The organism is Chryseobacterium sp. T20, assembly GCF_047345655.1.
Lineage (GTDB): Bacteria > Bacteroidota > Bacteroidia > Flavobacteriales > Weeksellaceae > Chryseobacterium.
On record NZ_JBLFDU010000014.1, the window covers coordinates 57,672 to 115,342 of the forward strand.

At 35.6% G+C, this 57,671-nt stretch carries 58 protein-coding genes and 1 tRNA gene (2 of these 59 cut by a window edge); 45 read left to right on the forward strand and 14 right to left on the reverse strand.

Annotated features, from left to right (window positions below; all coding sequences use genetic code 11):
* On the reverse strand, positions 1-275 hold the 5' end (the start) of the coding sequence (gene clpB / locus ACMA47_RS22425) for an ATP-dependent chaperone ClpB (protein WP_413931569.1). It extends 2,320 nt beyond the left edge of the window; only the first 275 of its 2,595 coding nucleotides appear in the window; its start codon is at positions 273-275; the stop codon falls past the left edge of the window.
* A gap of 372 nt (positions 276-647) precedes the next feature.
* Between clpB and ACMA47_RS22430 the strand changes: the two genes are divergently transcribed.
* The 18 genes from ACMA47_RS22430 (at position 648) to ACMA47_RS22515 (ending at position 16,975) form a co-directional block, all read left to right on the forward strand.
* Positions 648-1,226: a TetR/AcrR family transcriptional regulator gene (locus ACMA47_RS22430; protein ID WP_253316430.1), complete on the forward strand. Its 579-nt coding sequence runs from the start codon at positions 648-650 to the stop codon at positions 1,224-1,226.
* Between the two features lie 302 nt (positions 1,227-1,528).
* Positions 1,529-2,845, forward strand: a complete 1,317-nt coding sequence (locus ACMA47_RS22435) for a phenylacetate--CoA ligase family protein (protein WP_253316431.1) — start codon at positions 1,529-1,531, stop codon at positions 2,843-2,845.
* A complete protein-coding gene (locus ACMA47_RS22440) occupies positions 2,845-3,930 on the forward strand; it encodes a 2Fe-2S iron-sulfur cluster-binding protein (RefSeq protein ID WP_034695792.1) in 1,086 nt (361 codons plus the stop codon). The genes ACMA47_RS22435 and ACMA47_RS22440 overlap by 1 nt, the downstream gene beginning before the upstream one ends.
* Positions 3,931-4,006: 76 nt before the next feature.
* Positions 4,007-4,945 (forward strand): 1,2-phenylacetyl-CoA epoxidase subunit PaaA, encoded by a 939-nt coding sequence (gene paaA, locus ACMA47_RS22445; RefSeq protein WP_034695794.1) that lies wholly within the window; start codon positions 4,007-4,009, stop codon positions 4,943-4,945.
* 103 nt (positions 4,946-5,048) lie between these two features.
* Entirely contained in the window at positions 5,049-5,330 is a 282-nt protein-coding gene (gene paaB / locus ACMA47_RS22450) for a 1,2-phenylacetyl-CoA epoxidase subunit PaaB (RefSeq protein ID WP_034695796.1), read from the forward strand.
* 135 nt (positions 5,331-5,465) lie between these two features.
* Complete coding sequence (paaC, locus tag ACMA47_RS22455; protein WP_413931570.1) at positions 5,466-6,215, forward strand: 1,2-phenylacetyl-CoA epoxidase subunit PaaC; 750 nt, start codon at positions 5,466-5,468, stop codon at positions 6,213-6,215.
* A 6-nt stretch (positions 6,216-6,221) separates the two neighbouring features.
* A complete protein-coding gene (locus tag ACMA47_RS22460; RefSeq protein WP_413931571.1) occupies positions 6,222-7,031 on the forward strand; it encodes an alpha/beta hydrolase in 810 nt (269 codons plus the stop codon).
* Positions 7,032-7,034: 3 nt separating this feature from the next.
* Positions 7,035-7,499, forward strand: a complete 465-nt coding sequence (gene paaD, locus ACMA47_RS22465; RefSeq protein ID WP_034695803.1) for a 1,2-phenylacetyl-CoA epoxidase subunit PaaD — start codon at positions 7,035-7,037, stop codon at positions 7,497-7,499.
* A gap of 142 nt (positions 7,500-7,641) precedes the next feature.
* The gene (locus tag ACMA47_RS22470; protein ID WP_079240349.1) at positions 7,642-8,442 is read left to right on the forward strand and encodes an enoyl-CoA hydratase/isomerase family protein; all 801 of its coding nucleotides are present in this window, start codon (positions 7,642-7,644) and stop codon (positions 8,440-8,442) included.
* A 93-nt stretch (positions 8,443-8,535) separates the two neighbouring features.
* Complete coding sequence (locus tag ACMA47_RS22475) at positions 8,536-9,669, forward strand: 3-hydroxyacyl-CoA dehydrogenase NAD-binding domain-containing protein (protein WP_413931572.1); 1,134 nt, start codon at positions 8,536-8,538, stop codon at positions 9,667-9,669.
* Positions 9,670-9,758: 89 nt separating this feature from the next.
* Complete coding sequence (locus ACMA47_RS22480; RefSeq protein ID WP_120233614.1) at positions 9,759-10,067, forward strand: hypothetical protein; 309 nt, start codon at positions 9,759-9,761, stop codon at positions 10,065-10,067.
* 9 nt (positions 10,068-10,076) lie between these two features.
* Complete coding sequence (locus ACMA47_RS22485) at positions 10,077-10,490, forward strand: PaaI family thioesterase (protein ID WP_034695815.1); 414 nt, start codon at positions 10,077-10,079, stop codon at positions 10,488-10,490.
* Between the two features lie 89 nt (positions 10,491-10,579).
* Positions 10,580-11,785, forward strand: coding sequence for a 3-oxoadipyl-CoA thiolase (gene pcaF, locus ACMA47_RS22490; RefSeq protein WP_413931573.1), 1,206 nt, complete (start codon positions 10,580-10,582; stop codon positions 11,783-11,785).
* 96 nt (positions 11,786-11,881) lie between these two features.
* A complete protein-coding gene (locus tag ACMA47_RS22495) occupies positions 11,882-12,475 on the forward strand; it encodes a transferase hexapeptide repeat family protein (protein WP_129042285.1) in 594 nt (197 codons plus the stop codon).
* A gap of 68 nt (positions 12,476-12,543) precedes the next feature.
* A complete protein-coding gene (locus tag ACMA47_RS22500) occupies positions 12,544-13,122 on the forward strand; it encodes a transposase (protein ID WP_413931574.1) in 579 nt (192 codons plus the stop codon).
* Between the two features lie 58 nt (positions 13,123-13,180).
* Positions 13,181-14,008 carry an alpha/beta hydrolase gene (locus tag ACMA47_RS22505; RefSeq protein ID WP_413931575.1) on the forward strand — a complete coding sequence of 276 codons (828 nt, stop codon included), beginning with the start codon at positions 13,181-13,183 and terminating at the stop codon, positions 14,006-14,008.
* A gap of 108 nt (positions 14,009-14,116) precedes the next feature.
* Positions 14,117-16,612 carry a phenylacetic acid degradation bifunctional protein PaaZ gene (paaZ, locus tag ACMA47_RS22510; protein WP_413931576.1) on the forward strand — a complete coding sequence of 832 codons (2,496 nt, stop codon included), beginning with the start codon at positions 14,117-14,119 and terminating at the stop codon, positions 16,610-16,612.
* A 201-nt stretch (positions 16,613-16,813) separates the two neighbouring features.
* Positions 16,814-16,975, forward strand: a complete 162-nt coding sequence (locus ACMA47_RS22515) for a bacteriocin-like protein (protein ID WP_156121380.1) — start codon at positions 16,814-16,816, stop codon at positions 16,973-16,975.
* Positions 16,976-17,034: 59 nt separating this feature from the next.
* Here the strand turns inward: ACMA47_RS22515 and ACMA47_RS22520 are convergent, their stop codons facing one another.
* Complete coding sequence (locus ACMA47_RS22520; RefSeq protein WP_413931577.1) at positions 17,035-17,712, reverse strand: lysostaphin resistance A-like protein; 678 nt, start codon at positions 17,710-17,712, stop codon at positions 17,035-17,037.
* 233 nt (positions 17,713-17,945) lie between these two features.
* Between ACMA47_RS22520 and ACMA47_RS22525 the strand changes: the two genes are divergently transcribed.
* Genes ACMA47_RS22525 through ACMA47_RS22535 form a run of 3 tightly spaced genes read left to right on the forward strand, consistent with a single transcriptional unit; the run spans position 17,946 to position 22,147 of the window.
* Complete coding sequence (locus tag ACMA47_RS22525) at positions 17,946-18,716, forward strand: DUF4241 domain-containing protein (protein WP_413931578.1); 771 nt, start codon at positions 17,946-17,948, stop codon at positions 18,714-18,716.
* 2 nt (positions 18,717-18,718) lie between these two features.
* Positions 18,719-19,405 carry an SMUG2 DNA glycosylase family protein gene (locus ACMA47_RS22530; RefSeq protein ID WP_413931579.1) on the forward strand — a complete coding sequence of 229 codons (687 nt, stop codon included), beginning with the start codon at positions 18,719-18,721 and terminating at the stop codon, positions 19,403-19,405.
* A gap of 57 nt (positions 19,406-19,462) precedes the next feature.
* On the forward strand, positions 19,463-22,147 hold the full coding sequence (locus tag ACMA47_RS22535) for a DEAD/DEAH box helicase family protein (protein ID WP_413931580.1): 2,685 nt from the start codon (positions 19,463-19,465) through the stop codon (positions 22,145-22,147).
* 87 nt (positions 22,148-22,234) lie between these two features.
* Here ACMA47_RS22535 and ACMA47_RS22540 read toward each other — a convergent pair whose 3' ends face one another.
* Complete coding sequence (locus tag ACMA47_RS22540; RefSeq protein WP_413931581.1) at positions 22,235-23,056, reverse strand: T9SS type A sorting domain-containing protein; 822 nt, start codon at positions 23,054-23,056, stop codon at positions 22,235-22,237.
* 36 nt (positions 23,057-23,092) lie between these two features.
* On the reverse strand, positions 23,093-23,644 hold the full coding sequence (locus tag ACMA47_RS22545) for a phage tail protein (protein ID WP_413931582.1): 552 nt from the start codon (positions 23,642-23,644) through the stop codon (positions 23,093-23,095).
* Between the two features lie 257 nt (positions 23,645-23,901).
* On the opposite strand from ACMA47_RS22545, the gene ACMA47_RS22550 reads away from it, so the two are divergent.
* From ACMA47_RS22550 to ACMA47_RS22615, 14 genes are all read left to right on the forward strand, one after another.
* Positions 23,902-24,666: an enoyl-CoA hydratase/isomerase family protein gene (locus ACMA47_RS22550; protein WP_413931583.1), complete on the forward strand. Its 765-nt coding sequence runs from the start codon at positions 23,902-23,904 to the stop codon at positions 24,664-24,666.
* 429 nt (positions 24,667-25,095) lie between these two features.
* Positions 25,096-28,059: a SusC/RagA family TonB-linked outer membrane protein gene (locus tag ACMA47_RS22555; RefSeq protein WP_413931584.1), complete on the forward strand. Its 2,964-nt coding sequence runs from the start codon at positions 25,096-25,098 to the stop codon at positions 28,057-28,059.
* Between the two features lie 11 nt (positions 28,060-28,070).
* The gene (locus ACMA47_RS22560; RefSeq protein ID WP_413931585.1) at positions 28,071-29,570 is read left to right on the forward strand and encodes a RagB/SusD family nutrient uptake outer membrane protein; all 1,500 of its coding nucleotides are present in this window, start codon (positions 28,071-28,073) and stop codon (positions 29,568-29,570) included.
* A 165-nt stretch (positions 29,571-29,735) separates the two neighbouring features.
* Positions 29,736-30,353, forward strand: a complete 618-nt coding sequence (locus tag ACMA47_RS22565) for a hypothetical protein (RefSeq protein ID WP_413931586.1) — start codon at positions 29,736-29,738, stop codon at positions 30,351-30,353.
* Complete coding sequence (locus tag ACMA47_RS22570; RefSeq protein WP_413931587.1) at positions 30,353-30,973, forward strand: hypothetical protein; 621 nt, start codon at positions 30,353-30,355, stop codon at positions 30,971-30,973. The genes ACMA47_RS22565 and ACMA47_RS22570 overlap by 1 nt, the downstream gene beginning before the upstream one ends.
* 95 nt (positions 30,974-31,068) lie before the next feature.
* On the forward strand, positions 31,069-31,359 hold the full coding sequence (locus ACMA47_RS22575) for a winged helix-turn-helix domain-containing protein (RefSeq protein WP_034695841.1): 291 nt from the start codon (positions 31,069-31,071) through the stop codon (positions 31,357-31,359).
* Between the two features lie 64 nt (positions 31,360-31,423).
* Positions 31,424-31,714, forward strand: coding sequence for a hypothetical protein (locus ACMA47_RS22580; protein WP_413931588.1), 291 nt, complete (start codon positions 31,424-31,426; stop codon positions 31,712-31,714).
* Positions 31,715-31,744: 30 nt separating this feature from the next.
* A complete protein-coding gene (locus tag ACMA47_RS22585; RefSeq protein WP_034695842.1) occupies positions 31,745-32,041 on the forward strand; it encodes a hypothetical protein in 297 nt (98 codons plus the stop codon).
* A 25-nt stretch (positions 32,042-32,066) separates the two neighbouring features.
* The gene (locus tag ACMA47_RS22590) at positions 32,067-32,552 is read left to right on the forward strand and encodes a Coq4 family protein (RefSeq protein WP_034695844.1); all 486 of its coding nucleotides are present in this window, start codon (positions 32,067-32,069) and stop codon (positions 32,550-32,552) included.
* A gap of 9 nt (positions 32,553-32,561) precedes the next feature.
* Positions 32,562-32,858, forward strand: coding sequence for a hypothetical protein (locus ACMA47_RS22595; protein WP_413931589.1), 297 nt, complete (start codon positions 32,562-32,564; stop codon positions 32,856-32,858).
* A gap of 66 nt (positions 32,859-32,924) precedes the next feature.
* Positions 32,925-34,295, forward strand: a complete 1,371-nt coding sequence (locus ACMA47_RS22600; RefSeq protein WP_413931590.1) for a DUF4153 domain-containing protein — start codon at positions 32,925-32,927, stop codon at positions 34,293-34,295.
* Between the two features lie 57 nt (positions 34,296-34,352).
* The gene (locus ACMA47_RS22605; protein WP_413931591.1) at positions 34,353-35,006 is read left to right on the forward strand and encodes a DUF1361 domain-containing protein; all 654 of its coding nucleotides are present in this window, start codon (positions 34,353-34,355) and stop codon (positions 35,004-35,006) included.
* Between the two features lie 54 nt (positions 35,007-35,060).
* The gene (locus tag ACMA47_RS22610) at positions 35,061-35,600 is read left to right on the forward strand and encodes a hypothetical protein (RefSeq protein WP_413931592.1); all 540 of its coding nucleotides are present in this window, start codon (positions 35,061-35,063) and stop codon (positions 35,598-35,600) included.
* 60 nt (positions 35,601-35,660) lie between these two features.
* Positions 35,661-36,173: a hypothetical protein gene (locus tag ACMA47_RS22615; protein ID WP_062672154.1), complete on the forward strand. Its 513-nt coding sequence runs from the start codon at positions 35,661-35,663 to the stop codon at positions 36,171-36,173.
* Between the two features lie 89 nt (positions 36,174-36,262).
* On the opposite strand, the gene ACMA47_RS22620 is transcribed toward ACMA47_RS22615, so the two are convergent.
* The 3 genes from ACMA47_RS22620 to ACMA47_RS22630 all read right to left on the reverse strand — a co-directional run bounded on the left by ACMA47_RS22620 (position 36,263) and on the right by ACMA47_RS22630 (position 39,104).
* Positions 36,263-37,921: a S8 family peptidase gene (locus tag ACMA47_RS22620; RefSeq protein WP_413931593.1), complete on the reverse strand. Its 1,659-nt coding sequence runs from the start codon at positions 37,919-37,921 to the stop codon at positions 36,263-36,265.
* A 268-nt stretch (positions 37,922-38,189) separates the two neighbouring features.
* Complete coding sequence (gene dtd / locus ACMA47_RS22625) at positions 38,190-38,639, reverse strand: D-aminoacyl-tRNA deacylase (protein WP_413931594.1); 450 nt, start codon at positions 38,637-38,639, stop codon at positions 38,190-38,192.
* A 9-nt stretch (positions 38,640-38,648) separates the two neighbouring features.
* Entirely contained in the window at positions 38,649-39,104 is a 456-nt protein-coding gene (locus tag ACMA47_RS22630; RefSeq protein ID WP_413931595.1) for a hypothetical protein, read from the reverse strand.
* A 109-nt stretch (positions 39,105-39,213) separates the two neighbouring features.
* Here ACMA47_RS22630 and greA point away from each other — a divergent pair, with 109 nt between their 5' ends.
* The 7 genes from greA (at position 39,214) to ACMA47_RS22665 (ending at position 45,137) form a co-directional block, all read left to right on the forward strand.
* Positions 39,214-39,684 carry a transcription elongation factor GreA gene (gene greA, locus ACMA47_RS22635; RefSeq protein ID WP_034695856.1) on the forward strand — a complete coding sequence of 157 codons (471 nt, stop codon included), beginning with the start codon at positions 39,214-39,216 and terminating at the stop codon, positions 39,682-39,684.
* Between the two features lie 57 nt (positions 39,685-39,741).
* A complete protein-coding gene (locus ACMA47_RS22640; protein ID WP_047429226.1) occupies positions 39,742-40,131 on the forward strand; it encodes an HIT family protein in 390 nt (129 codons plus the stop codon).
* Positions 40,132-40,199: 68 nt separating this feature from the next.
* Positions 40,200-41,387 (forward strand): ATP-dependent Clp protease ATP-binding subunit ClpX, encoded by a 1,188-nt coding sequence (clpX, locus tag ACMA47_RS22645; RefSeq protein WP_413931596.1) that lies wholly within the window; start codon positions 40,200-40,202, stop codon positions 41,385-41,387.
* Between the two features lie 74 nt (positions 41,388-41,461).
* Positions 41,462-43,438: a T9SS type A sorting domain-containing protein gene (locus ACMA47_RS22650; RefSeq protein ID WP_413931597.1), complete on the forward strand. Its 1,977-nt coding sequence runs from the start codon at positions 41,462-41,464 to the stop codon at positions 43,436-43,438.
* A gap of 29 nt (positions 43,439-43,467) precedes the next feature.
* Positions 43,468-43,665, forward strand: coding sequence for a signal peptidase (locus tag ACMA47_RS22655; protein WP_413931598.1), 198 nt, complete (start codon positions 43,468-43,470; stop codon positions 43,663-43,665).
* 61 nt (positions 43,666-43,726) lie between these two features.
* Complete coding sequence (locus ACMA47_RS22660; protein WP_413931599.1) at positions 43,727-45,019, forward strand: TlpA family protein disulfide reductase; 1,293 nt, start codon at positions 43,727-43,729, stop codon at positions 45,017-45,019.
* A gap of 44 nt (positions 45,020-45,063) precedes the next feature.
* A tRNA-Met gene (locus ACMA47_RS22665) sits at positions 45,064-45,137 on the forward strand.
* 415 nt (positions 45,138-45,552) lie between these two features.
* Here the strand turns inward: ACMA47_RS22665 and ACMA47_RS22670 are convergent.
* The 7 genes from ACMA47_RS22670 to ACMA47_RS22700 form a co-directional block, all read right to left on the reverse strand.
* The gene (locus ACMA47_RS22670) at positions 45,553-46,851 is read right to left on the reverse strand and encodes an HlyD family secretion protein (protein WP_413931600.1); all 1,299 of its coding nucleotides are present in this window, start codon (positions 46,849-46,851) and stop codon (positions 45,553-45,555) included.
* A 308-nt stretch (positions 46,852-47,159) separates the two neighbouring features.
* Positions 47,160-49,355, reverse strand: coding sequence for a peptidase domain-containing ABC transporter (locus ACMA47_RS22675; protein WP_034695867.1), 2,196 nt, complete (start codon positions 49,353-49,355; stop codon positions 47,160-47,162).
* 190 nt (positions 49,356-49,545) lie between these two features.
* On the reverse strand, positions 49,546-51,060 hold the full coding sequence (locus ACMA47_RS22680; protein ID WP_413931601.1) for a vitamin K epoxide reductase family protein: 1,515 nt from the start codon (positions 51,058-51,060) through the stop codon (positions 49,546-49,548).
* Positions 51,061-51,773: 713 nt separating this feature from the next.
* Positions 51,774-52,838, reverse strand: a complete 1,065-nt coding sequence (locus ACMA47_RS22685; RefSeq protein WP_413931602.1) for a DUF3810 domain-containing protein — start codon at positions 52,836-52,838, stop codon at positions 51,774-51,776.
* Positions 52,828-54,273 carry an MFS transporter gene (locus ACMA47_RS22690; protein WP_413931603.1) on the reverse strand — a complete coding sequence of 482 codons (1,446 nt, stop codon included), beginning with the start codon at positions 54,271-54,273 and terminating at the stop codon, positions 52,828-52,830. The genes ACMA47_RS22685 and ACMA47_RS22690 overlap by 11 nt, the downstream gene beginning before the upstream one ends.
* A 30-nt stretch (positions 54,274-54,303) precedes the next feature.
* A complete protein-coding gene (locus ACMA47_RS22695; protein WP_413931604.1) occupies positions 54,304-55,041 on the reverse strand; it encodes a lysophospholipid acyltransferase family protein in 738 nt (245 codons plus the stop codon).
* A gap of 3 nt (positions 55,042-55,044) precedes the next feature.
* Positions 55,045-55,503, reverse strand: coding sequence for a GtrA family protein (locus ACMA47_RS22700; RefSeq protein ID WP_062672481.1), 459 nt, complete (start codon positions 55,501-55,503; stop codon positions 55,045-55,047).
* Positions 55,504-55,866: 363 nt separating this feature from the next.
* Between ACMA47_RS22700 and ACMA47_RS22705 the strand changes: the two genes are divergently transcribed.
* The 3 genes from ACMA47_RS22705 to ACMA47_RS22715 form a co-directional block, all read left to right on the forward strand.
* Positions 55,867-56,130 carry a hypothetical protein gene (locus ACMA47_RS22705; protein ID WP_034695874.1) on the forward strand — a complete coding sequence of 88 codons (264 nt, stop codon included), beginning with the start codon at positions 55,867-55,869 and terminating at the stop codon, positions 56,128-56,130.
* 85 nt (positions 56,131-56,215) lie between these two features.
* Positions 56,216-57,067 (forward strand): ATPase, encoded by an 852-nt coding sequence (locus ACMA47_RS22710; RefSeq protein WP_062672485.1) that lies wholly within the window; start codon positions 56,216-56,218, stop codon positions 57,065-57,067.
* A gap of 16 nt (positions 57,068-57,083) precedes the next feature.
* Positions 57,084-57,671, forward strand: the 5' portion of a protein-coding gene (locus ACMA47_RS22715) for an NADP-dependent malic enzyme (RefSeq protein ID WP_413931605.1). The gene runs 1,698 nt beyond the window's last position; only the first 588 of its 2,286 coding nucleotides appear in the window; the start codon lies at positions 57,084-57,086; its stop codon lies off the right edge, out of view.

Consider the following 57,671-nt stretch of genomic DNA (forward strand, 5'->3'; position numbering starts at 1 on the left):
GCATCCAGTAATACTTTATTAGCAGATTGTGAAAGATAAATGTTTCCTCCCTGTACTTTAGGAAGTTTCTCTAGATTTTCACGGTTTCGCTCTCTTACTAAATTAGCATCTGCTTCAGATTTTTTTAATAAGAATGGCGATATATTTTCATCTACCTGGAAGATTCCTTCAAGGAGATGTTGAGGTTCGATACTTTGATTGCTCAGTTCCATAGCAACCTGTTGTGCTGCCTGGATGGCTTCCTGTGATTTTACAGTATATTGGTTTAAGTTCATATTTTTATATATTTTTGGTAATGGTTTGTTTAAAGTTTAGTTTTTAAAAAACATCAAGAAACCAAATTCTGAGGCTTAGTTTCTTAATGCCATCAATTATTTAATCATTTATTCGATGACTGTATCGCAAAAACTGTTCAATTATTAAATTTACAAAAAAATAGGACAAATTTTCCGGATATTGTATTTTTAACGGAAATTTAACTTGACAAATTTTCCGATTTCGTAATTATTTCTTGGAAATCCATGAACAAAAAGTCATAGTAAGGTAAAATAACTAAAGATTGAAACTGAAGATGATGGGTCTTTTTTCTTTTTATGCTCAAAAAATGAACAGTTTAATTCAGAATAATTACTTTTGCATTTTGCCAGATGGAATTAAAAGAAAAACAGAGAAAAATATTAGACGTAGCCGTAGAACTTTTCAAAGAGAAAGGGTATATGGGAAGCTCAGTAAGAGACCTGGCTACCAAACTCAATATCAAGGCAGCATCGCTGTATGCACACATCCGTTCAAAGGAAGAAATTCTGGAATGGATTTGTTTTGGCATTGCTCAGGAGTTTTTCGATGAACTTCAGGAAGTAAAAAATACAGATATTGCTCCAAAGGAAAAGCTGAATCTATTATTGGATAAGCATCTTTCTGTTGTTCTTAAAAACCGTGATGTTACCCATATTTATTCCAATGAATGGAAGCACCTTGAAGAAAGACTTCCCGAGTTTGTAGAATTAAGGAAAAATTATCAGCAGGAAGTTGAGAAACTGATTTCTGAGATCTACAAAGCGGAAAAATGGGAGCTGAAATCACCATCATTTACCACAAGATTTATCCTTCATACTTTAAATAATTCCTATTTCTGGTTCAAAAGAAGCAGTGATTCTACGGATGAAATTACCGATGAGATCAGAGAAAAAATTCTTTTTGGCCTACTTGGAAACCAGAAAAAATAATCACTTCGTTGTCATTGACTACGTCGAATCTTCGATTTCTGACGAAGGAAGAATCTCATACTTATGCTGTTTAGTCATGAATTTTAATACTGCGTTTGTTATTTTGGGATAGAGAAATTGATTCATTTAGGTATTTAATAGAGATTCTTCACTGCACTTTCGTTTCGTTCAGAATGACACAATAACTAATTTAAAACGATGCTTCTTATTTAGAATCATTCAAAATATGACAAAAGTCATAAAAATTTTGCCAGCTTCCAAAATCTTTTTAAATTTACACCTAACAAATGTTAGTTAGTTTTATGGATTTTTCAGTTGAATATCTGGAGCTGGGTCAGTTGAGACAGCTTCAATCCGACCGGTTGATCAGCCTGATCAGCTATTTGGGAGAGAAGTCGGAATTTTATAAAAAGAAATTTGATGAATTGCAAATATCTCCACAGGATATAAGGTCGATTGAAGATATCGCTAAACTTCCTATTACTTACAAACAGGATTTAAGAGATAACTATCCGTTCGGGCTATTTGCTGTTCCTAAAAATGAGCTTCAGCGTATACACTGCTCAAGCGGAACAACGGGAAAACCGACTGTGGTAGGATATACTAAAGAAGATGTAGACCTTTTCAGTGAAGTGGTGGCAAGATCTTTACATGCTGCTGGAGCAAGACCGGGAATGCAGTTGCACAATGCTTATGGATACGGAATTTTCACAGGAGGATTAGGGCTTCATTACGGAGCTGAAACGTTGGGAATGAGTGTTCTTCCTATTTCAGGAGGGATGACGGCAAGACAGGTAGACCTGATTGTGGATTTCAAACCTGAAGTAATCTGCTGTTCGCCATCATACGCTTTAACGATTGCGGATGAATTTGCCAGAAGAGGAATTACCGCAGAAGAGATCAGTCTTAAATACGCAGTATTGGGCTCAGAACCATGGACGGAGATTATCAGAGGTCATATTGAAGAAAAATTAGGCGTTCATGCAACCAATATCTATGGGTTAAGTGAAATTATCGGTCCGGGAGTTTCCATGGAAGATTTCGAAGAGAAAGGTGGAGCTTATATCTGGGAAGATCATTTTTATCCGGAGATTTTAGATCCGGTTACCAAACAACCGGTTCCTTTTGGAGAAGAAGGAGTATTGGTGATTACTACTTTAACTAAAAAAGCAATGCCGCTTTTACGTTACTGGACAAATGATATCACAAGCCTTTATTACGATGAAAATGCCAAAAGAACCATGGTAAAAATGAAACCCATCGTCGGGAGAGCAGATGATATGCTGATCGTAAGAGGAGTCAATGTTTATCCAAGTCAGATTGAAGATGCTTTTTCTTATGTAAAAGGAGTGGTTCCGAACTACTATTTAACTCCTGTGGAAAAAGAACATATGTGTATTGCTTTGGATATTGATGTTGAAATAGATGATGAATTGGTAAAATCTCAAAAAATAGAATCAAATACCGATGATTATTTTAATTTTGTCGGCAACTTTGGGAAAAACATAGAAAACGAAATAAAAAAGAGAGTAGGAATCACTACGAAAGTAAAAGTTCATGCTCAGGACAGCCTGCCGAAGTGCGAAGGCGGAAAAATTAATAGAATACTTAAAAAATAATGAATTCATTTTATAAACTTAAAACAGTTAAAGTTCAGAAAGATACTTCCGAAGCAGTGAATGTGGCGGTAGAAATCCCTGAAGAACTGAAAGATAAGTTCAGGTTCAAGCAGGGACAGTATCTGAATTTCCGAATGACAATCAACGGAAATGAGGAAAGACGTTCTTACTCTATCTGTAATGCTCCAAGTGAAAAGGGCAATACGCTGGAAGTATTGGTGAAGTTGCTGGAAGGCGGAAAAGTGTCAGGGTATTTCAATGAACATCTTCACATGGATGAAGTGCTGGAAGTAATGCCTCCGATGGGTGGTTTCAATACTTCTTATCACCCGACAAACGTAAAAACTTATGTTGGTCTGGCTGCAGGAAGCGGAATTACTCCTGTATTATCCAATATTAAAGAAAGTCTTTATCAGGAGCCTAAGAGTAATGCTTATCTGTTTTACAGCAACAGAAGCATGAATCATGTTTTAAGAAAGGCAGAGATTGATAAACTTGTAGAGCATTTCAACGGAAGACTTAAGGTAATTTACCTGGTAAGCCGTGAGAAGCACGAAGATCCTGTTTTTGAAGGAAGAATTTCATCAGAAAAATTAGAGCAGCTGTTTGAAAGATATACAGATATTGATGTAAAAGAAGCTACTTATTTTATTTGCGGACCTTCAGAAATGATTAAGGGGATTGCAGACTATCTGAAAAAAGATAAAAAAGTACCTGCTATCCAGGTTTTATTTGAATATTTCACCGCTCCGGATGAAGAAAATACGGAGGAAATGAGTGATGAATTCAAGGCAATTGCCAATATTGAAAGTATGGTAACGGTGATCATTGATGATGATGAATATTCGTTCCATCTTAATTCTAAAAAAGAGAGTATCTTAGATAAAGCATTGAAAGATCAGCTTCCGGTTCCTTTCGCATGTAAAGGAGGCGTTTGCTGTACGTGTAAAGCACAGGTTCTGGAAGGGGAAGTTTTCATGGAGAAGAACTATGCGCTTACCGAAGAAGAAGTAGCCAGAGGCTTCGTTCTTACCTGCCAATGTCACCCTACAACCAATGTGGTGATGCTTAATTATGATGTTTAAATTGTATTAACGATTGAATGTAAATTGTATTCATGAATACATTGATACTTTTTACATTTTACAAAAAGACAAAAAAATGGACTTAGAAAAATTTGTTCAATACGTTCACGAAGAAAATAAAGTAGAACCAAAAGATGTAATGCCTGATGATTACAGAAAGTTATTGGTTCGTCAGATTTCACAGCATGCGCATTCTGAAATTGTAGGAATGCTGCCGGAAGCCAACTGGATCTCCAGAGCGCCTTCATTGAGAAGAAAAATGGCTCTTTTAGCGAAAGTTCAGGATGAAGCAGGCCACGGCCTATATCTTTATTCTGCTACTGAAACTTTAGGTGACGGAAGCATCAGAGCAGACAGAGATGCTACTTATGATGATATGCTGGAAGGAAAAGCAAAATATTCAAGTATTTTCAACTATCCTACCTTAAGCTGGGCAGATATCGGTGCCATAGGTTGGTTGGTTGATGGTGCTGCTATTATGAACCAGGTAATGCTGATGGGGAACTCTTACGGTCCTTATTCAAGAGCGATGGTGAAAATCTGTAAGGAAGAATCATTCCACCAAAGACAAGGGTATGAAATTCTTATGGCATTGTGCCGTGGAACAAAACAACAGAAAGAAATGGCTCAGGCTTCGTTAAACCGTTTCTGGTGGCCAGCTTTGATGATGTTCGGACCTAACGATGACAGTTCACCCAACTCTAAAATCTCTATGAACTACAGAGTAAAAAGAGAAAGTAACGACAGTCTTCGTCAGAGATTTATCGATGTTACTGTTTCTCAGGCTGAATTCTTAGGATTAACCATCCCGGATAAAGATCTGAAATGGAACGAGGAAAGACAACATTATGATTTCGGAGAACTTCCCTGGGATGAATTCATGGAAATCTTAAAAGGAAACGGACCTTGTAACAAAAAGCGTATCGAAACAAAGAGAAAAGCGCAAAGAGAAAATTCGTGGGTAAAAGAGGCTGCGGCAGCTTTTGCAGAAAAACAACAAAAAGAAGTAATATAATTTAATGTATTAATTTGAAAATATGCTAATTTGAAAATGTAACTACTACGGATTAATTTTCAAATTACCTAATTCTCAAATTTTCAAATTCTCAAATTAAAATATGGCAAATTTAGATATGTGGGAAGTGTTTATTCAGACTAAACCGGGATTATCTCACAAACACGTTGGAATAGTACAGGCACCAACAGCAGAAATGGCTTTGCAGAATGCAAGAGACGTTTATACAAGAAGAAAAGAAGGAACTTCAGTTTGGGTTGTTCCAAGTAAATATATTGTGACTTCAGAAGGAATTGATAAAGAAGCATTCTTTGATCCGGCTGATGATAAACTATACCGTCACCCGACTTTCTACGAGATTCCAAACGACGTAAAAAATATGTAGATTAATAATTTGAAAATGTACTAATTTGAAAATTTGAAAATGACTTTAACCAAGTTAATTATTCTCAAATTTTCAATTATGACGATTCATCAATTTTCAAATTAAATAATTCTCAAATTTTCAAATTAAAAAATAATGAACCCATTATATAATTATTTATTAAAACTAGCAGACGACAGTTTCATTATGGGGCAGCGTTTGTCTGCATGGTGCGGTGAAGGTCCTTACTTAGAGGAAGATATTGCATTGACGAATATTGCGTTGGATGAACTAGGTCAGGCGAATAACTTTTACGTTTACGCTTCAAGAGTGATAGACAACGGAAAAAATGAAGATGATATCGCATTTTTAAGATACGAACATGAATATGTGAATGCCCATTGGGTAGAACTTCCTAATGAAGATTATGCACAGACTATTCTGAAAGTATATGTATTGTCTGTCTATCAGAAACTGATGTATGAGGCATTATCAAACTCTGCTAATGAAGAACTGGCTGCCATTGCTCAAAAATCATTGAAAGAAGTAAGATATCACTATACTCACGCTGCATCATGGATGAAAATCTTTGCTCAGGGAACAGAAGAAAGCCGTGGACGTTTGGTAAAAGCTATTGAAAATATCTGGGAGTATACGAAAGGCCTTTTTGCTAAAACAGAAGGTGAAGACGATCTTGTTGCTTTAAATATTGCTCCCAATGCAGACGCTCTTTACGAAGAATTCCTTGTGATCACCAAGAAAGATTTTGCAGATTTTGGTTTAGAATATCCTGAAAATGCTTTCATGCAGCCAAAATCAAGAACAGGATATCATACAGAATATTTCGGATTTATACTTTGTGAGCTTCAGTATATGCAGAGAGCGTATCCTGGCTGTACCTGGTAATAAGTTATGAAGAGGATGCTTCTTGGGATATTGGCTTTTTTTCTTGCAGCATATGTGATACTATGTGTTGGAATCTATTTCTATCAGGAGAAAATTATTTTTTATCCTGAAAAATTACCGGAAAATTACAAGTTTACATTTGAAGGTAATTTTGAAGAAGTACCCATCAAAACGCAGGATGGAAAGCATTTGAGTTCTGTTTTATTCAAAGCTCAAAATCCAAAAGGAGTCATCTTTTATCTTCATGGCAACGGAGGGTCAATAAAAAGCTGGGGAGAAGTCGCTCAGCTCTATCGAAGTATGAATTATGATACTTTGATACTTGATTACCGAGGTTACGGAAAAAGTGAAGATAAAATAAACAGTAAAGATCAGCTTTTTTCGGATGTTGAGACTGCTTACAAAGAGCTTTTAAAAAGATATCCGGAAAACAAAATTATTATTTTAGGATATTCTGTTGGAACAGGATTAGCCGCAAAATTAGCATCCATGCATAATGCAGGATTATTGATTTTACAGGCACCTTATTACAGTATAGAAGATGAAATGAGTCAGAAATTCTCATTCCTTCCGAAGTTTTTACTGAAATATAATTTTGAGACTGGTGAATATTTAAAAACCGTTCAGTCACCAGTCGTTATTTTTCATGGGGATAAAGATGAGGTTATTAACTATAAAGCCTCTTTAAAACTTAAAAATAACTTTAAAAAAGGTGATCGTCTGATTATATTAAAAGATCAGTATCACAACGGAATAACAGATAATTTGGATTATCAGAATGCAATGAAAGCCATTCTTGATTCTGATAAAAAATAAAATATGAATCAGCTTTTAGATTTATTAAAAACAATTCCCGATCCGGAAATTCCGGTCATTGATATTGTGGAATTAGGAATCGTAAGAGATGCACAGATCACAGGAGAAAATACCTGCGAAGTGATCATTACACCTACTTATTCTGCCTGTCCTGCTATGTTTACCATTGAGGAGGACATTATCAAAATGATGAAAGAAAACGGATGGGATGCGAAAGTAGTGACGAAGATGTTTCCGATCTGGACAACAGACTGGATTACTGATGAAGCGAGAGAAAAACTCCGTGTTTACGGGATTACACCTCCAGAAAAAGGAGCAGACGAACATCACATCGGGAAACCGAAAAAATGTCCGCGTTGCGGTTCCGAGCATACCAAGCAGATCAGCAGATTTGGGTCTACTTTGTGTAAGGCATCTTATCAGTGTTTAGACTGCCTGGAGCCATTTGATTATTTTAAATGCCATTGATGAGTTATTCATCACTCCACAACAAACTTTACGGCTATGCAAAGCATAACGAAGGAATTGTTAGAATGTTAAATTATTAGACGGTTACATTAATTTATATTGTTAAATTAGTGCGTTGTTAAATAATAAATTAATAAAAACTATGTATACACAACTTGATATTGAAACGCATTTTGACGGAAAACTGAAAATCGCATATCTTAATCAACCGGAAACGATGAACGCCCTTACCAAGCCGGCTTTATCAGATCTTAGAGACTTTGTTAAAGAGTGCAGCGAAGACGAAACGGTAAGATGTGTTGCTATTTCCGGAAGAGGAAGAGCATTCTGCTCAGGTCAGAATCTGGATGAAGCTTTTGTAGTAGGCAAAGAACACCACGATCATGACATCATCAGAAAAATTGTGGTAGACTATTACAATCCATTAGTGATGGAAGTTACCCGTTGCAAAAAGCCGGTTATTGCTTTAGTAAATGGTCCTGCAGTAGGAGCTGGGGCAATGTTGGCTTTAATCTCTGATTTTGTTCTAGCGAATGAGAAAGCATATTTTGCTCAGGCATTTTCAAATATCGGTTTGATTCCTGATACAGGAGGAACTTACTTCTTACCGAAACTTTTAGGTAGACAATTAGCCAATTATTTAGCATTTACAGGTAAAAAATTATCTGCAGAAGAATCTAAAGCGCATGGTCTTGTAGCAGAAGTTTTCACAGAAGAAGAGTTCGTTCCGAAATCTATGGAAATTCTTGAAAGAATGGCGAACATGCCGACAGCGGCAATTAAACTTACGAAAAAAGCGTTTGCCAATTCTTATACCAACACATTGAAAGAACAGCTTGAACTGGAAGGAGATCTTCAGCAGGAAGCTGCAGGCACAGAAGACTTCATCGAAGGAGTAAATGCCTTTTTACAGAAAAGAAAACCTAATTATAAAGGAAGATAAATCTCGTATTAATGTATTCATGTAAAAGGTATTAATGATTTTTAAAACGATTTACATGAATACATTTTACATTAATACATTGTACAAGTAAAAATGAATGTAGGAATTATCGGTGCCGGAACCATGGGAATCGGCATTGCACAAGTAGCCGCAACGAACGGATGCAAAGTATGGGTTTATGACGCCAACGCAAAACAAGTAGAAACGGCAACGGTAGGTTTGGAAAAAACCTTGACCAAATTGGTTGATAAACAAAAAATTTCAGCAGAGAAAATGACTGAAATTTTAGCTAATATTTCCATTGCTACGGAATTGAAAGATTTCAAAGATTGTGAGCTGATTATAGAAGCCATTATCGAAAACAAAGAGATCAAAACCAAAGTGTTTACAGAACTTGAAAACTATGTTTCTGAAAGCTGTGTTCTCAGTTCCAATACCTCATCTATTTCTATCACCTCTCTGGGTGCAGAACTCAAGAAGCCGGAGCGTTTCATCGGAATTCACTTCTTCAATCCGGCTCCATTAATGCCTTTAGTCGAAGTCATTCCATCCTTATTAACAGAAAAAACATTAGCAGAAAAAATCTACAACCTCATGAAAGAATGGGGAAAGACTCCTGTTATTGCCAAAGATATTCCAGGGTTCATCGTCAACAGAATCGCCAGACCTTATTACGGAGAAGGCTTAAGAATTGTTGAAGAAAACATTGCCACACCGGAACAGGTGGATGAAGCCATGAAAACATTGGGGAACTTCAAAATGGGACCTTTCGAATTGATGGATCTTATTGGAGTAGATGTCAACTTTGCGGTAACAACCACCGTTTACAAAGATTATTTCTACGATCCGAAATACAAACCGTCTTTACTACAGCAAAGAATGTCTGAAGCCAAACTTCACGGCAGAAAAACAGGAAAAGGGTTCTACGATTACAGCGAAGGGGCAGAAAAACCCGTGGCTCAGAAAGACGAAGCTCTCTATCAGCAGATCTTTTTAAGAATCATTTCAATGCTGATCAATGAGGCTGTTGAAGCCAAAAGATTAGGAGTTGCCAATGATGAAGATATCGAGCTGGCAATGCAGAAAGGTGTCAACTATCCAAAAGGATTATTAAGCTGGGGCAAAGAAATCGGGTATGCAAAAATCTCTGAAACCCTTCAGAACCTTTACGAAGAATATCATGAAGAAAGATACAGACAAAGTCCATTACTTCGTAAAATGAATTAAATAATTTGAAAATGTGCCAATTTGAAAATTGATTATAATGGGTTTTCATTTTCAAATTCTCAAATTTATTTAATTTTCAAATTAATATCATGAATATAGATGAATTCAGAGCAGAGCTGGAGACTAGACTTTTAATTGAGAAACAGTATTTAACTCAGGAAGCCTCCTCCGTTGATGAGCAGGAAAGACTTGAGTTATTAGGGAAGTTTAATGAAAAATATAAAGAGTTGATCAAAAGATTGGCCAACGAAAATGGAATTGATTTAAACGAATCCTATCCCTCTGAAAATTCATCAGACTCAGAAAACCTTTCATACGGGCAGATTATTCTTGGGAAAACCATGAGTGTTTACGACAGATTATCAGACGAACTGTATGAAGAAATAATAAACATATAATTAACAGAAATGAATCCAAGACAAGTAGCAGATTATATGTTCAATCAGGATTATTTTTCCCAGTGGATGAATATCAAGATGATTGAAGTAAAAGAAAATTACTGTTTAATAGAAATGCCAATCAAGAAGGATATGCTGAACGGACTTAAAACAGTTCATGGCGGAGTTACCTTTGCGTTTGCAGACTCTGCGCTGGCATTTTCTTCCAACAATACCGGAGATGCTGCCGTAGCATTGAACTGTATCATCAATTTTACCAAAGCAGGAAAAGAAGGCGATGTTTTCAGAGCAGAAAGTGTCTTGGTAAATGATACAAGAAAAACAGCTGTTTATGACATTCAGATTACCAATCAAAACAAAGAGCTGATTGCAAAATTTGTAGGAACAGTGTACAAAATCGGAAAAAAAGTAACAGAATTATAATAAGCAGTAAGCTTGAAGCAATAGGCAGTAAGCTTTTTTGAAGCTGATAGAGCCTACTGCATATAGCTTATAGCCTAAAGCAAATAAAAATGAACAACGTATACATCATAGACTATGTCAGAACTCCCATCTCGAAACTGCAGGGAGGATTATCAGAAGTAAGAGCCGATGACTTGGCTGCTATTGTTATTAAAGAAGTAGTAGCTAGAAATCCTGAAGTTCCTGTAGAGGAAATTGAAGACGTTATTTTCGGATGTGCCAATCAGGCGGGTGAAGATAACAGAAACGTTGCAAGAATGGGACTTTTATTAGCTGGTCTTCCTTACAAAATTGGTGGAGAGACTGTAAACAGGCTATGTGCTTCAGGAATGTCTGCTGTAGCTAATGCATTCCGTTCTATTGCTGCAGGAGAAGGAGAAATTTATATTGCAGGAGGAGTAGAGCATATGACGCGTTCTCCTTATGTGATGTCAAAGCCAGGTGCAGCTTTCGGAAGAGACAGTCAGATGTTTGACACTACTTTCGGATGGCGTTTCATCAACCCAAAAATGAAAGAACTATACGGGGTTGACGGAATGGGAGAAACTGCAGAAAACTTAGCAGATATCCACCAGATCAATAGAGAAGATCAGGATAAATTTGCTCTTTGGTCTCAGCAGAAAGCGACAAAAGCTCAGGAAAGCGGAAGACTGGCAGAAGAAATTGTAAAAGTTGAAATTCCTCAGAGAAAAGGAGACCCAATCGTTTTTGAAAAAGATGAATTCATTAAGCCTACTTCATCTATGGAAGGTTTGGCAAAACTTCGTCCAGCTTTCAGAAAAGAAGGAACTGTAACTGCTGGAAACGCCTCAGGAATGAATGACGGAGCTGCTGCTTTGATTTTAGCAAGTGAAGAAGCCGTTAAAAAATATGGGTTGAAACCCAAAGCAAAAATTCTGGGATCTTCCGTAGCAGGTGTTGAGCCAAGAATCATGGGAATCGGACCTGTAGAAGCTACCCAAAAGCTATTGAAAAGATTAAACCTTTCTCTGGAAGATATGGATATCATCGAATTAAACGAAGCATTTGCAGCACAGGCACTGGCTGTAACAAGAAGCTTAGGGTTGAAAGATGATGACGCAAGAATCAATCCGAACGGAGGGGCTATTGCCATTGGCCACCCACTGGGAGTTTCCGGAGCAAGAATCGTAGGTTCTGCAGCAATGGAACTTCAGAAACAGGATAAAAAATATGCATTGTGTACCCTTTGTATCGGCGTAGGTCAGGGATATGCAATGGTCATCGAAAAAGTATAATGAATTTGAAAGTGAGTTAATTTGAGAATTTGAAAATGTTTAAAACCATTATTAATTTTCAAATTATCCCATTCTCAAATTTTCAAATTAAAAAATATGAACATCTACTCATACCATGGGATTCGTCCCATTATAAAGAAATCTGCATACATTCATCCGCAGGCAGTCATTATCGGGAATGTAGAAATAGGTGAGGAAGTATATATTGGTCCCAACGCGGTAATCCGTGGCGACTGGGGGAAAATTATCATTAAAGATGGCGCTAATGTACAGGAAAACTGTACCCTTCACGTTTTCCCGAATATAGAAACGATCCTGGAAGAATCTGCACACATCGGACATGGCGCGATTATTCATTCAGGACATATTGGAAAAAACTGTCTGATCGGAATGAATTCTGTGGTCATGGACAAAGCCTATATCGGCGACGAAAGTATTGTCGGAGCATTGGCTTTTGTACCAGCCAATTTCAGATGTGAACCAAGAAAACTGGTGGTAGGAAGCCCTGCAAAAGTCATCCGTGATGTCTCTGATGAAATGATTCATTGGAAAACAGAAGGAACAAAATTATATCAGGAGCTGGCAAGAGAAGGAAAAGAAGCTATTCTGCCTTGCGAACCGTTTACAGAATATGTTCAGCAGATTCCAACTAAAATTGTGGATTACAGCATCTGGGATGATATAAAATAGTAGTATACAAGAAAACCAAACAGGTTTCTAAAACCTGTTTGGTTTAAAATTTTAATATCGGATTTAAAATGATTAATACAGAAAATTTTGAATTTGAAGGTACATATCACATTTTCTCTCATGTAAATGGGACTGAAGTTATTTTTCGTGAACCCTCAAATTATCAATTTTTTCTGGAAAAGATAGAAAAATATATTCTTCCGGTCGCTGATATTTATGCTTATTGTCTATTGCCTAATCATTTTCATTTGTTGTTAAGATTTAAGAATTTTGATGATGTGAATAGTGAAAATGAGCATCAGTTTTTAATGAAGCATTTTGGTAATTTATTGAATGCTTATGCAAAAGCTTACAACAAAAAATATAATAGAAAAGGAGCTCTTTTTCTGAATGCGGTAAAACGAAAGAAAATATCTGATGAAAAATATTTATTGAAAGTTTTCCATTATATCCATAATAATCCGATAAATCACGGATTTGTAAATAAAATTGATCAATGGAAGCATTCTTCATATAATTCATATTTAAATTCTGAAAAAGAAAGTAAATTGAATAGAAAGGAAATCATGCGATATTTTGATTCGGTAGAAGTTTTTAGAAATTATCATAAGTCTACTATTGAATATGATTTTTTAAATTTTGAATAATTGCTAATAATCAAACCTAACGGGTTTTTAAAACCCGTTAGGTTTAACAAAAATAAATATGATTAAAAAAATTGCGCTTGCATGCAGCATCATGTTTGCGGTGGGGTGTACATTATCAGCACAGACTGTTGCTACAAAACCGCTTACAATAGGAGAAGTGAGGACCATTAAGTCCAAAACATTAAATGAAGACAGAACGCTGAATATTTATCTTCCACAGGGATATGATAAAACAAAATCATACCCGGTGATCTATTTATTGGATGGAAGTATGAACGAAGATTTTATTCACGTTACAGGATTAGTACAATTCTTTAATCAGATGTATTCCATGCCGGAAACTATTGTGGTGGGAGTTGCTAATGTAGACAGAAAAAGGGATTTTACTTTTCATACGGATTTAAAAGACTTACAGAAAGACTATCCTACAACGGGACATTCTGATAAGTTTATTGCATTCGTTGAAAAAGAATTAAAACCTTATGTGGAAAGTCAGTTTAAAACTACAGATAAATACCTTTTTGGTCAGTCTCTGGGAGGACTTCTGGCAACGGAAATTCTTTTAAAAAAACCGGAAATGTTCAATAACTATTTTATCATCAGTCCAAGTTTATGGTGGGATGATGAAAGTCTTTTAAAACAGGCTCCACAACTGCTTTCAAAATCTCAGGATACGAAAAAGTTTGTGTATGTTTCTGTTGGAAAAGGTGAACATCCGGTGATGGTAAAAGACGCAGAAGCTTTCTATGATGTTTTGAAAAAAGCAGGAAAGAAAAACTGGACGTTGGAATATAAAATGATGGAAACAGACAATCATGCAACCATTCTTCACAGAAGTTTATATGAAGGATTGGTGAAAATGTTTCCATATCAGGAACCAAAATAATTTGTAACTGAAATAATAATACGGATTCAAACCTTATAGGTCTCGAAGACCTATAAGGTTTAGATGAAATTATTAAAAAGATTAATCTAAGCAAAAGTAAAAAACTATATGGAAAAGTTAAAAAACTATATCTACGGACAATGGGTAGAAGGTACCGGAAGCGGAGTTCCCTTGTACAATGCCGTTACAGGAGAACAGGTAGCTGTTTCCGATACAGAGGGACTTAATTTTGAACAGGCTCTTGATTACGGAAGAACCGTAGGATATAAAAATCTTTCTTCAATGACTTTCTACGACCGTGGGGAAATGCTGAAAAAAGTAGCTCTTTATCTGTTAGAAAGAAAGAAAAAATATTATGATTTATCATACAAAACAGGAGCTACCCACGTAGATTCATGGGTGGATATTGAAGGAGGTTTCGGAACTTTCTTTACCTACTCCGGACTGGCAAAAAGAATGCTTCCCAATACCTCATTTTGGGTAGATGGAGACACTCAGAAGATTTCTGCTAACGGAACTTTCTTGGGAACTCACATTTTGACACCAAGTGAAGGAGTTTCTGTACAGATTAATGCCTATAACTTTCCGGTATGGGGAATGTTGGAAAAACTTTCCACTTCCTTATTGGCTGGAGTTCCTTCTATTGTAAAACCATCTCCTTTCGGATCTTACCTTACCAATGCAGTGTTTCAGGATATGATTGAAAGTGGAGTATTGCCTGAAGGAGCTGTTCAGTTAGTGTGTGGAGAACCGGGAAATATCTTAGATTATGTGCAGGATGGAGATTCTGTATTGTTCACAGGTTCAGCCAATACAGGAAGAAAATTAAAATCACTTCCGTCTATTGCAGGAAATGCGGTTCGTTTCAACATGGAAGCAGATTCATTGAACTGTTCTATCTTAGGATTGGAAGCAAAACCGGGAACACCTGAATTCGATCTGTTCATCAAAGAAGTTCGTAACGAAATGACGACAAAAGCTGGACAGAAATGTACTGCAATCAGAAGAATCATCGTTCCTGAGCATTTAATCGGTGACGTTCAGAATGCTTTGTCTAAAGCTTTGGATCAAACAAAAATCGGAAACCCATTAAGCAGAGAAACCAAAATGGGATCTTTGGTGGGAAGACAGCAGTACGAAGAAGTTCTGAGAAAAGTAAATATTTTAAAATCAGAAACAGAACTTGTCTATGATGGAAAACACGAGCTGGTAGATGCTAACTATGAAAATGGAGCATTTATGAGTCCGAAATTATTCCTGAATGACAAGCCTTTCGAAAAAAATATCTCTCACGATGTAGAAGCTTTCGGGCCGGTATCTACATTAATGCCGTATAAAGATGCTGAAGAAGCAGCTGCATTGGCAAAGAGAGGAAAAGGAAGTTTGGTAGGATCTATTATTTCTCATGACGAGAACTTTATCGCAGAAACTTCCTGGAAAATGGCTTCCCAACATGGAAGAATCTTTGTACTGAACAGAGATAATGCCAAGGAAAGTACTGGTCACGGTTCACCGCTTCCGACCTTGATGCACGGAGGTCCTGGTAGAGCAGGTGGCGGAGAAGAAATGGGTGGACTGAGCGGTCTTCATTTCTTCCTACAGAAAACAGCAATTCAGGGATCACCGGATGTGTTGAAAGCAATTACTAAGATCTACCAGCAGGGAGCAGAGAAAAAATTCTCAGATAAACATCCTTTCCAGAAATATTTTGAAGAAGTAGAAGTAGGAGATTCTTTAGAAACAGCGGGAAGAACAGTTACTGATGCAGATATTGTTAACTTCTCTAATGTTTCATGGGATCATTTCTATGCGCATACAGATGCTACAAGTTTAACAGGTACCATCTTTGATAAAACTGTTGCTCACGGATATTTTATCCTTTCAGCAGCAGCAGGATTATTCGTTTCAGGGAAAAAAGGACCTGTTATTGCTAACTATGGATTGGAAGAATGTAGCTTCTTCAAACCTGTATATGCAGGAGATACTATTACGGTGTATTTGACAGCAAAAGAAAAAATCAACAGAGGTGTAAAAGGAAGAAATATTCCTTCCGGCGTTGTAAAATGGCTGGTTGAAGTGGTGAATCAAAGAGATGAGGTCGTTTGCGTGGCAACAATTTTAACATTGGTAGCAAAACAATCTCCTTTCATCGATCTGAATGTTAAAAACGTTCAGAAAATACTGAATGGATTAACAGAAACTACACCTTCTCTTTGGGGAAAAATGTCTCCACAGCAGATGATTGAGCATCTTGAGAAAGCAGTATTGGTAAGTTTTGGAGAGCCGGAGGCAGAAAAATGCTTCACTCCGGAAGAAAATCTTGAAAAATGGCAGGATTCTCTTTATAACCACAGAGCAATGCCAAAAGAATTTACAGCTCCATTCCTTCCACAGGATGGCTCACTTCCGGAACTTACTCACAAAAATCTGGAAGCAGCAAAACAGTCATTCATAGATAATGTGAAGAAATTTGTGATCTATTACAAAGAAAATCCACAGGCAGAGCACATGAATTACGTTTTCGGAAAACTGAATAAAGAGATGTGGGAGCTGATGCATAAAAAACATTTTACCCACCACTTCCAGCAGTTTGGATTGATTTAATTCAGGAAAATATAAGTTTGAAATCCCTTTCAGTAATTGAAAGGGATTTTTTAATGGACGATTACCCTTGATAAGGATGTTGGTTGATTGCAATGTGTTTTATTTCAGTTAGTTATTTTGTTTTTATTTGAAAATTATTAACTTTAATAGGCGAAATCCGAAAAGCATATAGAGTAGGAGAGAACATCAAAACAAACCACTATGAAAAACTTAAAAAAACTTTCAAGACATGAGTTGAGATCTCTTAAAGGTTCCGGACCAAACTGGTCTTGTGCCCTTAATCCTTGTCCTCCCGGAAGCTGTTGTCTTCCTGGAAGATGGCCTGATATTGCCAGAGCATGTTATATATGTGCTGATTCTTAGATTTTTTAAACTTAAAATATACATAAAGCTGCAATTTCTTTTGATTTGCAGTTTTATTTTTATGATTTATTCCTAGTTTTAAAATATCCATACATTAAAAGAGGTAAAGCAAATATTTGAAACAAAAAGATAAGCAATGAAGGAATTCCTTCCAGATGGTTTACATTGGCTTTCATGAAGAGTTGTTGGCCTAACGGACCGTTTGAAAATACAATAATATTAAACAAATTCCAGCCCAGATGGAGACCTATTGGAAGATATAGAGATTGAGTTTTAGCAAAAGATATAGCCAGCATCCACCCAAAGATGGCGGTCATCACAAAAATAATTCCCATTTGAAAAGGATTCCCGAATGCATTATAAGAAAACCAATGATAGATTCCGAAGCAGGCAGCAGATAAAAGACAGGCTTTTGTAATTCCCCATTTTTCAATAGCAAGGTAAAGCAGAGCTCCTCTGAAAAGTAATTCTTCAAACAATACAGATTTTATAACCCACCATGAGTTCATTAATGCAGCAGAGAATGTTAACTGTTTATTTAAAATCCAGCTGTTATTGATAAAGGATGTTGTCATGATATGATAAAGGCTGCAAATGGTAGCCGCCAAAAGAAGACCAATGCTCCAATGAACAAGCCTTGTTGGGTTAGGTTTAAATCCTAAAACAGAAAGATCCTTTTTTGCTATAAACTTAAGGAGAAGCCATGAAATGATAAGCTCAATGATAATTCCAATCATAGGTTAAAAGTTTTTAGTTGAGTGAAATTGCTATTTCATTGAAAACGAATTTAATAAAAAAATAATATGAATTAAAACTTGGGAATGGGATGATAAAATATGATGATTCAGTTTCTTTTTGATCAATAATTATTTGAGTGAATGATTAAGTTGTAATAGATTCTTAGTTTCAACTTCTTCTTTCTCTTGTAAAAAAGTACTAATTTTAAGATTCAATCATAAAATCAAGAGCAATGAATGAAAATTGGATGCAAAAATGGGAAGGAGTAAAAAATATTCTGGTTTGCCCTACAGATCTTGAAACATATTTTACTTCTGATGAAATTCTGGGGCAGAAAATGGAGGTGATGGAAATCGGAAATGTTTCTCTTCCTTCCGGAAAAGTGGTGATAAGAGATCCGCTGGTGTCTCTGAATGCCAATCAATCGCCTTATTTTATTCAGGCTCCGAAAGGGAATTTTCCTGTAACTATTGCTGTAGTAAAATCTGAAGATTGGGGAAATAGATATGCTGTTGTAAAAGTTGAATTTACCAAAGAAAAACCTGTTATTTATAGAGAGGCCCTGGTTGGGATTGAAGAATTGGAGGGGGTAACCAATGAAGATTTTTTTGGCTTTGAGGTAGATGCTGGTTTAGGTTGTATTGCGGATAAAGAAGTGCTTCCTTTTGTAGATCAATTTGTTGATGAAATAAATGTAGACAATGTTTATGATGATTATTTTGCAGGGCTTTTCTCACAAAGCTATAAAGATTATCCCAACAATCAGAGAGAAGCAGGAGACTGGATCAATTGGACGGTTCCGAATACCAATTATCAGATTCCGATGTTTGCTAGTGGCTTTGGTGACGGCAGCTATCCTGTTTATTTTGCTTATGATGACAATGGAGAGATATGTGGTTTATACATTCAATTTATTGATATTGAATTGGCTTTAAGTGAAGAAGATGAAGATGAGGATATTGACGACGATCAGCCTGAAAATTTTATTTTTTCTAAAAACTAAATATGAATACAACTTTTGCAGACCATGTTATTACGTTCAATGAAAGCCTGAACTATACAGGAGATTTACCTGAAGGTTTTGATGTTTTGAATCCGTATCTGGAAAATCCTGAAACATTAATGGTAATGCAGAAGTTTTATCATAAATATTATAATGATTCATCTCGAAGAAAATTTATCATTGGAATTAACCCAAGCCGTCATGGCGCTGGAGTAACAGGAGTTCCGTTTACCGATACCAAAAGATTGGAAAGTGTCTGCGAAATCAAAATGGAATCTGCTCATACCCATGAAATTTCTTCCGTGTTTATGTATGACATGATAGAGGGCTATGGTGGAGCTGATATTTTTTACAAAGATATTTATATCAACTCTCCATTTCCATTGGCCATCGTAAGAAAAACAAAAAACGGATGGCTGAATGCTAATTACTATGATGATAAAAAACTCTTCGAAGCGGTAAAAGACTTTATGATTGAATCTCTGAAGAAGCATATCAGTCTTACTCTCGACACATCAGAGGTTTTTATCCTGGGTAAGAAGAATGCTGATTTTATTTCAAAATTAAATAAAGAAGCAAAACTGTTCGATAAAATGACGGTATTGGAACATCCAAGATATATCCAACAGTACAAATTGAAAGAAAAACAGCTTTATATAGACAAGTATATTTTAGCTTTGCAGAAATGAAACATGAGATCACATGATTTTCTATGATTGTATGCTTAGTTTTATTAAATTGTGATTATGAATGTTTTCCCTAAAAACACTACTTTTAAATACGACTGGCGAACTTATCAGAAGAAAATTTTAGACAATATGGATGACTATCTGCACGATAATCATCTCCATATTTCGGCTCCTCCTGGTTCTGGGAAAACTATTCTTGGATTGGAAATAATGCTGAGACTTGGTGAGCCAACATTGATTGTTACTCCCACGCTAGCGATCAAAAACCAATGGATTCAGAGATTTTGTGAACTTTTTCTGGATACAGAAACTATTCCTGAATGGATATCTTCTGATATTAAAAATCCTGGAATTATAACTGTTACCACTTATCAGGGCATTCATTCTGCTTCTGGAATAGATGAACAAGACGAAGATCTGATAAAAAAATCTTCAAGAATCTCAGTTGCAGAAATTATTAAAAAGCTAGAGAAGCAAAAAGTGGGCACTCTTATTCTGGATGAAGCGCATCATTTGAAAAATGCCTGGTGGAGAAGTCTAATGGAATTGAAAAATAAAATTAGTCCTACAGTTGTTGCTCTTACCGCGACACCTCCTTTTGATGTTTCTGGTTCCGAATGGCAAAAATATATTCAACTGAATGGCCCTATTGATATAGAAATTTCTGTTCCTGAATTGATGATTGAAGGAGATCTTTGTCCTCATCAGGATTTGGTTTATTTTACTTCGCCCTCAAAAGAGGAGGAGAAAAAAATTGAATACTATCATCATCATGCAGCCACATTTTTCGAAGAAGTTCAAAATGATGATACACTGCTTGAAGCTCTTGAACAGCATCCTGTTTATCAGCATCCAGCTGTGTATTTGGAATGGATTTACGAAAATATATCATCGTATACTTCGGGACTTGTTTATCTTCATTTCAGAGGAAAGGAGATTTTGGATATCCATTTTAATATCATTGGAGACCAACAAAAATATGTTCCTGAATTTGATTTCTTCTGGATGGAAGAACTTCTTGATTTTTATCTGTTATTGGATGAAATTAATTTTAAAAAATATGAGGAGCACCGGGCAGATCTTGGGAATAAGCTCAGAAGATTGGGGTTTCTTGAACAAAGAACAATCAGTTTTTATAATAGTAAAAATGTAAATCAGATTCTTAATTCAAGTATTGGAAAACTTCAGGGCATAAAGGAAATTGCAGATTTTGAGTTTTCAGTTCTTAAAGAAGACCTCAGAATGGTAATTCTCACGGATTTTATTAAAAAAGAATATCTGAGCAATAGTACCGAGAATATAGTAAGTCTTGATAAAATTGGAGCGATTCCAATATTTGAAAAACTTAGAAGAGAAAATTCGCAAAATAAAAAAATAGGTATTCTTACAGGTAGTTTGGTGCTCGTACCTTCGAGTGCAAAGGATATGTTTGATCAGCTTTGTGTAAAAAAGAGTATATCTGGAGTATCTTTTTCAGCTCTCTCCTATGATCAGAGTTATTTGATAATTAGTCTTACAGATCAGATAAAACATGATGTGGTTCATATAATAACTGAGATTTTTCAATGTGGAGGAATTCAGGTCTTAATTGGGACAAAGTCTTTGTTAGGAGAAGGTTGGGATGCACCCAAAATGAATAGCCTTGTGCTGGCCAGTTTTGTAAGTTCTTTTGTGCTCTCTAATCAAATGAGAGGTAGGGTTATCAGAACAGATAAAGATAATATAAACAAAACAGGAAATATCTGGCATCTGATATGTTTTGATTCCTATGATATTGATGGTGGACAGGATTTCAGTAATATAAAGAAAAGATTTAAAACTTTTGTTGGGATTTCCTACAAAGATGAGGTTACCATTGAAAATAATTTTGAACGACTCAATATTAAAACGATAGAACGTAAAGAAGAATTACCAGAAATCAATCAGATATTCTTTGCATGGGCAAAAGACAGGACAGCTCTTGCTCAGCGATGGAAAACTGCCCTTGATAAAGGAAGTGTTTTGGTGGAAGAAATTGAGGTCCCTTCAGTTAATATGACAGGTATGGGGAAAGTGCGGATGGATTATCTGGGTAAAATGAGTGGGAATTTTGCAAAAATAATGGTTTCTTCCCTATTGCTATTTTGTCAGGATCTTCTGATGGGACTTCTCAGAAATATTGATGAAATTAAATCTGTAAAAAGTTTTTCATTACTGGTTTCTCTATTTGGCATTGCAGGTATAGTTGTTTATGGAGGGAAACTATATAGGTCTACAAAACAGTATTTAAGATGTAAAAATGTTGGAAGACAGCTTAGTTCCCTTGCTGAAATAATCCTATATGGCTTGATCCATGAAAAAGTAATCCGTACCTCTATTGAAAAACTTAGAATTGTAAGTTCTTCAGATAAAAATAAAAATGCATTTTGCTATCTGGACGGAGGAAGTCAGTATGAAAATGCCCAGTTTATACAAACTTTACAGGAATTGGTATCACAAATAGATAATCCAAGATACCTATTGAAACAAAAGAAAGGGTTATTATTTTTGAAGAAAGATATGTATTATCCAATACCTGAGATTTTTGCAAAAAATAAAAAAAATGCAGAATTTTTTAAAAAACTATGGGATAAAATGATAGGGAAATCTGAGCTGGTTTTCACAAGAACTATCGACGGACGTAAAATCTTATTAAAATTGAGATTCCAGGCTTTACTCAATAGAAACGGAAGGATAGAGCATCTCCATAAATGGACCCGATAAAATGACAAAATCCCTTCGTCGAAAGGGATTTGTCATTCATGAATTAGAATCTTTGTGGGAATATGGAACTTGTGAAATTTCTTACGATTAGTTTTTAATAACTTTGGTAGATTCTGTTGCTGTCTTAATGATATAAACTCCTTTTGGAAGCTCTGAAATATTAACTTCATTATTTCCCTTTTGAGTTTGTATAGTTTTCAGCATTTTACCATCCAGACCATAGATTTTAGCTTCATTGGCTTTTTCTGTAGTGATAGAAATAGGTCCGTGGGTTGGATTAGGATAAACAGTCAAGTCTTTTTTAATGCTTTTAGCTTCCGAAGTCCCCAGTACCAGATTGCTGTCTTTCACCCAGGTGAAAGCATCCAAACCTACATATCGGAAAGCTCCGTTTGCGGTGATTTGTAATTCATCAATCACAATGTTTGAATAATTCTGACCATTTAAGTTGGTGAGATCAATCAAAGTGTATCCATTTGTACTTCCTAAGCTGGTTGCAAATCCGGTAGTTTTTGTTTGCGTAAATTTTGTTACTCCGCTTAATTTTCCGGTTATAGTCAGATTTCCTGCTACATTAAGGTCCAGGTTCAATGCAGAAAGATACATCCAGAATCGGTTTACTTTAAACAAATTAGAAGTGGTTTTTATACTGAATGATGGCGGAGATTGAGTATCGTTGGAATTATCAATGTATCTGTTATCATTGGCTGTTCCGCTCCATCCGGTTCCCGGGAAATTCCCCTGAATATCAAAAACACTTACATGTGAAATGATATTGAAAATGACTCCATTATCGGTGAAGCTTGTACTTCCGTTCGATTCTGTCTCAAATTGTTCCGTACTGGTCTGCCCGAATGAGAAAATTGAAATGAGCAGACTACAGATTGTTAAAAAAGTAGTGCTTTTCATGATTTTTGTTTTAAATGTTAGGTTATTGTATAGATATTAATCTCTTGGAGGATAAATACCTTCAACACAAATGATATAATTTAAACCTAGATAAGGTGGCATATTATTCACAGGCAGATTTTGTCCTATGAAGGCAATACTTTGATTATTAATAATCGTATCAGGGTTAGCATCATTCACAAAACTAGGTACTGCATTGAAATCTCTTCCCACTTGTGTTCCTGAGATAGCAATTGTTGAAGTGGCCATAGGGGTAGATGAATTGGCATTTTTATTAGCTACTTTAAGCTGAAAGCCGGCACCTATACTTGGAAGGTTGGATGTTAAAAGGGTATTTTGTGTGGTTCCTGATACTACTCCCAAAGGATAAAATTGGTTGGCATTTACATTTCCTGCTCCTAAGGCCATACGTCCTTTTAAGTTAGGTAGAGCGAACGTAGTAATACCGTCTCCACCATAAGTTGTTCCTAAAATAGAGAATAAGGCAGAATTTCTTGAAATGCTTATTAGACTTCCGTCACAAAACATCCAGCCTCTAGGTGCGAAATTTCCTGCAAATAATTTTACAATTCCAATGTACTCTTCCATGATGATATTTTTTTAGTTTTTAAATTTCTTACTCTTTTAAAGGCTTTTCAGAATCCGCCTTTTGATTATTTATTCTCAGTTCAAAGGAACGATTAATAGTAGGGTGGTGCTAGAGTAGAAAATACCAAATTAAAAACTCCGTATTTCTACGTAATAGATGTTGTGAAATATGCGCGTTAAAAAAAGAAAATTTATACTTTAAGTTTCTCTGAACGAGCTGTATTTCGTATTTTTGTAAGAATCCAATAAAAATAAAAATGAGCGAATTTGTAGCATCAGAAATTAAAAATAATATTGCCGAAATCACTTTCGGAACACCCAAAAGCAACTCTCTTCCGGGAGCAATTTTAGAAAAACTGGCAGAAACCATCCTTGAAGAAGGAGCAAAAGAAGAAGTGAAAGCTATTTTAGTAAAAAGTGTAGGTGAGAAAGCGTTTTGTGCAGGAGCAAGTTTTGATGAGCTATTAGCCATTGAGGAACTGGAAGCTTCCACGAAATTTTTCGGAGGTTTTGCTAAAGTTTTAAATGCAATGAGAAACTGCGGAAAAATTGTAGTGGTAAGAGTTCAGGGGAAAACTACCGGTGGAGGAGTAGGAATTGCCTGCGGAGCAGATTATTGTTTTGCTACTAAAGATTCAGCGCTGGCACTTACTGAAATCAATCTTGGAATCGGACCTTTTGTAATTGGGCCTTATGTTGAAAGAAAAATAGGGAAGTCACAATTCTCTGCAATGGCAATTGATGCAGACTTCAGATCTGCAGAATGGGCTGAGCAACATAATGTTTATCATTCCGTTTCAGAGACTATTGAGGAAATGGATGAAAAGCTAGAGAAGTTTTTACAGACTTTAGCGTCAAGAAGCAGTGATGCTCTAGCGCTAATTAAAAAAGTTTCTTGGGAAGGAACAGATCACTTCAATGAGCTAATGCCGGCAAGAATTCATATGAGTGCCAGTCTTATCCTTGAAGATTCTGCAAAGAAAAATATTGAGTCTATTAAAGAAAGATTAAGAGTGAAGTAATTTTTTTAATTGTTTTAAAAAAGTATTTTATCTAGATATGATCCGGGAAGCATTTGCTTTTCCGGATTTTTTATGCTTTATCAGAATCTAAGATTCTGATATTTTTTTTCATAGGAATCCAGCATTTTTTATCATGTTTTCTTAATTGTATTGTTTGTATGTTATTTGGTTTAATTATCTTATAGTTTTAATAAACTAGTTTTTTCAGTGTGATATTTTTATTGTTTTAACAAATTTTAAATAATTGTTTAATATTTATAAAACTAAATTAATTTAATTTTAACTTATATTTTTAATCAATATTAAATAATTGATTAAAAATATAAATCATTTGCGTTTAATTTATTTAATTATCTTTTTTATTGCCTTTTTATTAATTTTTGTTGCATATATTTGCATTCATACTGTTAAAATATGTTAAATATGAAAATGAAGTTAATACTAAGTACTGCTGTGTTGTTCTTTGTAGGAGGACACATGGTAGAAGCTCAAAAGGCTAAGCGCGACACAATACCGCAGGATACTAAAATTGATGAAATTGTGGTGGTTGCTTACGGAAGCCAGAAAAGAGAAACAATGGTTGGCTCCAATACAGAAGTTAAAGCAAAACAATTTGCTGATCGACCAATAACAAGTATTGGACAGGCGTTGGATGGTGCCAGTGCCGGTGTGAAAGTAAGTACAGGTACAGGTCAGCCTGGAAGTTCACCTAGTATCCAAATCCGTGGAATAGGTTCTTATGGTATTACAACAAATCCTTTATATGTAGTAGATGGTACCATATATACAGGTTCTCTAGCAGCAATTAATCCCAATGATATTGCATCATTCAATATCCTGAAAGATGCTGCATCCACTTCTTTGTATGGTTCTGCAGCTGCTAATGGTGTTGTTCTGATTACTACCAAATCCGGTAGAAAAGGAAAAGATGCATTCAACTTTAGTATGAGTACCGGAGCAGTAGGGAGATCAATCCCGGAATATGACAGAGTGAATGTTTATCAATATTATCCGCTTATTTGGGAAGCCCTCAGAAATGGTAGATTTGCCTCTAATCCATCATTAGGGCTTGCTGCAGCTAATAATTACGCCTCTATAGTTTTGGTTACAGGAAACGTTCCATTTGGAGCTGGAGTTCTAAAAACAAATGTATTTGATGTTGACCCTCATCAGTTAGTTATTGATGGAGTATTAAACCCAAATGCTAAATTGAAATATACCGATTTAGACTGGCAGAAACCTTTGATGAATACCGGATTCAGACAGAATTATGAATTGAATTACAGTGGAGGAAGTAATACAACAACCTATTTTTCTTCCGTAGGATATACCAATGAAACCGGATATCTTATCAAATCTGATTTTGAAAGATTTACAGCGAGATTAAAAGTAGATTCACAAGTTAAAAGCTGGTTGAAACTGGGAACAAGTATCAGTGGAGTGTCTTCCAATGGAAACAATTCCGTAGAAGGAGTGGATAATAATTCTGCTTATATCAACCCATACAGATGGACAAGAACGATGGGGCCGATCTACAGTCCTTATGCTCATGACCCTAATACATTTGCTACCCTTTATGACGCTGCAGGAAATATTGTGTATGATGCAGGAAGTGCCAGAGGTGCTGATGCAGCGGCAGGAAGAAACGTAATTCAGGAAACACTTTTAAACAAAGATCTATCTAAAAACTATTATATTATTTCCAGAGGCTATGCTGAAATCAAAGTAGACCCTTATCTTACTTTGTCTACTAATGTAGGGTATGATATCAGAAATAACAGAAGAAGTACCTACGGAAATAAAATTATTGGTGATGCGGCTCCCGGAGGCTCAGCAGAAAAATATAGTTTTACAGAACAAACCTTTACATGGAATCAGCTCCTGAATTATAAAAGAAAATTTGGAGATCATAATTTTGAATTCCTTTTAGGGCATGAAAACTATAAATTTATGTACGAGTACCTATATGGGTATAAAAAAGGTCAGATTGTAGATGATAATGACGAACTGGTTAACTTTGTTACTCCGTCAACGCTTACTTCACGTACAGACAATTACAGAAAAGAAGGGGTCTTTTCGAGATTAAATTATGATTACAAATCAAAATACCTGCTTTCAGGATCTATCCGTTGGGATGGTTCATCTAGATTTGCTAAAGATGTAAGATGGGATTCATTCTGGTCTCTTGGTGCTGGATGGAGACTGAAAGGAGAAGAGTTCCTAAGCAATTCTAACCTTATCAGTGAATTGAAGCTGAGGGGTTCTTATGGTGAAGTAGGAAATGATAGAACAGACAGTTATTATATGTATAAAAGTACTTATACTTTAGGATATAATAATGCGCAGGAACCAGGGATTTTATTTGGGTTTTTGGCGGATCCTTCGATTACCTGGGAGGCTAACAAACAAACCGATGTGGGGATCGATTTTGGATTCTTAAATAATAGAATTACAGGGTCTGTAGAATATTATAACAGAGTTACTGAAGATTTGATCTTCCCGGTTCCTCTTCCGGTTTCTGCAGGTGTTCCTGATAATACGATCAGTAGAAATGTAGGGACTATGTATAACCGTGGATTTGAATTCAGTATTAATGCAGACGTTATTAAAACACAAAATTTTGTTTGGAATATCAATGCCAATGCATCAACACTTAAAAATCAGGTTACAGAGCTTTCCAATGGAATCACAGAAATTATTAACGGAACTAAAAAGATTTCTGTAGGACACTCAGTATATGATTATTGGTTGAGACAATGGTACGGGGTAGATCCGGCTGACGGTTCTCCTTTATTCCTTGTTGCTGATGCCTATGCTAATACAACAGCTGCTGATATCAGAACAGTGAATGGTGAAAAGGTTACTACTAATTTCAATAAAGCAAAATATGATTATTCAGGTACAGCAATTCCTGACTTGTTTGGAAGTTTCGGAACTACAATAACCTATAAACAATGGTCATTATCTGCAATGTTTACCTATCAGTTAGGAGGAAAAACGTATGATTCCAACTATGCTGCATTGATGTCCAGTTACTCACAAGGTGGAGCTTTAAGTACGGATATTCTGGACAGATGGACTACGCCTGGGCAGATCACTGATGTTCCAGCTTTGAGTACCTCAACATATACCAGTTCGAATGCGGCTTCGTCAAGATGGTTGGTAAGCTCCGATTTTCTTACCTTCAGACAAGCTACTTTAAGTTATAGCTTTACTCCGGAAACTTTATCTCAGCTTGGAGTTTCAGGATTAAGAATCCTTGTTTCAGGTGAAAACTTATGGAGTAAAACAGCAAGAAAAGGACTGGAACCTGCTCAGGCATTCAACGGTACTGCATCAAACAGGTATACTCCGGCTAGAGTGGTAACAATTGGATTTAATGTATCTTTTTAAATAATTAAGTAATGAAAAATATCGCAAGACAATATATAAAATGGGCTGTTGTACTTTCAGTCTTTACAGGAATGGCCTCATGTGAGAGTGATTATCTGGAAACAGATCCTACTACTGCGGCTTCTGAAGAAGCTGCTTATTCAAGTTCTGCTAACCTTATGGCCATTGTAAATGGAATGCATAGAGATATGTATTTCAGACAAAGTGATCAAGGGCAGAATGGGCATGGCGGAATTATGATTATAATGGATGCTTTGGCAGATGACCTTGTTTTTCCATCTACAGGAAATGGCTGGTATGTCTCAGCTGTAAGATGGCAGGATCAGGTAAATGATAATGCTTCCAATGACCTTTATCCTTACCAGTTTTATTATGCATTGATCAGAAATGCAAATATGGTTATTGCTAATGGTCCTTCAGTTCCTGCGCCTACTGCAGCTGATGCAGCTACTATTAAAATAGCAATTGGTGAAGCGTATGCATTCAGGGCTTTCTGTTATTATATGCTGGTTCAGATTTATGGTAAAAGATATGTGCCAGGTGCTAATAATACTCAGTTAGGTGTTCCTATCAGATTAGTCGCAAATGAAATCCCTTTAGCAAGAAATACGGTAGAAGAAGTGTATACACAGATCAATAAAGATCTTGATGAGGCTACTGCTAGACTTGGAAACTCAAGACTCACAAAATCACATTTTAATGATAAAGTAATTTTAGGATTGAGAGCTAGGGTTGCTTTAACGCAAGGGAATTATGCGGCGGCCGTAACTGCAGCTCAATCGGCTCGTGCAGGATTTCCATTGATGGATAATGCTACTTATAATGCAGGCTTTAATAATCTGGCAGGCAATGGAGAATGGATGTGGGGAGCTACCATCATCGCAGATCAAGGAGATACGTTTTCAAATTTTGGAGCGTATATGTCAAGAAACTTTAACTCTACTAATATTCGTCAGGCTCCAAAAGCGATTAATAGTAAATTATTTCTTTCATTCCCATCCTCAGATGTAAGAACTAAGAATTTTGATCCAACAGGAGCGCATACAGCGCTTGCCTTGCCTTCAACATATTCTAAATTCCCATATACAAGCCAGAAGTTCATTGCTGCAAGTCAGGCAGACAGTAGAGTAGATGTTCCTTATATGAGATCAGCAGAAATGTATCTTATTGAAGCGGAGGCTTTGGCCAGATCTGGAAATGAAGCTGGTTCTAAAGCAGTTTTCAACGTATTTGCGAAAAACAGAAACCCATCATATACTGGGGCTACTACAACTGGTGCAGCTTATATTACAGAAATTCTTGACAGCAGAAGGTTTGAATTCTGGGGCGAAGGTTTCAGATTCTTAGATCTTAAGAGATTAAATCAAGGTTTAGACAGAACAGGAGCTAACCATTCTTCGGTAGTTACCAATAACGTAATGACAGTGGCTAACACGGATTTACGTTGGGAATTTCTGATTCCAAGAACTGAAATCAACGCTAATCCATTGATTGTTCAGAATCCATTATAACACGTACAGATTTTAATATATGATTGAGAATCCTGCTTTAGTGGGGTTCTCTTTTTTTATGGCTAAATAAACGATGAGGTTTTCAGTAAAAAATATTTTAAAATCTAAAATAAAGAGTTGGTAGATTCAAAATAAATTATAACTTTGTAATTCAAAGTTCTTTTTATGGATTCAAAAAACTATCACGAAGACTTATCCCATATCCGTTCTATGATGGAACGGTCCTCCAGATTTATTTCGCTAAGTGGTTTATCCGGAGTTGTTGCGGGTTTAACGGCTATTATTGGAGCCGTATATGTGTATTTTGTTTTTCAGAGAGAAGGGATTAATTATCTTGATGGAGACAGAAATATTCTGGGACCTGCCTTGGTTAAAGAACTTGTTCTGACTGGGATTGCTATTTTGGTTGTAGCTGTCCTTAGTGGTTATATTTTTACAGCCCATAAAAGCAAAAAGAAAGGTTTGAAGATCTGGGATGCCACAACAAAGCGACTTTTGATTACCTTTGCAGTGCCTTTGGTAGCAGGAGGTGTCTTTTGTCTCGCGCTTCTTTATCATCATCTTTTTGTTTTCATTGCTCCGGCTACGCTTATTTTTTATGGATTGGCTCTGGTAGCCGCAGAACGATATACGTTAACGGATGTAAAGTATTTAGGATATCTTGAGATTATTTTAGGACTTATTTCTTTGTTCTTTTTAGGATGGGGATTGCTGTTCTGGGCCATTGGTTTTGGTGTTCTGCATATTGTGTATGGATTGATCATGCATAAGAAGTATAAGTAATGGGAATTGGTTTTGTCATATTAATACACCTTGTTGCTGTATCAGTTTTCGGTTTTATCTGTGCTGTTGTAGGTTGTTTACTTACTTATTTTATAAGTGGAAAAGAAAAAAGAAGGAATAAAATGATATTGGCATTTATAGGACCTTTTGTGGCATTTTATACATTCTATATTGTCGGAATTATCAGCTTATCCATTGTGTCAGAAAATAAAAAAGTAGATATTGGAATAGGTGATGCCTGGTATGTTCCTTTGAAAAATGATTATCAGCTATTATTTATTGATTTGCCTGAACAGGCAAGTATTAATACTGGAAATGGGCTGACATTGGTTTCACAGGTGGCTAAAATAGAAGAATTGGGTAGCCAGGTTTTTGGAAAAACATTTGACAACGAATATTTTTTCGTGGATTTAAAAACAAATGAGGTAAAAACTTTTCAAACAGAGAAAGAGTTAAGTGCCTTACATGTAAATAAAAAACTCAATCTAGTAGATACAACTGAATTTTATTCAGAAAGGAAAAACGATATTATGGGCTATTGGCCTTTGTTGATAATGTTTTTATCTCTTATTGTCAGTATGGGAGCGGTGTACATATGGAAGTTAATATTAATTTTTTAACTGTAAAAGTTGCTTCAGGCTGTATTAATAGAGAAATAAAGAAAATGAAAGATAGTCAGATTTTGGCTATTTCAGAATAAATAAGATAAAGTAAAATGATCAAAATAAATCAGCTCAATAAAGAATTCGAAAGCCGTGTAAGACTGGGCATTATGTCTGTTCTTATGGTTAACGACTGGGTTGATTTTTCCGAAATGAAAAACCTGCTCGAAATAACTGATGGGAATCTGGCAAGCCACAGCAATGCACTGGAGAAAGCTGGTTATATAGAAGTGAAAAAAGAATTTGTTGGAAAGAAGCCTAAAACCTCTTATCGCGTTACACAAAGTGGAAGACAAGCTTTTACGGAACATTTGAATGCACTTGAAAAATTATTAGGGCGATAGTCCTATATTTTTTTGAAAATTAACTTTGAATTACAAAGTACTTTATATTTTAAAATTAAATAAGATGATAACACAAAAACAAAAAACACTCACAATTTATGCCCTTCCATTGGCTTTACTAAGTATTCCATTGGTTGGAAATCTAGTGTCTAATGAAGTAAACTGGTCAGGATCTGATTTTCTGATTGCAGGAGCTTTGCTTTTTACAACCGCTTTTCTCATCAATCTGGTCAGAAACAGAATTAAAAAACAAAGTCAGAAAGTGATGATATGTATTTTCATTTTGCTGGCTATAGCATTGGTATGGATTGAATTAGCAGTAGGGATTTTCGGAAGTCCGTTTGCCGGAAGCTAAAATTTGATTTGTGATTAAACCTAAATAATAATGAAAGATTCAGAAATAATAAATCTAGGCAAGGCGGTATTCGGAATATTTTTTTCAATTGGAACTCTTTGTCTTTTAGGAGCTCTTATTACAAAAGATAACTGGTTTGCCGGAGCAGGGTATCTGCTAATCGTTTTCGGAGTGCCAGTCAATTTATTATGCATATTAGGGTTCCTGACATATGGTGTTATAAATACATCAAAATTTAAAGAATGTATGATAGCCATACTTATTTTGACTGCCAATATTCCCATTGCATTTACTTATGCTATTATAGGCTTGGGGTATTTTAATTAATATCTATAAATATATCAATACTATTATGAAAAAAATACGCGTTCAATTCCTGCTTTTTGTATACGATAAAACTCAAAAATTATACAGAAAATATTTCAAAAAGAAAAAAAGACAATGGCAGTTCAATGAAAAACAGCTATTGGAGTTTCAGGAAGATTCCTTAGGTCGAAAATTGGGAGAATTTTACAGGAAACACGGCTTTTCCATGATCCCAAAGATGGAAAACCATGATGTTCACCACCTGATTACCGGCTGTGGAACCAACTTCGAAGATGAAATTGCTATGCAGTATCTGCTTCTAGGAAACGGTAAACTCAATGCGCACCTTCTGGCTGCAATCGTATTGGGAACAATTATTCTCCCTGAATATGTGAAAATTTATATCAAAGCTTATAAAAAGGGACAAAATATGAGAGCCTTTCATCATTGGGACTTTGAAGAATTGCTATGGCAGAATTATGAACATGTGAAAGACTTTATTCAACAGAAAGAAACAGTAGTTCTTCATTAAAAACTAAGGATGATGAGAAAAATAAAATTCAGTCCGTTGGGAGAAAAAACATTTTTATTCTCCTTTTTGCTGGGTACCTTTTTGCTGCTTTTATTTTGGATCACAAGAGCTGAATTTCTGATCATATTCGGGTTTTATTACGTTGTGATTGCTGCTGTAACCAACCTGTTGATCACTTTATATGAGTTGATGGAATACCTGAGTGATGTTTCCGAAAAGAAAAGAAATGGAAATTCTGTTCTTCTATTACTACTTAATATTCCTATTACTTTTCTATACCTCACCCTATTCTTTAATTTTTGCTGATCTCTATACTTGTACACCTTAAATCTTTCAATCCTTTAAATCATTAAATATTAAATAATAAACCTCATGAAAACACATCATTATATATTTCTTACAGCCCTTCTCTTTGTCATCGTCTTTTATGATCAGGACGTAGGGCTGAACCTTGGAATTCTGGGAATTGTCTATGCTGTATTGACACTGTTTAGAACACCGGAAAAAAATAAAACAAGAACATTGTATGTACTTTTTGGAACAAGTATCCTGTCCAGTATTGCATTTGCGTGGTTCGGAGATTTTCCATCCTTTATTGCGGTGGCAAGCTCACTGCTTTTGCTTGGGTATAAATCGAAGAACAGAAGATTGAAAATTCTATTTTTAATTCCGGTTTTTATTGTAAACTGCTGTACTTCATTCTGCCGTTTTTTCAGCTTTGATGAATGGCTGCCTAAGAAGAATATTCCAGGATTATGGCAAAAGACATTCGCTTTCATCTTGATCCCGCTGGTGCTGGTTTCCGTCTTCTTTGGAATTTACTCTGCAGGAAGTGATCATTTTGCTGCTCTTTTCACCAATTATGAATTGGACCTTAACATTTGGCAGGTATTCTGTCTCTCGGTTTTAGGGTTTTTTATCGCCTTTAATTACTGGAACTATGCGGTGGAAAAGCTCATCTACAAAAACAATCATGTTCTGGATAATGAGTTTAGTAAAGATTCCAGAATTCCCAAAGCTACTTATTCTTTTCTTGACCTTAGTGCAGAAAGAATGAGTGGAGTAATTTCTTTTGTCTTATTGAACGTTTTATTGATCTTCTTTATTATTACCTATAATTATGAACAATTTTATGAAGCAGTAAAAACACCGGTTCAGCTTTCCGAAGAAACCCATGAAAGAGTGAATGCTGTAATCATGTCTATTATAATGGCAATTCTGGTGATCATGTTTTATTTTAAATCCGGATTTAATTTTGATCCAAAAGCAGGTTTGTTGAAAATTTTAGCCAAAATCTGGATTTTCCTCAATGCTGTTCTTGTTGTTTCTGCAGCCCTTAAAAACTATGAGTATATTATTAATTATGGATTTACCTATAAAAGATTAGGGGTTCTTGCTTTCCTGCTGTTATCATTAGTTGGCTTGAGTTTGACTTTTATTAAAATTCAAAAGCAGAAAAGAAATATTTTTCTTGTGAACTCTATGATCTGGTATTTTTATGGAACCATTCTGGTGTGCAGCTATTTCAATTGGGGAGGGTTTATTACTTCTCAGAATATGAAACGAAAAGATTTTGTGATCAATTATCATTTAACTTCCATCAACTTCAGTGAAAAAGCACTCCTGAAATATGCAGAGGAAAAAAATGATCAGAAACTTAAAAAGACCTTGCAGGATAAAGTGAAAAATGAAACATCCAAAACATTCCTTTCAAAGATCATATATTATCAGACCATACAATAAAAGATCATGAAAAACTTAGCGGAATCCTCTAGATTTAAAATTAATATATCGCTGATAATGATGACGATATTCTGTTTCAGCCTGTCAGCTTTCAGATATTATATCAGCGATACAAAAGTGTTTTTGTTTCTCAACTGGAATCTGTTTCTGGCCTGGATTCCTTTATTACTAAGTTCTTTTATTCTTGCCTTTACTATCAAAAGCAAAACTTCATTGATCTTTATAGTAATAGTGTGGATATTGTTCTTTCCCAATTCTCCTTACATTCTTACAGATCTTTTTCACCTTAGAGCAAGAAATGAGATACCGATCTGGTATGACCTCATTGTGATTCTTTCCTATGCATGGACGGGGCTGATCTGTGGCTTTATAAGTCTTCATGATATTGAAAAGAGACTTTCTGATTATATGAATAGAAATATCATCAATGGAGTGGTTGTCCTTTTTCTTTTCATGAGCAGCTTCGGAGTCTATCTTGGTAGGTTTTTGAGATGGAATAGCTGGGATGTTCTTAACAATCCTTTTGGCCTGTTCTCGGATATTGTGGTGAGATTCATCTATCCGATGGAATATACCAAAACTTGGGGAGTAACTGTTTTGATGGGAATTATGCTCAACTTTATGTACTTTACATTTAAATGGGCAGGAACAAATGATGAAAAAGAATTACAACCGGAAAATAAAACATTCGACGGATTGGAACAATTTTAGCATTTCAATGAGCTCAGCATAATACATGTTGATCCATTCTTAAAATTAATTATTATGAAAAAAAGCTTATTGTTAATTCCTTTGATAATTGTTGCCTGTAAAAAAGAACCCGCTGTGACAAATGTTCCGGCTAAGGACTCTACAGTGGTAACAGAAATGCCGGACTCTGTGGTAAAAAAAGATTCTGTAGCATTAAGGAAAAAAGATTCAATTATTAACAATGCCCCGGTCACTAAGGAAGTATTGCGCAAAGGCGTAATGAGAGATGAAAAAGACGGCCAGATCATAAGAACGGCAGATGCCAACCAGTTGCCTTTTACAATTGGAGAAGAATTTACAAAGGATGATCAGGATTTGATTTTAAAACTGACCCGTTATGATCGTCCGAATATCAAAGCTAAAATTTCAACTAAAGAGAAAGATTTTAATATCCGTTTCAATCAGATAAGACTTCCAAACGGGAACTACGACGGACCTTTTGGAAGAGAAATTACTTATGATACTCCCGGACAAGGTGAAGTATGGCTGATTATCGGAAAAAGTAATATGGCTTCAGGAAATACCAAGGGAAGTTTTACAGTAACTGTAGAATAAGGCCTAATCAATTTGGTACAATTTCTGCAAACTAAACTCTGAAGTTTAAAATTTAAAATTATGAAAAATATAGTTCTAACAGCAATGGCTGCTTCAGCTGTACTTGTAAGTTGCGGAACTGTACAGTCGCTGGTTCAGAATACATTTCCCTACACAACGAATGTTTTAGTGTCTACAGGAGTTCCTGCGGATAAAGAAGTTTCTTCCACTGCAACGGCTACCAATGTACAGACCTGGTTCGGAGGAAATAATAATGCAAAAATTAAAGATGTAAGAATTTCAGATGCGAAAATCTCTGTGGCCTCTCCTTCCGGAGGAAATCTGAGTGCATTCAAAACTGTAAAAATATACGTTTCATCTAACGGAACAGGAGAAAGATTAGTGGCTTCACGTTCCAATATCTCTACGAATTCTTCCAGCTTAAATCTTGATCTTAATGATACCGGATTTTTGGATGAAATTGTAAAAAGTTCAGGGTTAACGGTAAGAACCGTTTATGAATTGAAAAATCAGACCTCTTCTGATATGAACATCAAAGTAGCACTTAATTTCAGCAGCGTTCCAGCAAAATAAAATCAATAAAAATTGATAGTAAAAACCCTCTTTCATTTTTCTGAAAGAGGGTTTGATGTGAAGTAAAATGTATAAAAAAATCTTGTATTCTAGAGTTTGGTTAATTTCTCAACAACTCTTCTCTGGCCCTCATTAATATTGATGATATACTGTCCCGTAGGAAGTTGTGAAATATCAATCTTTTCATTCGGTAAAACTGAATTTTTAATCACTGTACGTCCCTGAAGGTTAATAATCTCTACATCCAGTTTTTTATTTTCGCTGCTTTTAATAGCAATGGAACTGCTGGAAGGATTAGGATAAATTTTAACCTCTAATGAAGGTAAAGTCTTAACAGGTGCTACAAAATTACTTTCCAGTTGAAGGATAGCATTCTTCACATTAGGAAGAGGTCCTATCTTTTGACCCGTCACCGTTCCTCCCTGAGGAATTCCTGTTGAAATTAAAAGGTTTTTCATCGCTGAAGGTGTTAAATATTGACCTGTAGTCTGACGATAGAAAGACTGAATCAAAATAGCCGCAGAAGAAACCACAGGTGTTGCAGAACTTGTACCGCTGAAATAATTATAAGTTCTGTTGTTGTCATTGTCATATTTCGCATAAGATCCATAACCTGCAGCCATCACACTGCTTCCCCAACCCTGAACATCCACTCTGTTTCCAAAAGTACTGAAGCTTAGTTTCGAATGGGTAGTATTAGGAGATCCTGCTCCTACAATGATAGCACCACTGTTTCCTCTCGCAAGATACGTTGCATAAAACGGGTCATCCAGATTCTGATTTCCATTACCTGCCGCTGCAATGATAATAATTCCTGAATCAGTAGCAGCTTTTGTAAGATCCCAGATTACTTTGTCATATTCCGCAGGGCAATACTGACCGTCTTTTCCACCAGTCTGCATTTCGTATAGTATAATATCTCCGGCCTGAGATGCATTGATAGATCTGCTTACTGCAGAAGCTCTGTTGTATCCTACCGTAGTCCATTCCATATAACCTTTTATTTCGGAAGCACTGTAAGCAGCTCCCGTAAGCCCTATATTGTCTTTTATAGAACCTAAAATACTTACTACAGCAGTTCCATGGTCGCGATAGTTATTATTGGCCAATCCTGCATTAGGAGAATAACCGGGTTCAAGTTGAATTGAATTTTGGTTAGACAGCATCTCATGAGTTTTGTAGAAACCATATTCTACATCACGTACACGGATATTCTGTCCTGTGATTCCTCTTGACCATGCGTATTTGGCATTGATTCCAGGATTGTCATTCAGATAGGTCTGCAGGCTTTCCAGATCAGGAGTCGCCACAAAAGCATTTACCAAAGGTGGTTCGATAGGCTCGGCACTCATTACAGATACATATTCTATTTCAGGAAATCTCTCAAGAGTATGAATGATTTTTTCTGAAGCTTCTTTATTTTGAAGAGGAATATCAGCCTTATAGATTCTTTTCAGTTTTTCCACAGATTCTCCGGAATTACCGATGGCTTTGCTGCTTCTGGCCATTTCATCAAGTTTGCTGTCCGTAAAATCCAGATCATACTTAAATGAGATGTGGTTTTCTCTTGAGAATCTTTCCAGATCAGCGTTTCTGCTGAAAGCCATTTTTTCAGAATTGATGCCTTTTGAAAAGCATACGTAAATAATTGAATTTTGATCATTAGCCATTTTAGGCTGGCTGTCCTGTCCGAAAGACAGAGTAGAACAGAACGCAAGTACTGCGAAAAAGTTGATTTTTGTTTTCATACGATTTTGTTAAATGGTTGTAAATCAGTTTTGATTTATATCAAAAATAATAATAAAATGAAAACAAATCACTTTTTTGTGATTTTATTTTTTAAATTTTTACTCTTTTCTTTTGTATAAAGGATTTCTTTGTTGATGAATGATAAACCTCACAGGTTTTTAAAACCTGTGAGGTTTAATGAAGGATATATTTTATGCATATTAATCAAAAAAAATACGTTCCAATGAATTGAAACGTATTGCTTTATGGTTATATTTATTTCCGGATTTAGCTTTTGGTAAGAGAATCCATGACGATAGTAACGGGTCCGTCATTGGTCAGGGAAACCTTCATATCTGCTCCGAAAATTCCGCTTTCTGTTTTTAGTCCGGATTTAGCGATTTCTTCTTTAAAATAGTCAAAAAGAGGTACAGCTTTATCAGGTTTTGCTGCTTTTATGAAAGAAGGACGGTTGCCTTTTTTATAATCTGCAATCAATGTAAACTGACTGATGCAAAGGATTTCTCCTGAAATATCTTTCACAGAAAGATTAAGCTTGTCATCTTCATCTCCAAAGATTCTCAGGTTTAAAACCTTCTGTACAAGCCAGTCCGCATCTGTCTTTTCATCATTTTCATCTATACCTACCAACAGCATAAGCCCTTTCCCGATTTCTCCAACAATTTTTCCATCCACTTTTACACTGGCTTCGGAGACTCTTTGTATAACGATCTTCATCTTGTATTTTTAATAATAAACATTTAAAGTTTTGCTTGCAGCATCATAACTGTAAGGATAAGTTTTAGGTGGCAGAGACGTTTTGGCTCCAGACTCCGGCTGCCCTGTACTTAAGATCCATCTTGTATTATCCTGTGGACATATAATGGCAATATTGTCTTTTACCTCAAGGGTTGTATTATTATCAGGGCATAGATGTGGTGCATTCCTGTCATAGACTTTAAATCCGTTTGCAGTTCGGACAATAATCAATCCTCTGGTTCCTGATTGTTGCTCGTTGACATAAATCCAGCCGTTGATATTGTTTAAAGCGTAATAAGCAGGCAGGTTTAAATTAAGAGATACATTGATGGGAACATTGGGGAAACAGTTCACGGTATCTTCTCTGCTTCCGCATGAGTTTATGGTTAAATTACTGAAAATCAATAAAATGAAAATGGATAAGATTGAAAAAGTTTTTTTCATTTCAATTTAAATTTTTATATATTTGTAAAAATTAAACGATTACAACACGAAAACATTGTCCGGCAAATGTCGGATTATTTTTTTATACTAAAACTAAATTTTGAAAATTATGGCAAGCTATGTTACTAAGGAGGGCCTAGAGAAAATGAAAGCTGAGCTGGAACAGTTGGAAACTGTGGAGAGACCAAAAATTACTCAGCAGATCGCAGAAGCAAGAGATAAAGGAGATTTATCGGAAAATGCAGAATACGATGCGGCTAAAGAGGCTCAGGGGATGCTTGAAATGAGAATTTCCAAGCTGAAAGATGTTATCTCTACTTCTAAAATTATAGACGAAAGCCAATTAGATACTTCAAAAGTTTCAATCTTAACAACAGTGAAACTTAAAAACAATGCTACCAAGCAAGAGCAGGTATTTACATTGGTACCGGATAACGAAAGCGACCTGAAGACAGGAAAGATTTCTGTGAACACACCTATCGCAAAAGGACTGTTAGGAAAAGCTATTGGCGAAATTGCTGAAATTACTTTACCTAACGGAAACAAACTGTCTTTCGAAGTATTAGACATCTCTTTATAGTCTTATACTCCTTTCTATTTCTGAACTTCTAAATATCTAACCCAAACTTCTGATAAAATGAGCACTATATTCACAAAAATCATTAATGGCGAAATTCCCTCTTATAAGATTGCAGAAAATGAAAACTTTATTGCATTCTTAGACGCAATGCCTTTAGTGAAGGGACATACTTTAGTAGTACCTAAAAAAGAAGTGGATTTGATTTTTGATCTTGAAAGTGAAGAATACAAAAACCTTTGGGGATTTGCCCAAGAGGTAGCCAAGAAGATCAAAACTGCAGTTCCATGTGTAAGAGTAGGAGTAGCAGTGGTAGGACTTGAAGTTCCTCATGCACACATCCATCTGATTCCTTTAAATAAGATGGAAGACATGAATTTCAGAAATGAAAGATTAAAATTAACGAACGAAGAATATACAGAGATTCAACACTCAATTATTAATTCTTAACAACCAGAAAATCGTAAAAAAGTAATTTTTTACGATTTTCTTTAACATATACATATATATTATATCATATGAATTCCAACCAATGTTCTTTCTGTGGCAGAAAAAGAAATGAAGTACAGATGCTGATTTCTGGGCAGAATGGTTTTATTTGTGAAAATTGTATAGAGCAGGCACATGCTATCGTAAAAGACAGTGCATCAAAAACAGGATATTCACCTGCTGATAGTATGGAAGAGCTTAAAAAGCCAAAAGAGATCAAAGAATTTCTTGATCAGTATGTGATCGGACAAGATCAGGCAAAAAAGCAACTTTCCATTGCGGTGTATAACCATTATAAAAGATTGCTTCACGCTCAGGATGAAAACAGAGAAGTAGAGCTTGAAAAGTCAAACATTATCATGATAGGAGAGACAGGAACGGGTAAAACGCTTCTGGCAAAAACTATTGCAAGAGAACTTAATGTTCCTTTCTGTATTGTGGATGCTACTATTTTAACAGAAGCCGGATATGTAGGAGAAGATGTTGAAAGTATTCTTTCAAGACTTTTGATGGTCGCAGATTATGATGTGGAAAAAGCTGAAAAAGGAATTGTCTTCATCGATGAGATTGATAAGATTGCCAGAAAATCCGACAATCCAAGTATTACAAGAGACGTTTCAGGAGAAGGCGTACAGCAGGGATTATTAAAACTGTTGGAAGGAAGTATTGTGAATGTTCCGCCACAAGGTGGAAGAAAACATCCGGATCAGAAATATATCCAGGTAAATACCCAAAACATCTTATTTATTGCAGGAGGAGCTTTTGACGGGATCAAAGAGATCATCGAAAGAAGAATGAACAAACAGGCAATTGGCTTCAGCTCTGAAAAAATCAATAAAACAGACGAGGATGAATATATATTAACAAATATTAATGCGATTGACCTTCGTACTTTCGGATTAATTCCGGAACTTTTGGGAAGATTTCCAATCATCACTTACCTCGATAAACTCACAAAAGAGACGTTGGTAAGAATCATGAAGGAGCCCAAAAACTCTATCGTGAATCAATTTGTGGAACTTTTTAAAATGGATGGCACAAATTTGGTTATTACAGACGGAGCAATTGAAAAAATCGTAGAGGAAACTATTGAAAAAGGATTAGGTGCAAGAGGGCTTAGAGGGACCACCGAAAAAGTTCTAGAAGACTATATGTTTTCAATAGGAGAGGAGAAAGATATCATCTTAAATGAAGATAATGTTTTGATTAATAGATAAAATATTTTTTTTTTAAGAAAAATAATAATACCTTTGCGGGTGAAGATTGTATTAACACACAAATAATTTATACAATGAGAAAAAGTTTATTTGCTATAGGTCTTTTAGCAATTAGTTATTCTGTTCAGGCGCAGATACTATGTCATGTTGACACTAATGCTAATATGTATGTGAGCGAAGGCACCCTAGTTTATAGCGGTGGAGGTGTACAAACAAAGGGTAATGGCCTTTTGGACGTGCATGGAAATATCATGGTTGTAGGATCTGGTACGGATCTCTTAAAAACAATTGATGCCGGTGGTGCTGATAAGACTGACGGTGGAAATATCATCTTAAGACTTAATACCCCTGCTTCTTTTGCTACTTCCACGTATGGCCAGCTGTACATCGACGGACTATCCCAGTCCAACATTACAGGTATTGTCACTAAAGAGTACAGAACTACAAGTAACGGAAGTGGCAATTATTTCCAACAAGTTGCTTTACCTTTCTTTGGTAAAGCCTTAAGTACATTATCTACTGAAGTTGGTAAAACTTTTAATACGGGTAGATATAGTAATCCAATTCTAAAGTGGGATAACGCTAATGCAGTTTCTGCACATTTTACAAATTTAGCTTCTACTACTGCTGATGGTTCAGGATATTATATGCTGAAAGTTTCCAGCAATGACTGGAACCCAAGCACACCTGCAACAGGAACTGTTTTCAATATCAATGGAAAACCGTATGCTCCACTAGCAGGAACTGTATCATTACAGAATGCAGGAAAATCTAATTTAGGAGCTTCCAATGTGGTATTCGGAAATGGTGGTAATGCTGTGAATTCTTACAACGAAAAGTACAATACTTATCTTGATGATTCATTTGAATTTACTACAACTCCATGGGCTGGAACATTTGGACAAAACTTCTATCAATTTGGTAACCCATTCCTTACTAATTTAGATTTATCTAATATCGGATATACTGAAAGTGTTACAGGATCAGACGGAAATGCCGTAAAAAATATCTGGGGTATTGAATATAATCCAGGTACTGTTGTTACACTTCCTGGAGGTTCTACTTACGCTACAGGTGCTCAGGTAGTTACTTACGTAGCTACAGGTGACGGAGTTGCTCCGGCAGTTGGAGATGTGAACCTAGATAAAATGGTTATCAAACCTATGCAGTCGTTTAAAATAAAGTTAAGAGACAATACAGCTCAGACTTTAGACTTTAATCCACTGAGAAGATTCAAATCAACAGCTAGAACAGCAGGTACTCCTAACGGTGTAAATGCAGCTAGAATGGCTGGTAAGAATACAGCCAATACTGTAAAACAGCTTGGAGTAATTGGTCTTGATGCTAATGGTAATGAGATTTCCAGAACGTACTACGTGGTTTCTCCATCATTTACAACAGGACACCAGGTTTCTACTGCTACAACAGTTCAAAGTTCAGCTGGTACCAGAATTATCGGTACTTACGAAGAAGCATTGAATGGTGGGTATGATAATAATTATACTAACTATTGGTTATATATTAACGAAGCTAATGAGGGGAACTTCCAAGGTAAAAATGTTAAGTTAGTTAACTACAAACTTGATCAGGTTAAATCTTATAAATTCGAGATCAGAGAAAATGCAGAACTTATTCCTGCTGGTGCACACCAGTTATCTTCAGGAATTGGTTTCTACTATAAAGCAGAAAATGGAAATTTAGTACAGGCTAAACAGGGAGATGTGGTAGCTGTAACAAATGAAGAAGCTAACTTGTATTATGGTGAACCAAGTAATATTACTTTAGGTGTGGATAAAGCAACTCCTAGTGTTTCCAGAACACTTGTTGTTTACGATCCATCTATTACAAATTACATTGTTAGATTTGATCCAAAATGGAAAAAAGCAGACATTCAAGTTTATGATATGAGCGGTAAACTGGTAATCTCTAAAAAAGCGGTTGAAACATCCAGAGATTTTGTAATCGAGCTTGATGGCTCAGTTAAAAATTCATATGTTGTAAAAATCGTTTCTGATAAGGGAGAAACTGTTAACACTAAAATCTTAAAATAAACCACATGAAAACTATTAATAAACTAGTCTTGGCATTTTTCCTATTTGCTGTATCTCTAGCAAATGCCGCTCCACCACAACCAGCAATCCCGGGAGGAGGAGGTAACGGAGGAAACGGTACCGGGTCACCTGCCTCACCAATTGATATGTATGTATATGTACTGGGTATCGTAGCAATAGGATTTATTGTTTACTTTACAAAAAAGTACAAGAGCGTAAAAGCATAAAATTTTATTAAAATAATATTAAACTCTCTGATTAGTCAGGGAGTTTTTTTATTTTTACTTTATGAAAAAGATTTATACGCTATCAGCGGTTTTGGCTGCATTTGCTTTACAGGCTCAATTTACTGTTACAATTCAGACTCCGGCAGACTTTAAAGACCAGGATGCTATTCTATATACACTTAACGGATCAAAAGATATTATTGTTACTAAAGAACAGAGTAAGAATAGTACATGGACTTTTAAATACCCAGGTCATTATATGGGGATGATGAAAGTTTATTTTCCTGGCTCTAATAATACCGTAAGCTTTATTTCTGAAAATAAAAATGTCAACTTTAAATTGGATATTCAGAATAGCAAAGTAAAAGATGTTATTTATCTGGATGATGCCAATAATCTGATGAGCAAACAACAGGAAGGCTCCCAAAAGAAAGAGCTTATTTTGCCAGCTTTAGCACAAATCAAAGAATATTACAAAGACAATACAGATTTTGGAAAAGCTCTGAAAACAGAAATTGACAGACTTTCCGGTGCTTCAGGTTCTATTGATGCTGCGCAACACCCGTTTATTGCTTATTATAATACGAATTACAGCAAGTTTCTTTCCAACTCACCCGATTCAACTAAGAAAGTAGATCAGGAAGAAATCATCAACTTTCTGGACAAATCAAATGATATGCTTGAAAGCTCATCATTATTGAGACCTGTATTGGTTGCTTATCTGAATTCAGGAGGAAATACAAATGTTACAGCGTCTGTTGATAAGTTACTGGATCGTTTAAAAGTTGAAACTCCAAGAGGGCAGACTGTATTGTCAGAATTGATTGATATTTTTGATGTCTATCAGATGGATGAATACAAGAGCAAATATCTGTCTTTAGCTAAAAATCTTAAATGTACCATTACTGACAGGCTTGCTTCTACATTGAAATCGAACGCAAACATCGAAATGGGGGCTGTTTTCCCTAATTATAAGTTCCAGTCACCTGTTAATACCACAGCAAAATCTTTACACGATATAAAGGCCGATAAAAAGGTGGTGGTGTTCTGGTCATCCACATGTTCACACTGTGAAAGTGAACTTCCAAAACTTTTGGAAAAATATAATGATCTGAAATCAAAAAATATTCAGATTGTAGGGCTGTCTTTAGATGTGGATAAGAATTCATATACCAAAAAAATTGCTGCATTTCCTTGGGTGAATGATTCAGAATTGAGAGGATGGAACAGTAGTTACACAGATTTATATAATATTCATGCAACTCCGACGTATTTTATTTTGGATGCTAACAATAAGATAATCAGCAAACCAGATCATGTTGGTGATGTTTTAGAATATTTTAAGCTAAAATAATTTTGGAGGTAAAGAAATATTTTCTATATTTGCACCACCAAAACGGCGAGGTAGCTCAGTTGGTTAGAGCGCAGGATTCATAACCCTGAGGTCACGGGTTCAATTCCCGTCTTCGCTACAATAAACCGCAATCATTGATTTAATGATTGCGGTTTTTACTTTTAAAAGAATTGCCTTTTTACCTTTTAATTCTTTCCAATGAATTTTATTTTTTAATGATTTCATTCTTCTGATGAAATATTAAGGGAATAATTATACTTTTTCAGCTTCATTATAGTGTTCGGTTAATTTTCATGATCAACTAATATTATGATTGTCCTCATATTCGTCTTCTTATTGCCCTTTTTTAAATGATCATATCTTTTGCAATAAAACCCTTTACTTGGGTAGATTGTGGCTATATTAGGCTATTTAAATGAATGAGATTGAACTTCTGCAAAACATTATCAGACGAATGAGAATTTTTAAAATAAGTAATAAAAACCCCGTTTTACAATTTGTAAAACGGGGGTAGTTTTTTAATAAAAGGTTTATTAAACCTGATATCCAAGTAACTTTCTGATCTGATAGAAGAATCTTTCAATCAGTCGCAGGTCTTGTGTTACAATTTCTGCACTGCCTCTAAGCTCTTTATCGAATGTGAGTGTTTTATTATAGCTTGTTTTTAATCCTTTTGGTAAAATTACATCTACATAATAATTTCCTTTTTCATCAGGAATCAGAGAGATGTTCTGTACCTTTCCTTCGATAATACCGTATTCCTGGAATCGGTAATTGTCCAGTTTAATCAGTACTTTCTCACCAGGAGTTATTTTTCCTGAATTTGTAGTAGGGACTGACATTCTGCCCACTAACTGCTCTTTATTTTTAGGAAGAATAGAAAGGATGGGTTCTCCTACCTTTACGAACTGATTCTCGCCAAAGAACTGTTGGAAACTGGCAACACCATCAGTGGATGAGATCACAAGATAATTCAGTTCCCACTGTTTTAGAGATTTTCGCAGCTGTTCAAGAAGCTGTAGAGTTTGTGAAGAGTATGTAATTCTGTCTTTTTCTGTATTAATGGCAGTTCCGCTTTTGGTCTTATTCAGATTGGAAATTCCTTCATCCATTTGGGATATGGAGATTTTAATATTCTCAAGGTTTTGTTGAGCCTGAAGATATTTGATCTTTTCGTTTTCAAGTTCCATGGCTGAAATAACCCCTTGGTTGAATAATTCCTGAGATCTGTTGAAGTTTTTCTTTGTCAGATCATATTTTATAGATTCCAGGTTCTTCTGCTGTTTCAAAGTAGCAATTCTTATTTTATATTCTGAAATGCTCTGATTGGCGGCCAGATTTTCTGGAGCATAAGGCTGTAGTCTTGTAAAAAGAGCTTCATCCTGAAATGCTTTTGCGAAACTGTTATATTCACCCTGCAATTCACCCAGTTTAAATCTTGAAGCCTGGGCAATAGGGAAGGTATATAATTTATCAGGTGTGATGGAGTCTACCAGTTTTTTAAGCTCTAAAATGTCTTTATAGTTAGCTGCAGACTGCATCACCATCAGAACGTCATTCTTTTTAACTTCCTGATGATCTTTTATGAATATTTTCTCAATTTTGGAACTGGTTCGTGCTTCTATTTTCTCAGGAGGATTCTGGGAAGTTACAATAATAGGAGCCGGTACAAATTCCGGATATTTTATAATGTAGCTCATTAAGAGAATCAACAGAAGGATAATAAATATCATGGTATTTCCCCAGCGGATCATCCAATGTGGTGGCTGGGTAAGAATATCCTGTACACTCTCTGAACGGAGTTCAATATTGTCTAAAACGTCTTCTTTCATTGTTTTGAGGTAAAATTTCCCCCAATATTTCAGGGGGAATATAATTTAAATAATTGGACAGTTCCCATCATACCAAGATGGTGGCGAAGTGTCTGCATCGGGTGGGCATTCAAAATGCTTAATACGGCATGGTACCCAGCTACCAAGGCACCAGGATCCACAACAGTTATTGTCCGGAATAATTACTCCTCCGCTGACTAATGTCAAATCTTTTCTCGAAAGTTTTTTAAGATTTTTCATGATTAAATTAGTTTTATTTTTCCTACTCTATAAGCTTTTCGGATTCCGCTATATTTTTGCTTTTATGATTAACTGCCTAATTCAAGCTGATTTCTTACAAGTCTGTAATATTCTCCCCTTAAATCTACCAGATCGGCATGGCTTCCTTCTTCAACTACTTTTCCTTGATCCAGTACAATGATTTTATCAGCATGTCTTACCGTTGAAAGTCTGTGGGCAATCACCACTGCTGTTTTACCTTTAAAGAACTGTTCAAGATTTTCCATAATCACTTTCTCATTATTGGCATCTAATGCAGAGGTAGCTTCATCAAATAAAATATATTCAGGAGATTTGTAAACAGCTCTTGCAATGAACAGTCTCTGCTTCTGACCACCGCTGACACCTACTCCTTCATTTCCAATCTTTGTATTATAACTTAATGGAAGACTTTCAATAAAATCTTTGATATTGGCTATCTCTACAGCACGTCTCAGTTTTTGTTTATCTATATGATCTTCACCTACCGCAATATTATTGGCGATGGTATCATTGAATACATATCCTTCCTGCATTACAACTCCACAATGATCTCTCCAGTATCTCGGAGAAATATTTTTCATATTGGTATTTCCGATTCTGATTTCACCCTGATCCGGATCATAAAATTTCATCAACAGTTTCAATAAAGTCGTTTTTCCACTTCCGCTGGCTCCCACAATAGCTGTGGTCTGCTGATAAGGAATCGTAAGGCTTAAGTTTTCAAAAACCGGAACATCAGAACCAATATATCTGAATGACATATCTTTGATTTCGATATCTTGCTTCGGAACATCTGTGACGTACTGCTCATTTTTATCTTCTTCATCATCTTTATCATGGATTTCTCCTAATCTTTCAAGGGAAATTTTAGCATCCTGAGTCTGTTTGATAAAGTCGATAAGCTGAAGAAGCGGGCTGTTTAACTGTCCAATAATGTACTGAACAGAAAGCATCATCCCCAAAGTAAGGTTTCCACTTAAAACAAGTTTTGCAGAAAGGAAACTCACCAGAATATCTTTCATCTGATTGATAAAGTTTCCTCCAACAGACTGCCATTGTTCTAATGAAAGAGATTTTATTCGGATCTTAAATAGTTTTACCTGTAGAAATTCCCAGTCCCATCGTTTTTGCTTCTCGGCATTATGCATTTTGATTTCCTGCATACCGTTGATAAGCTCAATTACTTTACTTTGTTCCTGAGATACCTGTGAGAATCTTTTATAATCAAGCTCTTTTCTCTTTTTTAAGAAAAAACTGATCCAGCCAATATATAATACAGCTCCTACGAGATAAACGATGAAAAGTCTGTAATCGTAAAATAATAATACAATACTGAAGATAATAAGGTTGACCAAAGAGAATAATGTATTCAGTGAGGAGCTTGTAAGAAGCTGTTCAATTCTGTGGTGGTCATTAATTCTCTGCATGATATCTCCTGTCATTCTGGTATCAAAGAAACTTATCGGAAGTTTCATTAATTTGATAAAGAAATCGGAGATGATCGAAATATTGATCCTTGCCGAAAGGTGAAGAAGAATCCAGCTTCGGATGGTCTCAATTCCCATTCTTCCCAGGAATAGCATAATTTGGGCAAGTAGAACTACATAGATAAAATTGATATCCTGATTCTGGATCCCGACGTCTACAATACTTTGGGTAAGAAACGGGAATATCAGGGAAAGTAAACTTCCTCCTAATAGACCAATAGCCAATTGTATAACAAGTGTTTTATACTTAAGAAGATATTTGGACAAGAATGTAAAGCTTGCCTTACTCTCTTCAGCATCAAACTCTGTCTGGAAGAATGCAGGAGTGGTTTCAAGAATCAGGACAATTCCTTCTTCTGTATTTTCGTTGGCATTTTCTCCAATCCAGGACTTGATAAATTCTTCTCTGGTATAAGTGATCAGTCCATAGCTGGGATCTGAAATATAGACTTTGTTATTTTTGTCGATTTTGTATACAACAACAAAATGGTTTTTATTCCAGTGTGCTACACATGGAAAAGGAACTTCTTCTGTAAGGGTATTGAAATCGATCTGGACTCCCATTGACCGGAATCCAAGATTTTCTGCGGCATCGCTCAGGCCAAGAAGGCTGCTTCCTTCACGGGTTGTTTCGGAAAGGTTACGAATCTGCTGCAGAGATATACTTTTACCATAATACTTACTGACGATTCTGAGGCATGTAGGGCCACAATCTTTGGTATCTGGTTGCTTATAAAAAGGAAACTTTTTTTTCAAAACTACTACTCATTATAAAATGCCGTCAATAAATGACGACATTTTTGCTTTAATTCAATTATAATTCAATGAAATGGTAAACTGGAAATAGTCCCATTGATCACCGTTTTTCTACTCTTTTACATCTTTTCAGATGGTTATTTTGTTTTTCCTAAGATAGTGAAATTTTTAAATGAATGAGATTTATTTACTAGATCTCATCATCTTCTATTAATTCATCAATAAAGAATAAAATATCTTCACGATCATACTTGTCTGGAAACTGATATCCATTGATGATAAAGATAGGAGTAAAGCTTAATCCTGCGTTACTGTTTTCTATGGACATCTCTACTAATGGATTCAGATTTTCTGAGGTTACGTTTCCTCCGGAAAGCGCATTGATTTTGCTTTCATCCTTAGTTTCAAACCATTCTTCTACAGCATGTAAAAATTCTTTTTCAGGTTTGTTATGATAGATATGAGTTAAATCTGAAATCAGCTGAGTGTATTTTTCTGGAGCTCTGTCTGGGCTGTAATTGAATCTCATCTGTAGTGAAATATTCTCCGGATATTTTTCCAAAAGTCCTTCAACAAGCTTATGTGCATCTTTACAGAAACCACAGTATGGATTGGAAACGATAGAAATACGAAGTTTAGCATCTCTTTTTCCAACAGCAAAAGTTTCAGTATCCTGAAATTCTATTTTTGGATTTTGTTCCATCTGGTTTTTAAAAAGCTCATAGTTTCTCTTGAATCTGAGATTTTTCGCATTCGATTTTTGAAGAGCTTCTTTTTGCTCAAGAAGAGTGTTGAAATAGATAACTGCAGAAAATACAAGAGCCCAAAGAATAACAGTCAATAAAAGAGCTCCCACACTGAAAGACAGATTCTCAAAAAATAAACTGCTGATTACAATTTGTCCTACCAGAATTGAAATAATCAAAAGACATACTCTACAAAATGTCTTTTCTACAAATGCCTGGATGTATAAAGAATATCCGATGGCAATTACAGAAACGAATGTGAAGCCTTTTACGATATACGCTGTTGCCGGTAAGAACAGACCTAATACGGCAAGTCCTGCAAAATAAATCAGAGAAAAATCTGCAAATTTTAAGCCCAGAATACTGGTTTTATCCTGTTTGATGATCTTATCACACGAGTTGGCTGTCTGACTTGCTGCAGCGCCTCCGCCTCCACATATACTTCCGATGACAGTAGAAGTATTCCCGAATTTCTGATTGAAAATTTCCAGGGAAATATAAACTCCTGCTAAGGAAAGTACATTAAACAGAGCTTCGTAAATGCTTTGGCTAATAAAAGAATAGGCAAGCACAGTTGCAAAAATGAGATAAAGAACCGGTTTAAAATTAAAAGCCAGTTTACTTTCTGCATTTTCTGTTTTCTCAAACAGCAGTACAAAATCTGTTGATTTATTATAAAGTTCTTCTTTACCGAAGGTCTTTGCTTTTTCTGAATATACGGAATAATTGCTTCCTGCCTTTTTTACCAGGGAAAATGAATTCTCAACAATAGCAATAAATTCTTCCGGAAGTTCGTCCCAATATTCTTTGTCAAGTTCGTAAGCATCATTTTTTACTCCCATAAAGTTGAGTGTGTCACTAAATGCCAGTGCAGATGGATAATTGGGATGGGAATTGAACTGGAAAATAAATTCCTGTTTATCGAGTTTTAGATGGTTAATTAGTTTGTCAAAAATCATATTAATATTTTTATCTAAAATACACAGATGTTTTAAATATACAAAAAAAATTTTCCTTTATTAGTGAGATATAAATGGGTGTTGGTAGATTTTATTTGATCCTCAGTATTTTATTGTAGAGGATTAGTGCTTTATAATGCAGGATGGTATTGATGCTAATAATAGATTCTCTTGTAAAGAAACAAGCTTTGATTTCAATAATCTTGTGTTTGAACAGTTCCAGGGTGAAGTATAGATTGAGTTTCCCCATGTGGGTAAATACTCTTATTTTTAAATTAAAAACAGAATTAATAACAGCGACAAGAATGATGGATATATTGTAAATTTTTGAATTTGAAATTTTAGAAATATCCTATACAATATAAGAGATAACTCCAATTTTTAAAATAGTGAAAACGGGATGAAATTGAAATGTTTTTTGTTTAAACAAATGTTTGATTTTTTGAGTTTTTCATAACTTATATGACGTTTATCCTTGTTTTGGTTGTTGAATGTCGCTGTTTTGTGTGATTTGTGACAAGGTGAGATGAACTCAAAAAAACTTAAAAAATCATAAAGTTTTCATAAAGTTTTAAAAAAGGAGGGAAATGTTTTTGTATTTATAAAATATGTCGTACTTTTACATCGCCTTGAATGAGGGAACAAGTCAAGGTAATAAATTTTTTTTCATCATTTGTGTTTTTAGAATCGTATCGCCTGATACGATTCTTTTTTTATGTTTTCTCATAATTCAGAAGAAGATCAATAAAGTAGGAATAGGTAACAGAACCTTCTTGTTGGTTACTTTTCAGAAACAGGTTATTGGTAAATCCAAAGAAGTCATCCAACCATCCCTGATGCTGAAAAACAAAACTTTTTTCATAAGCACGGTCTCTTTTCATAGCAGGAGAGTACTGATGAAGAATATTCTTTACAAACTGTGGGTCTTCCTCCACAATAAATCTTAAAAGGCTTTTTAAAGTAAAAAATTCGGTGCTGTATCTCAGTTCAGGATTAGTAGAGTGAATACCTATCAGATATCCCACAAAATTAGCCTCCTGTTCTCTTGCAAAACCCAGCTGATGAGAACTTTCGTGAGCCGTTGTAAAGGGGATGAAAGTATGAGGTAGTTCGGAGTTATACTGAGCTTCTGCGGTAAAGGGATTGTAATATCCGAGAATTCCGGTAAAGTTCATTACATTTTTAAACAGACTTGGTTTGATATCCAAAACCTGAGTTGCTTTTTTATCCGAAATATAAGAAGGTAGTTTGGCTTGTTGGTATAGGATTTCCTTTTGTATATCTGTAAGGTTGATGATGATAAAAACACCATTTTTATCCTCATGAGCAGACTGTCTGGTTTGCTTACATTTTTCAAGATAGACAAGGGCTAATTTTTTTGCCTTATTCATATCGGGTTCCTCCTGGCTGGAAAGTTTTTTAATGATTGGAGTCTGGAAATACAGCATGCCCCAGAAGATCTGATAGATAAAGTAAAAAGCATTCACAATTATCAGGATCTTTATCAGTGAATTATTTCTTCGCTGTTTACTGAATGAAGTAATCAAATAATACAGAAGGAAAACTCCCAGTAGAATGTATATAAGATCTCCAACAGAAAACGGAATCCAGCTGAACAGTATCTGATGAATCCCTTTCTGAAATTCAAAAAAACTTTCAAAAAAAGAAATCATTACTTTGGATTTTGAGAATCCATAAAACAAAAGAAATTGGGCAAGTAAAACACCTGCCCAAAATCTCTTTTTCTTATATATGTTTGTTGTTATATTAATGACCATTACCTTTAGATACTTTATCCAGATCAATGCCCTGAGCTTTCAGAATCCCACTTACACGGATCGCATAGAATGCAAGATAAGCAAAACAAATAACCCCTACGATATAACTGAAATGAATATTGGTAATATCTGCAATATACCCTTGTATAAAACTTACAATACCTCCACCCATAATCATCATAATAAGGTATCCTGAACCTTGGTTAGTGTGCTTTCCAAGTCCGTTGATAGCCAATGCGAAAATACAAGGCCATAAAGTAGAGCAGAAAAGTCCTACGCTGGTAAATGCATACACAGATACCATTCCTGTAGTAAACATACCGATAAGCAATGCTGTGATCCCTGCCAGAGAGAAGATTAAAAGCATTCTTGCCGGGTTTCCTTTACTTAAAATGTCACAGATAATCATCGCAATGATGATGAATCCATATACATAGAAAGGAGAAAGATCATGCTTGGCAATTGCATTCACGAATAAAAACACCCCAAATGCAAGATAAGGAGCTAAGAATCTTAAGATCTTTTTAAATCCGGCATTCACGTCAAATGCTTCCACAGCGCCTGTCCAACGGCCAATCATTAATGAAGCCCAGTATAAAGAGATGTAAGGAGCTACATCTTTTGTTTCAAATCCTAAATTTTTTTCCATATAAGCAGGAAGGTTACTTGCGGTAGAAACTTCCACTCCTACATACACGAAGATGGCAATCATTCCCATTACCAATTGAGGATACTGGAAAGCCGAAGTTCTGTGTTCTCCCGGAGTTGTATCATCTGTATTCTCAGTATTCGTTGGCGTTACAGCAGGAAGGGAAGAGAATTTAAGCATTAAAGCTACCAGAGCAAAAGCTGCTCCCAATATAAGGTAAGGTATCTTTACACTTTCTATACTCGCTTCCGTATTACCGGCACTTGCAGAACCAAAAATCGCAAATGCAACGATAAGTGGTCCAATGGTAGTTCCTAAGTTGTTGATTCCACCAGCCATTGTTAGTCTCTGAGATCCCGTTTCTGTAGGACCTACTTCAATAGCAAGCGGATTAGCCACAATCTGCTGAAGAGAGAATCCTAAACCTACAATAAATAATCCGGAGATCATTAACGGGAAAGAATGCATATTAGCCGCCGGATAAAATAATAAAGTTCCCATTGCGGAAATCAAAAGTCCCACAATAAGACCGTTTTTGTACCCGATTTTGTTGATCAAATCCTGTTTCAGGCTCTTTGATACAAGCATATAAATTAAAGAACCTACAGTGTATGCTACATAAAAGCATATCTGTACCAACATACTCTCAGTTTGAGATAAATTGAAGGCTTTTTGAAAAACGGGGATCAGAATATCATTACTGGCTGCTACAAATCCCCAAAAGAAGAATACAGTAACCAACGGAATGAATTGGGCCCAATTGGTTTGTTTAGAATAATTTGACATATTTATTATAGATTTCACAAACAAATATAACTATTTCCTTTCAACGGAATACCTGATTAAGGTTTTTTTTATTTTCTCATAAGCCTCTGCCTTTAAGTCTTTTGGCGAATCTGTAGGCTCAATGATTCCATTAAAATATACCTTTACTCTTCCGGGAAAGCCTTTTGAGTTTTCAAAAGGGAACATTTCCTTGAGTCCCACAAAGGTATAAACAGCTATAGGAGAATGATGTTTTGAAGACAGCATAAATGCACCGTCCTTAAAATCATCCAGGATAATAGAAGTGTCATCTGGCACACCACCTTCAGGAAAAATGGCAATACTGTTGCCTTCTTCCATCTTCTCAGCACACCTGCGGTACACATCTGCACGGCTTTTTGCACTGGCTCTGTCTACCATTACACATATCCTTTTATATATGGTTCCGAAAATCGGAATTTTTACCAGTTCTTTTTTTCCTACAAAACAAATCGGATGATCAGGGAAGAGAATGCATACAAGCATAATATCCATAATGGACGTATGATTGGAGATAAAAACGTAAGGTGTATTCTTATCTTTTTCCTGTTCTGAAAGTTTAATTAAATCATATCTGAAGCCCATTCCGTAAAACATGCCGAAACACCATAGTCTGACAAGTTTGTAACCGTATTGATAATGCTTTTTATTAAAGGATAAAATGTAAACGGGGATTCCAATGCTGACTGTCAGAAAAAATGCTAACAGAAGCAACCAGAATCTCCAGAGATAATTTAAAATTTTTGTCACAGCTTAACCGTTAAAAATTACTTTCTTCTTTATCGAATAATTCAGAATGGAAACCAGCAATATTGCTGCAATTTTGCTGATCATTTCCGGGCTCAAGGTATAAAAAAATAAATTGATATTATCTTTAAATATGAAACTATAGAATATTTGGAAAAAGCCTAAGCTGAGTAATGTTGAAAAAAAGGAGACCACCATAAAATAAGCAAACTCTTTTCTCTTTGAATGTTTTCCTCTTTCAAATACAAACCAGATGCTCAGAAAGTAATTGGTAATTATCCCGCAGCTTGTGGAAAAAATGTTACTTAAAGGATAGTGTACTCCATAGAAGTTGGTTTCCTTTACAAAGAAGTGCGGAAGATAGGTGCTGAAAATCTTAAAGCTTCCTATTTCTACAATGGCACTCAGTCCTCCTGCAATGATGAAGAACAAAACCTGTTTCTGGCGTAAGAGTATTTCTTTCATTTAATGAATATAAAACTAAAATGTTTGTACATATTGGACAGCATACAGAGCGGATTTATATCTCAGCAGATAAACACCTTAGTGAATTCCCTCTGTTACGAATGGTTTTGAAATCTCAATAATCCCAAAGCTTCACAATATGAATATGCAAATTTATAACTATATGTTAAACACTGAAAAAAGTTGTTAAAATATTTTTTTTAATAAAAATTATTTCTAATTTTAATATTCAGAATGATGTAATTAAGACCTGATAATAAATTCATTTTCAACTCCTTGTGTTGATGGTTTTTTCTATCTTGTAGTGCACGGTTAAGCGCATATACTCCAACATTTTATGACCCAATTTTTAATAATATTTGTATGAAACGTCAAAACAAATACAGAAAATTCCAGCTTCAACAGAAAAATATTGAGGCTCTTGAGAAAGAAAATTCCCGCTTCAAAAGAGTGTATTCAGAATATGAAAATATGTCAAACGAATTGTGGAATCTTGAAAACTCCAGTGGAGAACCGGTACCTGATGATTTTATCAATGCAATGGTATTACAGACTTCCTATCTGGAAGATGAAATAGAAGATTGGCTTATACAATTCAACGAAAAAAAAACACAAATCAAGCATTAATGATTTTAGACAGCTTCCAGGTTGTTTTTAAACGCTAATTGAAGATAAATTCATAATTTAGCACCCTTAAATTAAAATCTAAAATATGGTTGCTATTGTAGATAGTGGTTCTACTAAATCGGATTGGGTAATACTTGATGACTTTAAGAAAGTTTTTCTGAAAACAGAAACAATCGGTTTCAATCCGAATTTTATCAACAGAGAACTTATCGCTCCTGAAATACAGAAGAATAGCAATCTGATATCGGTTAAAAATTCAATTACCAAAGTCTTTTTTTATGGTTCCGGATGCGGTGTGAAGAAAAACTGCGAGACCATAGAAGAAGAACTGAAAAAGGTTTTTGGAAAAGCAGAGATTATTGTGAAGGAAGACCTTATGGCTGCAGCCTATGCCGCATACAGTGGGAAACCTGCTATCGTGTGCATTCTTGGCACAGGATCAAATTCCTGTTTTTTTGACGGTGAAAATGTAAAGATAGAACTACCTTCACTGGGATTCCTGATCGGGGATGAAGGAAGTGGAAGTGCTATCGGAAAGCAATTGGTGCGCAGATATTTTATGAAGAAACTGCCAGCAGATCTTCATAAAGAATTTGAAGCAGATTATCAGCTTACCGTAGAAGATGCATTGAAAAACATGTATCATACTCCAAGGCCAAACGCCTATCTGGCGAATTTTACCAAATTTGTAATCGAAAGAAAAGATCATCCTTATTTTAAAGACATGGTTTTTGAGGAAATGAAAAGTTTCTTCGAATATCAGGTTCTTCCTTATGAGGAAGCGCATGATGCCGAAATCAATTTTATCGGTTCCATCGCTTATTATTATGAAAATACACTACGTTCTGTAGCTACAGAACTTAATTTAAATGTGGGACATGTTGTGCAGAAACCAATTGAAAGCTTAGTAGATTACCACATTAAATATATACTTTAACAAAAAACAAAATTTTATGTCAAGTAACAACAATCGTGACGAAAAGAACTTTAGCCAGGCAGCGCTAGATTATCATAAAGCAGAACCCAAAGGAAAAATTGAAGTTATCCCATCAAAGCCACACTCTTCTCAAAGAGATTTGTCATTGGCTTACTCTCCGGGAGTAGCAGTTCCTTGTATGGAAATTCATGATAAGCCGGAAACTGTATATGATTATACAGGAAAAGGAAACCTGGTAGCAGTAATTTCTAACGGTACTGCCGTACTTGGACTGGGAGACATCGGTGCTGAGGCTTCAAAACCTGTAATGGAAGGGAAAGGACTTTTATTCAAAATCTTTGCAGATATCAACGTTTTTGATATTGAGATCGACGAAAAAGATCCGGATAAATTTATTGAAATTGTAAAAGGGATTGCTCCTACTTTTGGAGGGATCAACCTGGAAGATATTAAAGCTCCTGAAGCTTTTTATATAGAACAAAGACTGAAAGAGGAATTGAATATTCCTTTGATGCACGATGACCAGCACGGAACAGCCATTATCTCTGCTGCTGCATTGATCAACTCTCTGCAGATTGCCAATAAAGATATTGATAAAGTGAAA

Coding starts and splice junctions, on each gene's coding strand:
- ACMA47_RS22685 (WP_413931602.1), bottom strand. CDS start 52,838: ATGGTCATTAATATAACAACAAACATATATAAGAAAAAGAGATTTTGG.
- ACMA47_RS22570 (WP_413931587.1), top strand. CDS start 30,353: ATGGGAATTGGTTTTGTCATATTAATACACCTTGTTGCTGTATCAGTT.
- ACMA47_RS22640 (WP_047429226.1), top strand. CDS start 39,742: ATGAGCACTATATTCACAAAAATCATTAATGGCGAAATTCCCTCTTAT.
- ACMA47_RS22580 (WP_413931588.1), top strand. CDS start 31,424: ATGATAACACAAAAACAAAAAACACTCACAATTTATGCCCTTCCATTG.
- ACMA47_RS22440 (WP_034695792.1), top strand. CDS start 2,845: ATGAATTCATTTTATAAACTTAAAACAGTTAAAGTTCAGAAAGATACT.
- ACMA47_RS22545 (WP_413931582.1), bottom strand. CDS start 23,644: ATGGAAGAGTACATTGGAATTGTAAAATTATTTGCAGGAAATTTCGCA.
- ACMA47_RS22600 (WP_413931590.1), top strand. CDS start 32,925: ATGAAAACACATCATTATATATTTCTTACAGCCCTTCTCTTTGTCATC.
- ACMA47_RS22480 (WP_120233614.1), top strand. CDS start 9,759: ATGAATATAGATGAATTCAGAGCAGAGCTGGAGACTAGACTTTTAATT.
- paaZ (WP_413931576.1), top strand. CDS start 14,117: ATGGAAAAGTTAAAAAACTATATCTACGGACAATGGGTAGAAGGTACC.
- ACMA47_RS22590 (WP_034695844.1), top strand. CDS start 32,067: ATGAAAAAAATACGCGTTCAATTCCTGCTTTTTGTATACGATAAAACT.
- pcaF (WP_413931573.1), top strand. CDS start 10,580: ATGAACAACGTATACATCATAGACTATGTCAGAACTCCCATCTCGAAA.
- ACMA47_RS22575 (WP_034695841.1), top strand. CDS start 31,069: ATGATCAAAATAAATCAGCTCAATAAAGAATTCGAAAGCCGTGTAAGA.
- ACMA47_RS22565 (WP_413931586.1), top strand. CDS start 29,736: ATGGATTCAAAAAACTATCACGAAGACTTATCCCATATCCGTTCTATG.
- ACMA47_RS22680 (WP_413931601.1), bottom strand. CDS start 51,060: ATGATTTTTGACAAACTAATTAACCATCTAAAACTCGATAAACAGGAA.
- ACMA47_RS22700 (WP_062672481.1), bottom strand. CDS start 55,503: ATGAAAGAAATACTCTTACGCCAGAAACAGGTTTTGTTCTTCATCATT.
- ACMA47_RS22710 (WP_062672485.1), top strand. CDS start 56,216: ATGGTTGCTATTGTAGATAGTGGTTCTACTAAATCGGATTGGGTAATA.
- ACMA47_RS22535 (WP_413931580.1), top strand. CDS start 19,463: ATGAATGTTTTCCCTAAAAACACTACTTTTAAATACGACTGGCGAACT.
- paaC (WP_413931570.1), top strand. CDS start 5,466: ATGAACCCATTATATAATTATTTATTAAAACTAGCAGACGACAGTTTC.
- ACMA47_RS22585 (WP_034695842.1), top strand. CDS start 31,745: ATGAAAGATTCAGAAATAATAAATCTAGGCAAGGCGGTATTCGGAATA.
- ACMA47_RS22560 (WP_413931585.1), top strand. CDS start 28,071: ATGAAAAATATCGCAAGACAATATATAAAATGGGCTGTTGTACTTTCA.
- paaB (WP_034695796.1), top strand. CDS start 5,049: ATGGCAAATTTAGATATGTGGGAAGTGTTTATTCAGACTAAACCGGGA.
- ACMA47_RS22500 (WP_413931574.1), top strand. CDS start 12,544: ATGATTAATACAGAAAATTTTGAATTTGAAGGTACATATCACATTTTC.
- greA (WP_034695856.1), top strand. CDS start 39,214: ATGGCAAGCTATGTTACTAAGGAGGGCCTAGAGAAAATGAAAGCTGAG.
- dtd (WP_413931594.1), bottom strand. CDS start 38,639: ATGAAGATCGTTATACAAAGAGTCTCCGAAGCCAGTGTAAAAGTGGAT.
- ACMA47_RS22670 (WP_413931600.1), bottom strand. CDS start 46,851: ATGAAAGAAGACGTTTTAGACAATATTGAACTCCGTTCAGAGAGTGTA.
- ACMA47_RS22435 (WP_253316431.1), top strand. CDS start 1,529: ATGGATTTTTCAGTTGAATATCTGGAGCTGGGTCAGTTGAGACAGCTT.
- paaA (WP_034695794.1), top strand. CDS start 4,007: ATGGACTTAGAAAAATTTGTTCAATACGTTCACGAAGAAAATAAAGTA.
- ACMA47_RS22520 (WP_413931577.1), bottom strand. CDS start 17,712: ATGATTGGAATTATCATTGAGCTTATCATTTCATGGCTTCTCCTTAAG.
- ACMA47_RS22705 (WP_034695874.1), top strand. CDS start 55,867: ATGAAACGTCAAAACAAATACAGAAAATTCCAGCTTCAACAGAAAAAT.
- paaD (WP_034695803.1), top strand. CDS start 7,035: ATGAATCAGCTTTTAGATTTATTAAAAACAATTCCCGATCCGGAAATT.
- ACMA47_RS22475 (WP_413931572.1), top strand. CDS start 8,536: ATGAATGTAGGAATTATCGGTGCCGGAACCATGGGAATCGGCATTGCA.
- ACMA47_RS22660 (WP_413931599.1), top strand. CDS start 43,727: ATGAAAAAGATTTATACGCTATCAGCGGTTTTGGCTGCATTTGCTTTA.
- ACMA47_RS22540 (WP_413931581.1), bottom strand. CDS start 23,056: ATGAAAAGCACTACTTTTTTAACAATCTGTAGTCTGCTCATTTCAATT.
- ACMA47_RS22460 (WP_413931571.1), top strand. CDS start 6,222: ATGAAGAGGATGCTTCTTGGGATATTGGCTTTTTTTCTTGCAGCATAT.
- ACMA47_RS22650 (WP_413931597.1), top strand. CDS start 41,462: ATGAGAAAAAGTTTATTTGCTATAGGTCTTTTAGCAATTAGTTATTCT.
- clpX (WP_413931596.1), top strand. CDS start 40,200: ATGAATTCCAACCAATGTTCTTTCTGTGGCAGAAAAAGAAATGAAGTA.
- ACMA47_RS22505 (WP_413931575.1), top strand. CDS start 13,181: ATGATTAAAAAAATTGCGCTTGCATGCAGCATCATGTTTGCGGTGGGG.
- ACMA47_RS22495 (WP_129042285.1), top strand. CDS start 11,882: ATGAACATCTACTCATACCATGGGATTCGTCCCATTATAAAGAAATCT.
- ACMA47_RS22430 (WP_253316430.1), top strand. CDS start 648: ATGGAATTAAAAGAAAAACAGAGAAAAATATTAGACGTAGCCGTAGAA.
- ACMA47_RS22555 (WP_413931584.1), top strand. CDS start 25,096: ATGAAGTTAATACTAAGTACTGCTGTGTTGTTCTTTGTAGGAGGACAC.
- ACMA47_RS22530 (WP_413931579.1), top strand. CDS start 18,719: ATGAATACAACTTTTGCAGACCATGTTATTACGTTCAATGAAAGCCTG.
- ACMA47_RS22550 (WP_413931583.1), top strand. CDS start 23,902: ATGAGCGAATTTGTAGCATCAGAAATTAAAAATAATATTGCCGAAATC.
- ACMA47_RS22525 (WP_413931578.1), top strand. CDS start 17,946: ATGAATGAAAATTGGATGCAAAAATGGGAAGGAGTAAAAAATATTCTG.
- ACMA47_RS22605 (WP_413931591.1), top strand. CDS start 34,353: ATGATGACGATATTCTGTTTCAGCCTGTCAGCTTTCAGATATTATATC.
- ACMA47_RS22485 (WP_034695815.1), top strand. CDS start 10,077: ATGAATCCAAGACAAGTAGCAGATTATATGTTCAATCAGGATTATTTT.
- ACMA47_RS22690 (WP_413931603.1), bottom strand. CDS start 54,273: ATGTCAAATTATTCTAAACAAACCAATTGGGCCCAATTCATTCCGTTG.
- ACMA47_RS22610 (WP_413931592.1), top strand. CDS start 35,061: ATGAAAAAAAGCTTATTGTTAATTCCTTTGATAATTGTTGCCTGTAAA.
- ACMA47_RS22595 (WP_413931589.1), top strand. CDS start 32,562: ATGATGAGAAAAATAAAATTCAGTCCGTTGGGAGAAAAAACATTTTTA.
- ACMA47_RS22515 (WP_156121380.1), top strand. CDS start 16,814: ATGAAAAACTTAAAAAAACTTTCAAGACATGAGTTGAGATCTCTTAAA.
- ACMA47_RS22630 (WP_413931595.1), bottom strand. CDS start 39,104: ATGAAAAAAACTTTTTCAATCTTATCCATTTTCATTTTATTGATTTTC.
- ACMA47_RS22620 (WP_413931593.1), bottom strand. CDS start 37,921: ATGAAAACAAAAATCAACTTTTTCGCAGTACTTGCGTTCTGTTCTACT.
- ACMA47_RS22470 (WP_079240349.1), top strand. CDS start 7,642: ATGTATACACAACTTGATATTGAAACGCATTTTGACGGAAAACTGAAA.
- ACMA47_RS22615 (WP_062672154.1), top strand. CDS start 35,661: ATGAAAAATATAGTTCTAACAGCAATGGCTGCTTCAGCTGTACTTGTA.